Source organism: Pseudomonas citronellolis (genome assembly GCF_900112375.1).
GTDB lineage: Bacteria > Pseudomonadota > Gammaproteobacteria > Pseudomonadales > Pseudomonadaceae > Pseudomonas > Pseudomonas citronellolis.
On record NZ_FOLS01000004.1, the window covers coordinates 222,658 to 268,541 of the forward strand.

38 protein-coding genes (1 of these 38 running past the window's edge) are annotated in these 45,884 nt (G+C 68.1%); 20 read left to right on the plus strand and 18 right to left on the minus strand.

What is annotated here, in order from left to right:
• On the plus strand, window positions 1-582 hold the end of the coding sequence (trhP, locus tag BM060_RS06060) for a prephenate-dependent tRNA uridine(34) hydroxylase TrhP (protein WP_074978212.1). 777 nt of this gene lie to the left of the window's left edge; the window shows 582 of its 1,359 coding nt (coding positions 778-1,359); its start codon lies off the left edge, out of view; the stop codon is at window positions 580-582.
• A 305-nt stretch (window positions 583-887) separates the two neighbouring features.
• On the opposite strand, the gene BM060_RS06065 is transcribed toward trhP, so the two are convergent.
• The gene (locus tag BM060_RS06065) at window positions 888-1,607 is read right to left on the minus strand and encodes a DUF3142 domain-containing protein (RefSeq protein WP_009614913.1); all 720 of its coding nucleotides are present in this window, start codon (window positions 1,605-1,607) and stop codon (window positions 888-890) included.
• A 7-nt stretch (window positions 1,608-1,614) separates the two neighbouring features.
• Entirely contained in the window at window positions 1,615-3,804 is a 2,190-nt protein-coding gene (locus BM060_RS06070) for a tetratricopeptide repeat protein (RefSeq protein ID WP_074978214.1), read from the minus strand.
• 237 nt (window positions 3,805-4,041) lie between these two features.
• Here BM060_RS06070 and nirK point away from each other — a divergent pair, with 237 nt between their 5' ends.
• From nirK to BM060_RS06100, 6 genes are all read left to right on the plus strand, one after another.
• On the plus strand, window positions 4,042-5,190 hold the full coding sequence (gene nirK, locus BM060_RS06075) for a copper-containing nitrite reductase (protein WP_135499874.1): 1,149 nt from the start codon (window positions 4,042-4,044) through the stop codon (window positions 5,188-5,190).
• Window positions 5,191-5,238: 48 nt separating this feature from the next.
• On the plus strand, window positions 5,239-6,051 hold the full coding sequence (locus BM060_RS06080) for an SUMF1/EgtB/PvdO family nonheme iron enzyme (protein ID WP_074978216.1): 813 nt from the start codon (window positions 5,239-5,241) through the stop codon (window positions 6,049-6,051).
• Window positions 6,052-6,121: 70 nt separating this feature from the next.
• Window positions 6,122-6,853, plus strand: coding sequence for a Crp/Fnr family transcriptional regulator (locus BM060_RS06085; protein ID WP_083426726.1), 732 nt, complete (start codon window positions 6,122-6,124; stop codon window positions 6,851-6,853).
• A 78-nt stretch (window positions 6,854-6,931) separates the two neighbouring features.
• Complete coding sequence (ytfE, locus tag BM060_RS06090; RefSeq protein WP_074978218.1) at window positions 6,932-7,603, plus strand: iron-sulfur cluster repair protein YtfE; 672 nt, start codon at window positions 6,932-6,934, stop codon at window positions 7,601-7,603.
• A 101-nt stretch (window positions 7,604-7,704) separates the two neighbouring features.
• On the plus strand, window positions 7,705-8,388 hold the full coding sequence (locus BM060_RS06095) for a Crp/Fnr family transcriptional regulator (RefSeq protein WP_009614901.1): 684 nt from the start codon (window positions 7,705-7,707) through the stop codon (window positions 8,386-8,388).
• A gap of 2 nt (window positions 8,389-8,390) precedes the next feature.
• A complete protein-coding gene (locus BM060_RS06100; protein ID WP_074978221.1) occupies window positions 8,391-8,573 on the plus strand; it encodes a protein DnrP in 183 nt (60 codons plus the stop codon).
• A gap of 611 nt (window positions 8,574-9,184) precedes the next feature.
• Here BM060_RS06100 and BM060_RS06105 read toward each other — a convergent pair.
• From BM060_RS06105 to BM060_RS06130, 6 genes are all read right to left on the minus strand, one after another.
• Window positions 9,185-11,032 (minus strand): nitric oxide reductase activation protein NorD, encoded by a 1,848-nt coding sequence (locus tag BM060_RS06105; RefSeq protein ID WP_074978223.1) that lies wholly within the window; start codon window positions 11,030-11,032, stop codon window positions 9,185-9,187.
• Window positions 11,033-11,090: 58 nt separating this feature from the next.
• A complete protein-coding gene (locus BM060_RS06110) occupies window positions 11,091-12,512 on the minus strand; it encodes a cbb3-type cytochrome c oxidase subunit I (protein WP_074978226.1) in 1,422 nt (473 codons plus the stop codon).
• Window positions 12,513-12,514: 2 nt separating this feature from the next.
• Entirely contained in the window at window positions 12,515-12,955 is a 441-nt protein-coding gene (locus tag BM060_RS06115) for a c-type cytochrome (RefSeq protein WP_043314711.1), read from the minus strand.
• A gap of 114 nt (window positions 12,956-13,069) precedes the next feature.
• Window positions 13,070-13,318: a cytochrome C oxidase subunit IV family protein gene (locus BM060_RS06120; RefSeq protein WP_009614890.1), complete on the minus strand. Its 249-nt coding sequence runs from the start codon at window positions 13,316-13,318 to the stop codon at window positions 13,070-13,072.
• Window positions 13,315-13,908 carry a cytochrome c oxidase subunit 3 gene (locus tag BM060_RS06125; protein WP_074978229.1) on the minus strand — a complete coding sequence of 198 codons (594 nt, stop codon included), beginning with the start codon at window positions 13,906-13,908 and terminating at the stop codon, window positions 13,315-13,317. The genes BM060_RS06120 and BM060_RS06125 overlap by 4 nt, the downstream gene beginning before the upstream one ends.
• Entirely contained in the window at window positions 13,892-14,686 is a 795-nt protein-coding gene (locus BM060_RS06130; RefSeq protein ID WP_074978232.1) for a CbbQ/NirQ/NorQ/GpvN family protein, read from the minus strand. Before BM060_RS06130 ends, BM060_RS06125 begins: the two co-directional genes overlap by 17 nt.
• 199 nt (window positions 14,687-14,885) lie before the next feature.
• On the opposite strand from BM060_RS06130, the gene BM060_RS06135 reads away from it, so the two are divergent.
• The 7 genes from BM060_RS06135 to BM060_RS06165 all read left to right on the plus strand — a co-directional run bounded on the left by BM060_RS06135 (window position 14,886) and on the right by BM060_RS06165 (window position 22,978).
• The gene (locus tag BM060_RS06135) at window positions 14,886-15,197 is read left to right on the plus strand and encodes a c-type cytochrome (protein ID WP_009614885.1); all 312 of its coding nucleotides are present in this window, start codon (window positions 14,886-14,888) and stop codon (window positions 15,195-15,197) included.
• 115 nt (window positions 15,198-15,312) lie between these two features.
• Window positions 15,313-17,412, plus strand: a complete 2,100-nt coding sequence (nosR, locus tag BM060_RS06140) for a transcriptional regulator NosR (protein WP_074978304.1) — start codon at window positions 15,313-15,315, stop codon at window positions 17,410-17,412.
• 37 nt (window positions 17,413-17,449) lie between these two features.
• Window positions 17,450-19,363: a TAT-dependent nitrous-oxide reductase gene (gene nosZ / locus BM060_RS06145; RefSeq protein ID WP_074978235.1), complete on the plus strand. Its 1,914-nt coding sequence runs from the start codon at window positions 17,450-17,452 to the stop codon at window positions 19,361-19,363.
• Between the two features lie 75 nt (window positions 19,364-19,438).
• Complete coding sequence (locus BM060_RS06150; protein WP_074978238.1) at window positions 19,439-20,710, plus strand: nitrous oxide reductase family maturation protein NosD; 1,272 nt, start codon at window positions 19,439-19,441, stop codon at window positions 20,708-20,710.
• Complete coding sequence (locus tag BM060_RS06155) at window positions 20,707-21,621, plus strand: ABC transporter ATP-binding protein (RefSeq protein WP_074978240.1); 915 nt, start codon at window positions 20,707-20,709, stop codon at window positions 21,619-21,621. Before BM060_RS06150 ends, BM060_RS06155 begins: the two co-directional genes overlap by 4 nt.
• On the plus strand, window positions 21,618-22,442 hold the full coding sequence (locus BM060_RS06160) for an ABC transporter permease (protein ID WP_009614874.1): 825 nt from the start codon (window positions 21,618-21,620) through the stop codon (window positions 22,440-22,442). Before BM060_RS06155 ends, BM060_RS06160 begins: the two co-directional genes overlap by 4 nt.
• 23 nt (window positions 22,443-22,465) lie before the next feature.
• Window positions 22,466-22,978: a nitrous oxide reductase accessory protein NosL gene (locus BM060_RS06165; RefSeq protein WP_074978244.1), complete on the plus strand. Its 513-nt coding sequence runs from the start codon at window positions 22,466-22,468 to the stop codon at window positions 22,976-22,978.
• A 5-nt stretch (window positions 22,979-22,983) separates the two neighbouring features.
• Here the strand turns inward: BM060_RS06165 and BM060_RS06170 are convergent, their stop codons facing one another.
• A complete protein-coding gene (locus BM060_RS06170; RefSeq protein WP_074978247.1) occupies window positions 22,984-25,836 on the minus strand; it encodes an EAL domain-containing protein in 2,853 nt (950 codons plus the stop codon).
• A gap of 179 nt (window positions 25,837-26,015) precedes the next feature.
• Here BM060_RS06170 and uvrD point away from each other — a divergent pair, with 179 nt between their 5' ends.
• The gene (gene uvrD, locus BM060_RS06175; protein ID WP_074978250.1) at window positions 26,016-28,196 is read left to right on the plus strand and encodes a DNA helicase II; all 2,181 of its coding nucleotides are present in this window, start codon (window positions 26,016-26,018) and stop codon (window positions 28,194-28,196) included.
• A gap of 13 nt (window positions 28,197-28,209) precedes the next feature.
• On the opposite strand, the gene BM060_RS06180 is transcribed toward uvrD, so the two are convergent.
• The gene (locus BM060_RS06180) at window positions 28,210-30,102 is read right to left on the minus strand and encodes a sulfatase-like hydrolase/transferase (protein ID WP_116424615.1); all 1,893 of its coding nucleotides are present in this window, start codon (window positions 30,100-30,102) and stop codon (window positions 28,210-28,212) included.
• Between the two features lie 18 nt (window positions 30,103-30,120).
• On the opposite strand from BM060_RS06180, the gene BM060_RS06185 reads away from it, so the two are divergent.
• Window positions 30,121-30,918 carry a 2OG-Fe(II) oxygenase gene (locus tag BM060_RS06185; RefSeq protein ID WP_074978252.1) on the plus strand — a complete coding sequence of 266 codons (798 nt, stop codon included), beginning with the start codon at window positions 30,121-30,123 and terminating at the stop codon, window positions 30,916-30,918.
• On the opposite strand, the gene BM060_RS06190 is transcribed toward BM060_RS06185, so the two are convergent.
• The 7 genes from BM060_RS06190 to BM060_RS06220 form a co-directional block, all read right to left on the minus strand.
• The gene (locus tag BM060_RS06190; protein ID WP_074978255.1) at window positions 30,912-32,042 is read right to left on the minus strand and encodes an acyltransferase family protein; all 1,131 of its coding nucleotides are present in this window, start codon (window positions 32,040-32,042) and stop codon (window positions 30,912-30,914) included. The genes BM060_RS06185 and BM060_RS06190 overlap by 7 nt on opposite strands.
• Before the next feature lie 69 nt (window positions 32,043-32,111).
• Window positions 32,112-33,719 (minus strand): hypothetical protein, encoded by a 1,608-nt coding sequence (locus BM060_RS06195; RefSeq protein WP_135499875.1) that lies wholly within the window; start codon window positions 33,717-33,719, stop codon window positions 32,112-32,114.
• A 103-nt stretch (window positions 33,720-33,822) separates the two neighbouring features.
• Window positions 33,823-35,490 carry a hypothetical protein gene (locus BM060_RS06200; protein WP_074978260.1) on the minus strand — a complete coding sequence of 556 codons (1,668 nt, stop codon included), beginning with the start codon at window positions 35,488-35,490 and terminating at the stop codon, window positions 33,823-33,825.
• Window positions 35,480-36,655, minus strand: a complete 1,176-nt coding sequence (locus tag BM060_RS06205) for an acyltransferase family protein (protein ID WP_074978263.1) — start codon at window positions 36,653-36,655, stop codon at window positions 35,480-35,482. Before BM060_RS06205 ends, BM060_RS06200 begins: the two co-directional genes overlap by 11 nt.
• Window positions 36,639-37,649, minus strand: a complete 1,011-nt coding sequence (locus BM060_RS06210; protein WP_074978266.1) for a glycosyltransferase family 2 protein — start codon at window positions 37,647-37,649, stop codon at window positions 36,639-36,641. Before BM060_RS06210 ends, BM060_RS06205 begins: the two co-directional genes overlap by 17 nt.
• Complete coding sequence (locus BM060_RS06215) at window positions 37,646-38,569, minus strand: glycosyltransferase family 2 protein (protein ID WP_074978268.1); 924 nt, start codon at window positions 38,567-38,569, stop codon at window positions 37,646-37,648. The genes BM060_RS06210 and BM060_RS06215 overlap by 4 nt, the downstream gene beginning before the upstream one ends.
• Window positions 38,570-38,582: 13 nt before the next feature.
• Window positions 38,583-39,272 carry a sulfotransferase family protein gene (locus BM060_RS06220; RefSeq protein WP_256257798.1) on the minus strand — a complete coding sequence of 230 codons (690 nt, stop codon included), beginning with the start codon at window positions 39,270-39,272 and terminating at the stop codon, window positions 38,583-38,585.
• 170 nt (window positions 39,273-39,442) lie between these two features.
• On the opposite strand from BM060_RS06220, the gene BM060_RS06225 reads away from it, so the two are divergent.
• From BM060_RS06225 to BM060_RS06235, 3 genes are all read left to right on the plus strand, one after another.
• Window positions 39,443-40,198 (plus strand): ABC transporter permease, encoded by a 756-nt coding sequence (locus BM060_RS06225; RefSeq protein ID WP_074978273.1) that lies wholly within the window; start codon window positions 39,443-39,445, stop codon window positions 40,196-40,198.
• 8 nt (window positions 40,199-40,206) lie between these two features.
• Complete coding sequence (locus BM060_RS06230; protein WP_074978275.1) at window positions 40,207-40,968, plus strand: ABC transporter ATP-binding protein; 762 nt, start codon at window positions 40,207-40,209, stop codon at window positions 40,966-40,968.
• A 70-nt stretch (window positions 40,969-41,038) separates the two neighbouring features.
• A complete protein-coding gene (locus BM060_RS06235; RefSeq protein WP_074978277.1) occupies window positions 41,039-42,304 on the plus strand; it encodes a sulfotransferase family protein in 1,266 nt (421 codons plus the stop codon).
• Window positions 42,305-42,325: 21 nt separating this feature from the next.
• On the opposite strand, the gene BM060_RS06240 is transcribed toward BM060_RS06235, so the two are convergent.
• A complete protein-coding gene (locus BM060_RS06240) occupies window positions 42,326-44,083 on the minus strand; it encodes a cation:proton antiporter (protein ID WP_074978280.1) in 1,758 nt (585 codons plus the stop codon).
• 249 nt (window positions 44,084-44,332) lie between these two features.
• Between BM060_RS06240 and BM060_RS06245 the strand changes: the two genes are divergently transcribed.
• Window positions 44,333-45,202 carry a Tim44 domain-containing protein gene (locus BM060_RS06245; RefSeq protein WP_074978282.1) on the plus strand — a complete coding sequence of 290 codons (870 nt, stop codon included), beginning with the start codon at window positions 44,333-44,335 and terminating at the stop codon, window positions 45,200-45,202.
• Window positions 45,203-45,884: the final 682 nt, after the last annotated feature.

A 45,884-nucleotide genomic window follows, 5' to 3' on the forward strand; every position in this document is an offset into this window, starting at 1 on the left:
CTGCGCGCCATCCAGCACGTGCAGCGCCTGGCCGAGATGGGCGTGCACTCGCTGAAGATCGAGGGCCGCACCAAGTCGCACTACTACGTGGCGCGCACCGCCCAGGCCTACCGCAAGGCGATCGACGACGCCGTGGCCGGCCGGCCCTTCGACCGTGGCTTGATGGACGAGCTGGAGTCCCTGGCCCACCGTGGCTACACCGAGGGTTTCCTGCGCCGCCATGTGCATGACGAGTATCAGAATTACCAGTACGGCAGCTCGCGGGCAGAGCGCCAGCAGTTTGTCGGGGAGTTCACTGGCGCCCGCCGTGGCGAGCTCGCCGAGGTAAGGGTGAAGAACCGCTTCGCGGTGGGTGACAGCCTCGAACTCATGACTCCGGGTGGGAACCGTACGCTGTGGCTGGAGCACCTGGAGAATGTTCGTGGTGAAGCCATCGAGGTGGCGCCGGGTGATGGGCACGTCGTGTATCTGCCGGTGCCGGCGGGGGTGGGGCTGGATCATGGGTTGCTGATGCGGGATCTGGTGGAGCAGCCGGCTAAGGCGGGGTGTGGGGGGAGTTGTGGTTGCGGAGGCTCTTCGTAGGAGCGAGCTTGCTCGCGAACGGAGTTTCCCGGTTGCAACGGAGCCTTGGATTGACTCCGCTCCCTCTCCCCAGCCCTCTCCCTGAAGGGAGAGGGGGCTAGTCCGTGCCGAGAGAAGTGATGGTTTCAGTCGGAAACCTTCGGTGTTGCCGGCTGACTCAGGAATACCCAAGCACGCCGAACGGTCCCCTCTCCCTTCAGGGAGAGGGTTAGGGAGAGGGCGCTCTTCAGGTCAAGCGCCGAGATTGCCGGCGAAGCCCCGTTCGCGAGCAAGCTCGCTCCTACAAAATCCCCCCGACCACCAACTCACGGATTCTGCAAAAACACCACATACCCCCGGAACCACGGACTGCGCTCCAGATACTCCGGCGCCTGCCACTGCCCATACTGCGCCAGGCCGATGCGGAACGGCAGCTGCAGGCGCGCCACCCTGGGCAGGTAGCGCTGGTAGTCGGGAATCGTCCGCCGCCCCTGGTAGGTCTGCACCACCACCTCGTCCACCACGTCCTTGAGTTCATTGATGGTCGCCGGCTCCGCGTTGCTGCTCCAGTCCAGCAGGCCGGTGATGCTCAGGCGGTATTCGATCGGCAGGCGCCGGCGGAAGTCGCGCAGGAAGGCCACGTATTCGTGGAGGTAGCGGGTGCGGGCATCGAAGTCGATCTGCACGCCCAGCAGCGGGTTGCCGGCGCGCTGCCAGCGGCGCAGCTGGGCCAGCAGAGTGGCGTAGCTGTCCTCGCTCCAGCGCAGGCTGTGGGCGCGGTAGACCAGCCACACCTGGCCCGTGCGCAGGCGCGGCATGGCGATGCCCTGGGCGTGCAGGCGCGCCGGTTGTTCGGGGGCGCCGCGCGGGGCGCTGACCTGGCCCTGCAGCACGTACAACGTGCGCGCCTGGCGCAGCACCGGCTGGGCCTGCACGCCGCCCCACAGCCAGAAGGCGTCGTAGTCGGCGGCATCCACCACCCCGGCGCGGGCCGTGGCGCTCCACAGCAGCAGGCCCAGCGCCAGACTCTTCGCGGCCAGGCCCATGGCCGCGCTACCAGTAGTACTTCAGCGATTTCGACCAGGGCGTGTCGGCGTACTGCGTCTTCAGGGTGCGGAACCAGCGCTTGCGCTGCGCCGGGGCGATGTCCTGCTTGCCGCAGCCGTTGTAGCCGCTGGGCGCGTAGCAGTTGATCGCGCGGTAGAGCGCGTAGGCCTTGTCGTCGCTGCCGGCCTGGTCGTCGGCGATCACCTTCAGGTAGCCGTCCAGGCGCGAGTAGGGCTCGCCTTCGAACAGCGACGGGCTGCCGCCCAGTTCGCGCACGCCGGGCTGGTTGTCCAGCGGGAAGCTGTCGAGGTTGTTGCGCAGGATGAACTCGCCGAAGCAGTTCAGCGCCTGCGGCGGCTGCGGTTCCTGCTGCAGGGCCAGGGCGAGGTCGCGGATGGCCGGGCAGTCGTAGCCGGAGCTGCCCTTGCCGCCCGGCCACTGGAACAGGCTCAGTGGCTGCCCGCCGCCGTAGACGAAGCCGAGGCTGGCGCTCAGCGGCTTGGTCGAGGGCTCGGCCGGCAGCAGCGCGAGGTCGTTGACGAAGTTGCCGTAGCGGCCGTGCAGCAGGTCCTTGTACAGCAGGGTGAAGAGCGCGGTGTCGCGCTCCTCGGCCGGCGCCGTCTCGGACTTCACCTGCTGGCGCAGCAGCTCGGGGCCGGCGATGTGGCGCAGCAGCAGTTCGCGGATCGCCGGGGTCCGCACCGGCGAACTCTCCGCATAGACCTTCACCAGGCGGTCGCTGCGTTCGTAGTTGAAGGCCAGCGCCAGTTCCAGCTGCTCGCGCTGCAGCGGCTGGCGGGCCAGCGGCAGCAGTTGCAGCCAGAGCTTCTCCGCGCCCAGCCAGTCGTTGCCGGCCTCCAGGGCGAAGCCGCGCAGGGTCTGCTGGCTGAAGGCGAGGTAGTCGAGCTTCTGCGGCAGAGTCTTCGGCAGCTGTTCGGCCGCCTTGCCCGGCTGTTCCTCGACGTACAGCTGCCAGGCCGCCAGCAGGTAATCGTGCAGCCCCGGCAGGTCGGCGAACAGCGGCTTCTGCGCCTGCAACCCGGGCAGGTCGAGGGCGCGGCCCTCGCCGGGCTCGTGGTGGCGCATCTGCATCAGGTCGAGCACCGCCAGCAGGCGCGGGTCCTTGACCTCGGCCGGGTGCGCGCTGACCAGCAGCTTGTTGTCCACCTCGGCGATCAGCTGGGCCTGGTCGGCGTTGCCCTGGGCGGTTTCCGGCTGGGCGAACAGCCAGGCGTATTCCCCGGCCAGGCGCCCGGGGTCGTTCATCAGCCAGTACACGCGGCGCATCAGGCCCTTGGCCGAGGTGGCGTAGCGGCCCTGTGGATAAGCCTGCAGGTAGGCCTTGAAGTCGCTTTCGGCGACCTTCAGCGCGGCCTGGTCGACCTTGCGCAGGTCGGGGTAGCCCATGTCGTCGAAGGCATTCTGCTGCGCCTGGTTGAGCTGGCTGCGGCCGAGCATGTAGCGCGCCGTCTCGCGCAGCCAGGGCAGCCGGCTGTCGTGCAGGGCCTGGAAGCTCTTGCGCGCGGCCTGGAAGTGGCCGCTATAGAAAGCGGCGATGCCCTGCAGGTAGCCGGCGAAATCGCGCCCGCCGGGGGAATCCACGTCGCCGGGCAGCAGGCCGGCGAGTTGCGCCTCGTCCCACTGGCAAGCCTGCAGCAGGGCCAGGCGCGCCCGCGCCAGGCTCTGCCGCTCGGCGGGCGGCAGGTCGGCGGCCAGCAGCTGGGCGAGGAAGTCCTGGGCGGTGGCCGGGTTGTTGCTGCGGCAGCGGCTGCCCTCGCCGCTGGCGAAGCGCTCGCCTTCGGCCGGCACCGCATCCGCCGGCAGGCCGATGCGCACCGCCAGCTCCGCCAGGGGCGCCGCCGGCTTGGCAGCGGCGGCCGCTGTGGGCTCCACGCTCAGGGGCTCGTCGAACAGGCGCGTCAGCGGGAAGGGCACCAGGCCGTAGCCCAGTTGCTGCTCGTCATCGGACAGCGCCTTGACCGGCAGGCTGGCGCGGCCGGTATCGGCCAGCAGCAGCTGCAGGTTGACCCGGCTGTCGTTGCCGGGGCTCAGGAACGGCAGGCTGTTGCACACGTCCAGGGTGTCGCGCTTGAGGTTCCAGCTCGGGTAGCAGGAGTCGTCGCTGCTGGCGTAGGCCTGCTGCGCGGCAAGCACGCCGAAGGTGAGGGCCAGGAGGGGGAGTCCACGCGGGCGCATGCAAGGTCCTTGTCCGTTGGAGCCCGCGCCTTGGCGCGGGGGATTCGCTCTTTGGGCTGGAATCTTACCTCGGCGCACAGGCACTTGCCGCATTCACACAGGCGCCATAGGAAAAACCTGACGGCGCGCTGCGGCAGATTGTCCAGCTGCGCCGCTATTTGCTGCGGCGCAAAGAAGGTTTTCGCCCAAGGGAGTTCCCTGTGGATAACGAAATCCCGTCCATTAGGAGAAGTACCCATGGCTGACCTGGAAAAAATGCCTTTCTCGCGCCGCAGCCTGCTCGCCGGAGCCGTCGCGCTCGGCGTCGCCGGTTCGGTCCTCGGCAGCGGTCTGGCCTTCGCCAAGGAGTCGGCGCCGCTGCAGACCGGGCCGGCACCGGACCTGTCGAAGCTGGCCAGGAGCAAGGTCGAGCTGCTCACCCCGCCCTTCGTCCATGCCCACGAACAGCGCACCGGCAGCAAGCCGCGGGTGGTGGAGTTCCGCATGGTCATCCAGGAGAAGGACCTGATCATCGACGACGACGAAACCCACGTCCACGCCATGACCTTCAACGGCTCGGTGCCCGGCCCGCTGATGGTGGTGCACCAGGACGACTACGTCGAACTCACCCTGGTCAACCCGGCCAGCAACAGCATGGCCCACAACATCGACTTCCACGCCGCCACCGGCGCCCTGGGCGGCGGCTCGCTGACCATCGTCAACCCCGGCGAGCAGGTCAAGCTGCGCTTCAAGGCCACCCGCCCCGGCGTGTTCGTCTACCACTGCGCGCCCGGCGGGATGATGATCCCCTGGCACGTGGTCTCGGGCATGAACGGCGCGATCATGGTGCTGCCGCGCGACGGTCTGAAGGACCGCGACGGCCGCCCGCTGAAGTACGACAAGGTGTTCTACGTCGGCGAGCAGGACTTCTACGTGCCGCGCGACAAGGACGGCAAGTTCAAGCGCTACGCCACGCCCGCCGAGAGTTTCAACGACACCATGGAAACCATGAAGAGGCTGATCCCCAGCCACGTGGTGTTCAACGGCCGGGTCGGCGCCCTGACCGGCAAGAACGCGCTGACCGCCAAGGTCGGCGAGACCGTGCTGATCGTCCACTCCCAGGCCAACCGCGACACCCGCCCGCACCTGATCGGCGGCCACGGCGACCACGTCTGGGCCACCGGCAAGTTCGGCAACCCGCCGGAAGAGGGCCTGGAGACCTGGTTCATCCCCGGCGGCGCCGCCGGCGCGGCGCTGTACACCTTCCGCCAGCCGGGCCTGTACGCCTACCTCAACCACAACCTGATCGAAGGCGTGGCCCTGGGCGCCACCGCGCACTTCCAGGTCGAGGGGCAGTGGGACTCCGACCTGATGAGCCAGGTCGAACCGCCCTCGCCCATCAAGTGACGCCACCGGCCGGCCCGCGAGGGCCGGCCCCGCCACGAGGGAACGCCCATGCGCAAGGCGCTGATCATCGCCCTTCCGCTGCTGCTGGTGGCCATCGCCCTGAGCGCATGGCTGCCGCGCACCGACCCGGGCCTGGCGCCGGAGACCGTCAGCCTGACGCCGCGGGAATACCGCTTCCGCCCCGCCGGCGACTACTGGCGCGACGCCCGCCCGGTGGATGCGCCGCTGCGCAGCGAACGCCTGGCGCCGCGCTTCGCGGTGATGAAATACCAGGTCAGCCGGGCCGAATACGCCCGCTGCGTGGACGCCGGCGCCTGCCTGGCGCTGGATGGCCAGGCCGCCACGCCCGGCGCCGACCTGCCGCTCACCGGCGCCAGCCTGCTGGATGCGCAGCTCTACGCCGACTGGCTGTCCAGGCGCACCGGCCAGCGCTGGCGCCTGCCCAGCGATGAGGAATGGGCATTCTTCGCCGGCTCGCGCTGGGCCGACGACGCCCTGCGCATCGACGACGATGGCCGCAACCCGGCGCGCCGCTGGCTGGCGCGCTACCGCTTCGAAGCCGCGGCGGCCAGCGAAGGCCCGGCCCGGGCGCAGCCGCGCGGCAGCCATGGCCTCAACGAACTGGGCGTGGCCGACCTGGCCGGCAACGTCTGGGAGTGGACGCAGAGCTGCCACACGCGGGTCAGCCTGGATGCCGACGGCGCGGAAAGGACCCGCGTCGAGGCCTGCTCGATCCGCATCGCCGAAGGCCGCCACCGCGCCGCCATCAATGAATTCGTCCGCGATGCCCGCGGCGGCGGCTGCAGCGCCGGGCAGCCGCCGGACAACCTGGGTTTCCGCCTGGTCAGAGAGCTGCCTTGACTTGATCCCACTCAAGTTTCGCCACCCCGCGGAACCGGTATGCTGCGACGGGCCCCAGGGAATCCTGACCGTGAGCGACAAGCCACCGATCAACCGCGCCTGGCTGGCGAACCTGCCGCCGTTCGCCAACTGCACCCGCGAGGAGCAGGACGACATCCTCCGCCCGGCCAGCGTCCTGCCGCTGCACTGCGGCGCCACGGTGTTCGAGCAGGGCGAGCCGGCCGAGCACTTCTACCTGCTGGTCCACGGCCGCCTCAAGGCCACCCAGCTGACCTGCGACGGCCAGCGCGTGCTGGTGCGCCTGGTCAACCCCGGCGACCTGTTCGGCTTCGTCCGCGCCCTGGGCCGCGAGGACTACCCCGCCACCGCCAGCGCCACCCAGGAAAGCCTGGCGCTGGCCTGGCCCACCGCGCAGTGGGAACCGCTGCTGGCGCGCCATCCCGGCTTCGCCCTGAACACCGTGCAGGCCATCGGCGTGCGCCTGCAGGAAGCCCACGTGCGCTTCTGCGAACTGGCCACCGAGGAAGTCGAGCGCCGCGTCGCCCACGCCGTGCTGCGCCTGGTGCGCAGCAGCGGCCGGGCGGAGTCCGAGGGCGTGCGCATCGACTTCCCGGTCAGCCGCCAGGACATCGCCGAGATGACCGGCACCACCCTGCACACCGTCTCGCGCATCCTCTGTGCCTGGGAAGGCCGCGGCCTGGTGCGCGGCGGCCGGCAGAAGCTGCTGGTGCGCAACCCGCAGCAGCTGCTGCACATCGCCGAGGGCGACGACGAACGGGAAACCGCGCACTGCGACGCTTGACCGCAATCAAGGAGCCCGGGCCACCGCCCTTCCTAGACTGGCGCCTGCCTACCGCACCGACTCCCGAGGCCCGCCGCCATGCACGACAACCTGACCGAACGCACCCTCAGCGACCTGGCCTGCAGCCTGCCCGGCAGCACCAGCCTGCTGCGCGACTACAAGCTGGACTTCTGCTGCGCCGGCCAGCGCAGCCTGCGCGAAGCCGCCAGTGAACTGGGCCTGGACGCCGAGCGCATCGCCAGCGAACTGCGCGCCCTGCGCCCGGCCAGCGCAGAGCGCGACTGGCGCCAGGCGAGCAACGCCGAACTGATCGAGCACATCCTCGAGCGCTACCACCAGCGCCATCGCCAGCAGTTCCCCGCGCTGCTGCCGCTGGCCCAGCGCGTGGAGCGCACCCACGCCGCGCACCCGCACTGCCCCCACGGCCTGGTGGCGCTGCTGGAGCGGATGCAGGAAGAACTCGAATCGCACATGTGCAAGGAGGAGCACATCCTGTTCCCCTGGCTGATCCAGGGCGTGTCGCTGCTACACGTGCAGGGGCCGATCGGGGTGATGCGCCACGAGCACGACGAACATGCCCAGTCCCTGGCCGCGCTGGCCGAGCTGACCGACGACCTGACCGCCCCGGCCAACGCCTGCACCACCTGGCGCGCGCTCTACGCCGGGCTGGAGGAGCTGCGCCGCGACCTGATGCAGCACATCCACCTGGAGAACAACCTGCTGTTCGTCGGCGCCAACCGGCCGCAATGACCACTTATCGGCCGGAGGCCGGCGTGACAGCATGCCTCACCCCTCAACCCGCGCATGGCGAGCATACTGGGCGGATGTCCCCGGCCCAGGAAAGCTCCGCCATGCAGTCCCAGCGCGTCCACCAGCAGATCCTGCGCGGGCATCACCTGTTCGATGCCCTCGACGAGGCGCAGCTGGAACAGCTGCTCGCCACCTGCCAGCTGCTCAACCTCGACAAGGGCGACAAGCTGTTCCACCAGGGCGAGCCGGCGCATGCGTTCTTCTTCGTGATATCCGGCGCGGTGAAGATCTTCCGGCTGACCCCGGAGGGCCAGGAGAAGGTGCTGGAAGTGGTGGTCGGCCGGCAGACCTTCGCCGAGGCCATGATGTTCATGGACACCCCGGACTACGTCGCCTCGGCCCAGGCGCTGGAGCCGACGCAGGTCTACCGCTTCGCCAACCGCACCTACCTGGAACTGCTGCACAGCAACCCGCAGCTGCCCTTCGCCCTGCTCGGCACCCTGTGCATCCGCCTGCACCGGCGGATCAACGAGATCGAGACGCTGTCGCTGAAGAACTCCACCCACCGGGTGGTGCGCTACCTGCTGACGCTGCTCAACCGCCACGGCGACGCCGACCTGCGCTTCGACCTGCCGATGGCCAAGCAACTGGTGGCCGGGCATCTGTCGATCCAGCCGGAAACCTTCTCCCGCGTGCTGCGCCGGCTGATCGACGAACGCATCATCGACCTGCAGGGCCGCACCGTGCAGGTCCTCGATCCGCTGCGCCTGGAGCAGTTCGAATAGGTATGCGCCAGTGCCTGTATTGCCAGCAAGCCAGCACCGACGAGCACGCCGACTGCCCGCACTGCGGCATGCCGCTGCCGGCCGAACAGGCCCTGGCCCGGCAGAGGCGGCTGCGTCGGTTCCGGGTTTTCTGCGTCATTCTCGCGCTGTTCTGCGTGGCCATGGCCGTCTGGTTGCCGCGTTAGGCGTCCTGAGACCGGTCTGCCGGCCGGATCGCGGATGAATCCGCTCCTACGCTGTTTTCTGGGTTCCCGCGTTCGCGGGAATGACGTCGGAAAACACGAATCTTAATCCCGTCATTCCCGCGAACGCGGGAACCCAATAGACAGCCGAATGCTTCTCGTAGGAGCGAGCTTGCTCGCGAACGGGGTTTCCGGCGACGCAGGTGTTGGGCTCAAGAGCGCCCTCTCCCCAACCCTCTCCCGCAAGCGGGAGAGGGGGCTGTCCTGAGCGGCCGGTAAATCCGGAGCCATCCTGATACGCCCGGCTACGAGGTGCTTTTCGTAGGAGCGAGCTTGCTCGCGAACAGGATTTGCCGGTGACACAGGTGTTGAACTCAAGAGCGCCCTCTCCCCAACCCTCTCCCGCAAGCGGGAGAGGGGGCTGTCCTGAGTGGCCGGAAAATCCGTTCGCGAACGGATCTCGCTGCGGGGATTGGTTCGCGAGCAAGAACTAGGTGTCCCCCTCGCTCCTACAACGGGCTGTCCACCGCCTCACTCGCCACATCGTCCCCCTGTAGGAGCGCGCCCTGCGCGCGATTCGCGGGCAGGGCCCGCTCCTACAATGGCGCACGGCCTCACTCGCGGCGGCGGGTCAGTTGGCGGTACAGCTGCGGCAGGCGCAGCGGCAGCTGGGCCGGGTCGTGCAGCATCTGGTAGCCCTGGTGGCCGAACAGGTGCGGCAGGTAGTCCGCCGCCTCGCGGTCGATGGTCAGGCAGAACGGCAGCACCCCGGCGCGGCGGGCTTCCAGCACCGCCTGGCGGGTGTCTTCGATGCCGTAGCGGCCCTCGTAGCAATCCAGGTCGTTGGGCTTGCCGTCGGTGAGGATCAGCAGCAGGCGCTGGCGCTCGCCGCGTTCGAGCAGCAGTTGCGTGGCCCGGCGGATCGCCGCGCCCATGCGCGTGTAGTAGCCCGGGCGCAGGGCGCGGATGCGGCCGCGCACGGCGTCGCCGTGGCGTTCCTCGAAACTCTTCAGCTGGGTCAGGCGCACGTGGTGCCGGCGCAGCGAGGAAAAGCCGTACAGCGCGAAACGGTCACCCACCGCCTGCAATGCTTCGCCGAACAGCAGCAGGCTGTCGCCGATCAGGTCGATGACGCGGTGGCGGTCGTCCAGGTGCGCGTCGGTGGACATCGACAGGTCGGCCAGCAGCAGGCAGGCCAGGTCGCGGCGGGTCTGCCGGCGTTCGAGGAACAGGCCGGTCTCGGCACAGGCGCCCAGGCGCCGTTCGACGCTGAAGTCCAGCCAGGCCTGCAGGTCCGGCTCGCTGCCCTGGGGCTGGCGGCGCAGCCACTGCGGTTGCTGGCGCAGGCCTTCGAACTGCCGGCGCAGACGCCGGGCGATGGGCGCCAGCGCATCCGGCAGCGGCGCCGGCGCGGCATCGCGCGGCAGCATCGGTTGCAGGCAGACGTGGTCGGGCAGCAGGCACTGGCGCCGGTAGTCCCATTCCGGCAGGCGGATGCCCTCGCCCAGCGGCAGGTCGTCGTATTCGGCCGCCGGCAGGTCCAGGTCCAGGCGCAGGCCGCCGCCCTTGCGCTGGCGTTGCCGGGACAGGCTCAGGTGGTCGAGGTCCTCGGCCACCCGCGCGGCGTCCAGGTCCTCGCTGTCGTCGCCGGCGCGGTCCAGCTCGACGTGCTCGGACCAGCTGAACAGGTTCTCCAGGCGGAACAGCAGCAGGCCGCCGCGCCCCGGGTCCTGTTCGGTGCGCTCGCCACGCTTGCGGGCGATGCCGTTGCGGGCGTCGCCCGCCGGCCTGCCCTGCTCGTCGCCGTCGACCAGTTCGGTGCGCTGCGGCGCCGCCAGTTGCTGCGGTGGATACAGCCACAACGGCAGCGGCCAGGGCGCGCGCTCGCTGCGCGGCAGGCGGAGTACGCTGCCCGGCTCGCGCAGGGCCTGGCGCAGCGCGCGCTCCAGCACCGCCTCGGCCGGCGGCAGCTGGGCCGGGTCCGGGCGCAGCGGCAGCAGCGCCTCCACCAGGCGTTCATAGCGCGGGCGCAGCAGCGGGTAGCGCTGCAACACGGCGAGGGTCCAGGCCTGGTTGTCGCCGGCCCAGTGCCGCAGCGGCTGGCTGTGCGCCGCGAGCAGCGCCAGCCAGCGGTAGAGTTCACGATTCAGTTGCGCATCGGGGTAGACCGCCAGGCTGGGCGGCAGGCGCAGGGAGTCGGCGTCGAACCAGGCCACCGGCAGCTGCTGGCAGGTGCCGGCCACCTGTTGCAACAGGCTGCGCCGCACCAGCAGTTCGCGCGGGCTGGCCGCCTCCACGCCGACGCCGGCCTCGCCGCCGGTGCCGCGGAACAGCAGCAGCAGGCTGCGGCGGACCTCGTCCAGGCTCACCGCCGCGTCCTCGAACGTCGGGCTCGCGCGGCGGGTGATGAAGCGGTGCCAGGCGCGGCCGAAGCCTTCCTCCAGTTCCAGGTGAATGGTCATCGCGGCCTCGCGAAAAAAAGGGCCCGCTGCCAGGCAGACGGGCCCCGGGGGAGGGAACTCAACCGGCCTGCTGCGCCACGCCCACCGCGATGCGGCCGCGCTGGCGGAAGCTCAGCAGGTAGCAGATCAGCCCGATGAGGAAGCCGAAGCCGGCATACAGGCGCAGCCAGAAGAACACCTTCAGTTGCTCCACCGTGGCCATGAACGGCATGGCCGCGCCGTCGGCCGGCATCCGCTGCAGCCACACCTGCACCACGCCGGCGGCGGTCAGCAGCAGGGTGATCAGCAGCATGGAGATGGTCATCAGCCAGAAGGCCCAGATCTCCAGGCTCTGCGCCCGGGCGTCGGCCGCCTCGCCGATCCCGCGCAGGCGCGGCATGGCGTAGCTGATCAGGGTGATCACGATCATCACGTAGGCGCCGTAGAACGCCAGGTGGCCGTGAGCCGCGGTCAGCTGAGTGCCGTGGGTGTAGTAGTTCACCGGGGCCAGGGTGTGCAGGAAGCCCCACACGCCGGCGCCGAGGAACGCGGTCACCGTGGTGCCCAGGGCCCAGAGCGAGGCGGCCTTGTTCGGGTGCTCACGGCGACGGCGGCGCACCATGTTGAAGGCGAACAGCACCATGGCGAAGAACGGCAGCGGTTCAAGGGCCGAGAAGATCGAGCCGAGCCACAGCCACACGCCCGGCGCGCCGATCCAGAAGTAGTGGTGGCCGGTGCCGATGATGCCGGTGATCAGGGCCATGGCGATGATCACGTAGAGCCACTTCTCCACCACCTCGCGGTCGACGCCGGTGACCTTGATCAGCACGAAGGCCAGCATCGAGCCCATGATCAGCTCCCACACGCCTTCCACCCACAGGTGCACCACCCACCACCAGTAGTACTTGTCGCGGGCCAGGTTCTCCGGGTTGTAGAAGGAGAACAGGAAGAACACCGCAAGGCCCACCAGGCCGGTCATCATCACCACGCTGACCACCGTCTTGCGGCCCTTCAGCAAGGTCATGCCGATGTTGTAGAGGAAGCCCAGGGCGACCACGACTATGCCCAGCTTGGTGATGGTCGGCTGTTCGAGGAACTCCCGGCCCATGGTCGGCAGCAGCTCGTTGTGGGTCAGCCGCGCCAGCCCCGCGTAGGGCACCAGCAGGTAGCCGAGGATGGTCAGCACCCCGGCCGCGGCGAACACCCAGAACAGCACGATCGCCAGTTTCGGGCTGTGCAGCTCGCGGTCGGCCTCCTCCGGCACCAGGTAGTAGGCCGCGCCCATGAAGCCGAACAGCAGCCAGACGATCAGCAGGTTGGTGTGCACCATGCGCGCGACGTTGAACGGGATGGCCGGGAACAGGAAGTCGCCGACCACGTACTGCATGCCCATGACCAGGCCGAAGACGATCTGCCCGACGAACAGCATCAGGGCGAATACGAAGTACGGCTTGGCCACCGCTTGCGAGGCGAATTTCAGATGGGGATTGCCCGGGTTCATGCTCAACCCTCCTTGTTCGGCGGCCATTTGTTGGTATCGATCTTCGAGGTCCAGCGCAGGAAGGCCGCCAGGTCCGCCACCTCCTGGTCGCTGAGGTGGAACTGCGGCATCTGCCGGCGCCCGGGGATGCCCAGCGGCTGCATCTTCATCCAGGCGGCGAGGAAGCTGTCGAAGGCGGCGTCACCGCCGCGGCGGCCGATCACGTTGCCCAGCTCCGGCGCGAAGTAGGCGCCCTCGCCGAGCAGCGAATGGCAGCCGACGCAGTTGTTCTGCTCCCACACCAGCTTGCCGCGCACCACCGACTCGGTCAGCTCGGCCTGGTTGGTGCGTTTGGGGAAGGTGGTTTCGGTGTGATAGGTCAGGGCGAGAAACACCAGGAAGAAGAAAACGCCTCCCCCCAGGTAGATGTTCCTCGCCATGCCCTTGGTGAAGGTGTCTGACATGGGGTCCTCCTCGGTCTCGATTTGCGGCCATTCTAGGAAGGCCCCCGGGCCGATCCGCTTGATGGCGATCAAGAAAGACCAATGCTTCCTGTCAGGTATTTATTTTCAGGGAAATCAGTAGCTTGCGTGGACGGCCAGAAGGAGCACAGCGAGCGCCAGCGGCCAGCCGAGCAGCAGCCGGCGCCACAGCGCCGGGCCGTGGCCCAGCTCCATGAAGCGCAGCACGATGAGCCAGGCCTTGCCCAGCGCCAGCAGCAGGATGCTCGCCACCGGCAGCAGCGCGCTGGCGGCGTGGTTGCCGAGCCAGATGCCGGCCAGCGCCAGCGGCACCAGCAACGCCCAGGCCAGGGCCAGCGACCTCATGGCAGCGGCGCCAACACGTAGACCAGCGGGAACAGCATCACCCACACCAGGTCGACCATGTGCCAGTACAGCGCCCCGGATTCCAGCCCGCCGAGGGCGCCCTCGGCATAGGCGCCGCGCAGGCAGCGCAGGGCCATCCAGCCGAGGATCACCAGGCCCAGCCAGACGTGCAGGAAGTGGAAGCCGGTGACCAGCCAGAACAGCGTGAAGAAGGTGCTGTGCTCCAGATCCAGCCCGCGCTGCGCCAGGTGCAGGTACTCGCCAGCCTTCAGCCAGACGTGCAGCAGGCCCAGCGCCAGCGCCGCCAGCAGCAGGAAGCCGGCGCGGCGCTGGTAGCCGCGGCGCACCAGCTCCACCGCGGCGGCGGCGAGGAAGCCGGCGGTCAGCAGGCTCAGCGTCAGGACCAGGCCCAGGGACAGGTCCAGCGCCGCGCGGCCGTCGCGGAAGCCCTCGGCATCCAGGCGCTGGGCCACGGCGAAGACCAGGATGAGGATGGCGAAGACGCTCAGCTCGGCGAGGATGAACAGCCACATCGCCAGGTCGCCCGGCAGGCGCCGGGTGCCGGCCAGGGCCTCAGGCGAAGTGGACATCGACCAGGTCCATCAGCGCGGCGACGGTGCCCTCGTCGTCGGACAGCGGCTCGGCCAACCCGGCGCGGCACGCCTCGCGCGGCGCCAGCCCGGCATGGATCAGCCGCGCGGTGAGCACCAACAGGCGCGTCGAGCAGACTTCCTCCAGCTCCTGCCGCCCCAGGCGGCGCAGGGCCACGCCCAGTTGCGCCAGGCGCTGGGCCAGCTCGCGGTCGACGTTGGCCTCGCGGGCGATGATGCCCGCCTCCACCTCCGCCGCCGGGTAATCGAAGCGCAGCGCCACGAAGCGCTGGCGGGTGCTCGGCTTCATGCCCTTGAGCAGGTTCTGGTAGCCGGGGTTGTAGGACACCACCAGCATGAAGCCGGGCGGCGCCACCAGCGACTCGCCGGTGCGCTCGATGAACAGCTCGCGGCGATCGTCGGCCAGCGGGTGCAGCACCACCACCGTGTCCTGGCGCGCCTCGACCACCTCGTCGAGGTAGCAGATGCCGCCCTCGCGCACCGCGCGGGTCAGCGGGCCGTCCTGCCACCAGGTGCCGTCGCTGCCGATCAGGTGGCGGCCCACCAGGTCCGCCGCCGACAGGTCGTCGTGGCAGGCCACGGTGTACAGCGGCCGGCCCAGGCGCTGCGCCATGTGCTGGACGAAGCGCGTCTTGCCGCAGCCGGTGGGGCCCTTGATCAGCACCGGCATGCCTTGCGCCGCGGCTTCGCTGAACAGCGTCACCTCGTTGCCGCTGGGCTGGTAGAAGAGCGGAAGTTCCTGGGCGGGGGCGTTCATGGGCGGGGGGTCTCCATCGGGTTCCACGGCTTGGCACGCTAGCCAGCGCGACGATCCGCCTCAAGCGCCGCGCCGGAAGTTCTTGATTGTCATCAAGCGCCCGCGCGAAGGGCCCCTCCTAGAATCGCAGCCACCGCCGGGCGGGACGCCGGCATCTGGATCCGGCGCTGCGGCGCCAAGCCTGCGAGGAAAGAGAACCATGAACAAAGCAATGGCCGTACTGCTGGCCGCCGGGTTGCTGGCACAGGCGCCAGCCTTCGCCAGCAGCGCCGAGGACCTGTTCAAGGCCAAGGCCTGCGTGGCCTGCCACACGCTGGACAAGAAGCTGGTGGGCCCGGCCTTCCATGACGTGGCGAAGAAGTACGGCGACCAGTCCGACGGCGTGGCCCACGTGATGCACAGCATCCGCAAGGGCAGCCAGGGCGTCTGGGGCGCGATGCCGATGCCGCCCAACGCCGTCAGCGAGGACGAGGCCAAGACCCTGGCCGAGTGGATAGTCACGCTCAAGTAAGTTGTCGCCGAGGGGAGGAAACCCGATGGCCGCCGACCAGGATGCCCACTGTAGAACGGAGCCCGATGCCGGGCGCAAAGGCGCCGTCTGGTGCCTCCATCTGCTGCTGGGCTGGCTGCTGCTACTGGTCGGCCTGGCCGCCCACGGCGCCGAACTCAGCGACCTGGAGCGCACGCGCATCACCCAGGTGTTCCCCGGCGTCGAGCGCATCGGCGACGCCGAGGGCGAATTCGGCGTGCGCCGCCTGTTCAAGGGCGACGAGCTGCTCGGCTACGCCTTCCAGAGCATCCGCGTCACGCAGATGCCGGCCTATTCCGGCAAGCCGATCAACCTGCAGGTGATCCTCGATCCCCATGCGGTGATCCGCGACGCCTATGTGCTGGAACACCACGAGCCGATCCTGCTGATCGGCATCCCCGTCGAGAAACTGCATGCCTTCACCGCCGGTTATGCCGGCGTGCGGGCCGACCAGCGCGTGGTGGTCGGCCGCTCCAGCGACGCCCAGACGACCACCATCGATGCCGTCGCCGGCGCCACTGTCACCGTGATGGTGGTCAACGAGATCGTCATGCGCGCCGCCCATACCGTGGCGGTGTCCCTGGGGCTGATCGAGGACGGCGGCAGCGTGCGGCCCAAGCCCGCGCAGGTGCGCCTGGAGGCCTTCCAGCCGGCGACCTGGGCCGAGCTGACCGGCAACGGCGCGATCCGCCGCCTGCAACTGAACCGCGGGCAGATCGACGACGCCTTCAAGGGCACCGAGGCCGCCAGCGTCGGCGCGGCCGATGCGGCGCACCGGGCGGACGACTTCATCGACCTCTACACCGCCCTGCTCAACCCGCCAACCGTCGGCCGCAACCTGCTGGGCGAGCGCCAGTACCAGGAGCTGATGGACTCGCTGAAACCCGGCGAATACGCCATCGCCGTGCTGGGCAACGGCCAGTATTCGTTCAAGGGCTCGGGCTACGTGCGCGGCGGCATCTTCGACCGGGTGCAGCTGCGCCAGTTCGGCGACATCCTCAGCTTCCGCGACCTCGACTACCAGCGCCTGTCCGACGTCTACGCCGAGGGCATGCCGGCCTTCGCCGAGATGGCCATCTTCATCGTCCGCGCCCAGCACCGCTTCGACCCCGGCACGCCGTGGAACCTGGAGCTGCTGGTGCGCCGCCAGACCGGCCCGGTGGCCAGCCTGTTCACCAGCTTCGCCCTGCCCTACCAGACGCCCGAGGCCTACCTGCTGCGGCCGCAGCCCAGCGCCGAGGAACTGGCGGCCCTGGAAGAGGCCAAGCGCCCCCTGTGGCTGCGCATCTGGTACCAGAAGAGCTTCCGGATCGGCGTGCTGCTCGGCGCCCTGGCGCTGCTCGCCACCATCCTCTTCCTGCAGGACGCCCTCACCCGCCGCCCGCACCTGCTGCACTGGGTGCGCCGCGGCTACCTGGCGTTCACCCTGGTGTTCATCGGCTGGTACTGCCTGGGCCAGCTGTCGGTGGTCAACGTGCTCACCTTCGTCCACGCGCTGTTCGAAGGCTTCCGCTGGGAGCTGTTCCTCAGCGACCCCATCCTGTTCATCCTCTGGACCTTCACCGCCGCCAGCGTGCTGCTCTGGGGACGCGGCGTGTTCTGCGGCTGGCTGTGCCCGTTCGGCGCCCTGCAGGAGCTGCTCAACGAGGCCGCGCGCAAGCTGCGGGTGCCGCAGTTCGAATTGCCCTTCGCGGTCCACGAACGGCTCTGGGCGATCAAGTACATCATCCTGCTGGCGCTGTTCGGCCTGTCCCTCGAATCGCTCTCCACTGCCGAGCGCGCCGCCGAGGTGGAGCCGTTCAAGACCGCCATCACCCTGGGCTTCGCCCGCCAGTGGGGCTTCGTCGCCTACGCCGCCGGCCTGCTGCTGGTCAACCTGTTCACCCGCAAGGTCTATTGCCGCTACCTCTGCCCGCTCGGCGCGGCCCTGGCCATCCCCGGCAAGGCGCGCCTGTTCGACTGGCTCAAGCGGCGCAAGGAATGCGGCCAACCCTGCCAGCTGTGCGCCCGCGAATGCGAGATCCAGGCCATCCACCCGGACGGCCGGATCAACGCCAACGAGTGTCACTACTGCCTCGACTGCCAACTCACCTACCACGACGAAAACAAGTGCCCGCCGCTGGTGAACAAGCGCAAGAAACGTAGCAAGCAGGCACCGGCGGACGACGGCGAGCGGATCGCCGTGCGCCAACTCTGATGCGCCAATTTTGAATAGCAACTTGGGAGGATCGGACATGAACGAGAAGAAACACCCGCAACCCGAAGACGCCAGCGGCTTCAGCCGCCGTGACTTCCTCGGCGCCTCGGCGGTCACCGGCGCCGCGGCGCTGGTCGGTGCCAGCGCCCTGGGCGGCGCGGTGATCCCGCGCGAGGCCTGGGCCGACACGGTCAAGGCGGCGCAGGCCAAGGCCCACGTCGGCCCCGGCGAGCTGGACGAGTACTACGGCTTCTGGAGCGGCGGCCACTCCGGCGAGGTGCGGGTGCTGGGCATCCCCTCGATGCGCGAGCTGATGCGCATCCCGGTGTTCAACGTCGACTCGGCCACCGGCTGGGGCCTGACCAACGAGAGCAAGCACATCCTCGGCGACAGCGCGCGCTTCCACAACGGCGACTGCCACCACCCGCACATCTCCATGACCGACGGCAAGTACGATGGCAAGTACCTGTTCATCAACGACAAGGCCAACAGCCGCGTCGCGCGCATCCGCCTGGACATCATGAAGTGCGACAGGATCGTCACCGTCCCCAACGTCCAGGCCATCCACGGCCTGCGCCTGCAGAAGGTGCCGCACACCAAGTACGTGTTCTGCAACGCCGAGTTCATCATTCCCCACCCCAACGACGGCTCCAGCTTCGACCCCGGCGCGGACAACGCCTTCACCATGTACAACGCCATCGACGCCGAGACCATGGAGGTGGCCTGGCAGGTGATCGTCGACGGCAACCTGGACAACACCGACATGGACTACACCGGCCGCTTCGCCGCCTCCACCTGCTACAACTCGGAGAAGGCGGTGGACCTGGCCGGCATGATGCGCAACGAGCGCGACTGGGTGGTGGTGTTCGACATCCCGCGCATCGAGGCCGAGATCAAGGCCAAGCGCTTCGTCACCCTGGGCGACTCCAAGGTCCCGGTGGTCGACGGCCGCCGCAAGGACGGCAAGGACAGCGCGGTGACGCGCTACATCCCGGTGCCGAAGAACCCCCACGGCCTGAACACCTCGCCGGACGGCAAGTACTTCATCGCCAACGGCAAGCTGTCGCCGACCTGCAGCATGATCGCCATCGACAAACTGCCGGACCTCTTCGCCGGCAAGCTCAAGGACCCGCGCGAGACCATAGTCGCCGAGCCGGAGCTGGGCCTGGGCCCGCTGCACACCACCTTCGACGGCCGCGGCAACGCCTACACCACGCTGTTCATCGACAGCCAGCTGGTGAAGTGGAACCTGGAGGACGCGGTGCGCGCCTACAAGGGCGAGAAGGTCGACTACATCCGCCAGAAGCTCGACGTGCACTACCAGCCGGGGCACAACCACGCCTCGCTCTGCGAGACCCGCGAAGCCGACGGCAAGTGGGTGGTGGTGCTGAGCAAGTTCTCCAAGGACCGCTTCCTGCTCACCGGCCCGCTGCACCCGGAGAACGACCAGTTGATCGACATCTCCGGCGACGAGATGCAACTGGTCCACGACGGCCCCACCTTCGCCGAGCCGCACGACTGCATCATGGCCCGCCGCGACCAGATCAAGCCGCGCAAGATCTGGTCGCGCGACGACCCCTTCTTCGCCCCGACCGTGGCCCGGGCGAAGAAGGACGGCATCGACCTGCTCAAGGACAACAAGGTCATCCGCGACGGCAAGCAGGTGCGCGTGTACATGACCTCCATGGCGCCCACCTACGGGATCACCGAGTTCACCGTGAAGCAGGGTGACGAGGTCACGGTGACCATCACCAACCTCGACGAGATCGAGGACGTGACCCACGGCTTCGCCATGGTCAACCACGGCGTGAACATGGAGATCAGCCCGCAGCAGACCTCGTCCATCACCTTCGTCGCCGACAGGCCCGGGGTGCACTGGTACTACTGCAGCTGGTTCTGCCATGCCCTGCACATGGAAATGGTCGGCCGCATGCTGGTGGAAAAGGCCTGATACGGGCCGCGGGCGCTGCCGGGCTCGGGGGCCCGGCAGCCGCCACCTGCAAACGCCCCCGGAGGATGCTTCCGCGTGCCCACTTCCCGCGCCTGCCTCGCCCTGCTGCTGACGCTCGCCGGCCCCGCGCTGGCCGCGCTGCAGCCAATCGACGAGCTGCCCCTGCGCGCCGCGGGCGAAGGACAGTGGACGCTGGCGGCCGGCACCTACGCCGGCCACTTCCTCATCGACCGGCCCATGCACCTGCGCTGCGAGGACGGCGCCACTTTCGATGGCCAGGGCGAGGGCAGCGCCCTCACCGTGCGCAGCGCCGAGGTCACCCTCGAAGGCTGCCGGGTGCGCAACTGGGGCCGCAACCTGACCGACATGGACTCGGCGATCTTCGTCGAGAAGCGCGCCCGCGGCGTGGTCCTGCGCGGCAACCGGCTGCAGGGCCCGGGCTTCGGCATCTGGCTCGACGCCAGCGAAGACGCCCAGGTGCTGGACAACCGCATCGAGGGCGATGTGCAACTGCGCTCCCAGGACCGCGGCAACGGCATCCACCTCTACGCGGTGCGCAACGCCCTGGTGCGCGGCAACCAGGTGCGCCACACCCGCGACGGCGTCTACATCGACACCGCCAACGACAGCGCCATCGAGCACAACCGCCTGGAAGACCTGCGCTACGGCGTGCACTACATGTTCACCAACGACAGCCGGGTGATCGGCAACCTGACCCGCCACACCCGCACCGGCTACGCGCTGATGCAGAGCCGCAAGCTCAGCGTGATCGGCAACCGCTCGGTGGACGACGAGAACTACGGCATCCTGATGAACTACATCACCTATTCGACCCTCGAAGGCAACCGCGTCGAGGGCGTGCGCAGCGGCAGCGGCGTGACCGGCGAAGGCATGATCGCCGGCGCCGAGGGCAAGGCGCTGTTCATCTACAACTCGCTGTACAACCGCATCGAGGGCAACCGCCTGGCCGGCAGCGCCCTGGGCATCCACCTGACCGCGGGCTCGGAGGACAACCGCATCGCCGGCAACGCCTTCGTCGGCAACCGCCGGCAGGTGCTCTACGTGGCCAACCGCACCCAGGAATGGTCGGTCGACGGCCGCGGCAACTACTGGAGCGACTACCTGGGCTGGGACCGCGACGACGACGGCCTGGGCGACGTCTTCTACGAGCCCAACGACAACGTCGACCGCCTGCTGTGGCTGTACCCGCAGGTGCGCCTGCTGCTCGCCAGCCCATCCATCGAACTGCTGCGCTGGGTGCAGCGCGCCTTCCCGGTGACGCGCTCGCCGGGGGTGCGCGACAGCCACCCGCTGATGCGCGAACCGCAAGCGGAGGCGTCCCCATGAAGCTGCTGCAAATCCAGGGCGCCAGCCTGCGCTACGGCGCCTTCACCGCCCTGCACGGGCTCGACCTGGACCTGGCCGCCGGCGAAGTGCTCGGCCTGCTCGGCCACAACGGCGCCGGCAAGACCACCAGCATCAAGCTGATGCTCGGCCTGCTGCACCCCGACTCGGGCAGCGTGCGGGTGTTCGGCCACGCCGCCGACGCCCCCGCGGTGCGCCGCCAGCTCGGCTTCCTCCCGGAGAACGTCACCTTCTACCCGCAGCTGACCGGCCGCGAGACCCTGCGCCATTTCGCCCGCCTGAAGGGCGCGGCCGCCGCCGAGGTGGACGCGCTGCTGGAACAGGTGGGCCTGACCCAGGCCGCCAACCGGCGCCTGAAGACCTACTCCAAGGGCATGCGCCAGCGCCTCGGCCTGGCCCAGGCGATCCTCGGTCGGCCGCGCCTGCTGCTGCTCGACGAGCCCAGCGTGGGCCTCGACCCGCTGGCCACCGTCGAGCTCTACCGCCTGCTCGACCGCCTGCGCAACCAGGGCACCGGGGTCATCCTCTGCTCCCACGTGCTGCCCGGCGTCGAATCCCACATCGACCGCGCCGCCATCCTCGCCCACGGCCGCCTGCTGACCTGCGGCAGCCTCGCCGAGCTGCGCCGCGAGGCCGGCCTGCCGACGCGCATCCGCATCGCCGGCCCGCGCAACGAACACTGGCTGGCCCACTGGCGCAACAGCGGCTACGCCGTGCGCGCCCTGGATGGCGGGCGCATCGAGCTGCTGGCCGACGAAACGCGGCAGCGCCGGCTGCTGCAGGCGCTGCTGGAAGAACAACCCCAGGGCCTGGAGGTGCTGCCGCCATCGCTGGAGGACCTCTACCTGCACCACATGCAGGACGCCGCGCGCGCCTGCGGAGAAACAGCATGACGCCGGTCTGGCACATCGCCCGCAAGGAACTGGCCGACGGCCTGCGCAACCGCTGGCTGCTGGCGATCAGCCTGCTGTTCGCCCTGCTCGCCGTGGGCATCGCCTGGTTCGGCGCGGCCACCGCCGGGCAGGTGGGCTTCACCTCGATCCCGGCGACCATGGCCAGCCTCGCCAGCCTGGCCACCATCCTCATGCCGCTGATCGCCCTGCTGCTGGCCTACGACGCCATCGTCGGCGAGGAGGAAGGCGGCACCCTGCTGCTCCTGCTGGCCTACCCGCTGAGCCGCGGCCAGCTGCTGCTGGGCAAGTTCCTCGGCCACGGGCTGATCCTCGCCCTGGCCACCCTGCTCGGCTTCGCCGCCGCCGCGCTGTCCATCGCCGTGCTGGTGGCGGACATCCAGCTGTCGCAGCTGCTGTGGGCCTTCGCCCGCTTCATCCTGTCCTCCACCCTGCTCGGCTGGGCCTTCCTGGCCATGGCCTACGCGCTGAGCAGCCGCGTGAGCGAGAAGTCCACCGCCGCCGGCCTGGCGCTGGGCCTGTGGTTCTTCTTCGTGCTGCTCTTCGACCTGGCCCTGCTGGCCCTGCTGGTGCTCGGCAAGGGCCGCATCAGCCCCGAACTGCTGCCCTGGCTGCTGTTGCTCAACCCCACCGACATCTACCGCCTGATCAACCTCTCCGGCCTCGGCCCGGAGATCGACGGCGTGCTGGTCCTGGGCCGCGACCTGCCGGTGCCCGGCGCCGTGCTCTGGCTGGCCCTGGCGGCCTGGACGCCGGCGGCGCTGGCCCTGGCCTACCGGCTGTTCCGGCGCCGCCCGGCCTGAACCCCCACTCCAAGGAGCCCCCGATGCCGCTGCCCCGCCTCTACCTCGCCGCCGCCCTGTTCAGCCTGCTGCTCGCCGGTTGCGGCGACGGCCGCCAGGACGCCGCCAACCTCGCCCCGGTGCCCTTCCACGACGGCGACGAATGCCACGTCTGCGGCATGCTCATCGACGGCTTCCCCGGGCCCAAGGGCGAGGCCGTGAGCGCCGGCAAGGTGCGCAAGTTCTGCTCCACCGCCGAGCTGCTCGGCTGGTGGCTGCAGCCGGAGAACCGCCACGACGGCCAGCGCCTGTACGTGCACGACATGGCCCGCAGCGACTGGAACCACCCGGACGACCGCCACCTGATCGACGCCACCAGCGCCTACTACGTGGTGGGCATCCAGCGCCCCGGGGCGATGGGCGCCACCCTCGCCTCCTTCGGCAACCAGGCCGACGCCGAGCGCCTGGCCAAGGCCGAAGGCGGCCGCGTGCTGCGCTTCAGCGAAATAGACCAGGCCGTGTTGCAGGGCGTGAGCGGCGACCACGCGCACCGCTGAGCGGCCTAGCGCGGCCGCTGGCCGTGGGCCTCCAGGAAGGCGGTGAAGGCTGCCGGCGCCAGCGGCGGGCTGATCAGGTAGCCCTGGATCTCGTCGCAGCGGTGCTGGCGCAGGAAGTCCAGCTGCTCCTGGCGCTCCACGCCCTCGGCCACCACCTTCAGCTCCAGGCTGTGGACCATGGCGATGATGGCGCGGGTGATGGCGGCGTCCTCGCCCTGGGCGGACAGGTCGCGGATGAAAGTCTGGTCGATCTTCACGTAGTCCACCGGGAAGCGCTTGAGGTAGCTGAGCGAGGAATAGCCGGTGCCGAAGTCGTCGATGGCCAGCTTCACGCCCATCTCGCGCAGTTGGCGGAAGGTGGTGCTGACGCTCTCGACGTTCTCCAGCAGCTGGCTCTCGGTGATCTCCAGCTCCAGCAGCCGCGGCTCCAGGCCGGTTTCGTCGAGCACGGTGCGCACCAGGCTGACCAGGTTGCCCTGGCGCAGCTGGTGCACCGAGAGGTTCACCGACACCCGCAGGTCGGCCAGGCCGCGGGCCTGCCAGGTGCGCCCCTGGTGGCAGGCGCGGCGCAGCACGAACTCGCCGATGGCGCCGATCAGCCCGGTTTCCTCGGCCAGGGGGATGAAGTCGCCGGGCGGGATCATGCCCTGCACCGGGTGGCGCCAGCGCACCAGGGCCTCGGCGCTGTCCAGGCGGCCGTTGGCCAGGTTCAGCTTGGGCTGGTAGTGCACCTCCAGCTGGCCGTCCTCGACGGCCTTGCGCAGCTGCACTTCCAGTTGCAGGCGCTCCAGGGTGCAGGCCTGCAGGTTGTCGGTGAAGAACTGGAAGGTGTTGCCGCCCAGGTGCTTGGCGTGCTGCATGGCCATGTTCGCCTGGCTCATCAGCGCGGAAATCTCCCGGGCGTTCTCCGGCAGCAGGCTGATGCCCAGGGAGGCGCTGAGCATCAGCTCCTCGCCGGCAACGCTCATCGGCATGCGCAGGCGCGTCAGCAGGCGGCTGGACAGGCGCGCCAGGGCCGAGAGGCTGGAATAGGAATCCACCAGCACGGCGAACTCGTCGGCCGACAGCCGGGCGATGGTGTCCGCCTCCGGCACCGCCTGGGTCAGGCGCCGGGCGATCTGCCGCAGCAACTGGTCGCCGACCTCGTGGCCGAGGCTGTCGTTGAGCAGCTTGAAGCGGTCCAGGTCGATCAGCAGCAGGGCCAGGCTGCGCCCGCTGTGCCGCGCGCGCTGGCCGGCGTCGTGCAGGCGCTGCTTGAACAGGCCGCGGTTGGCCAGGCCGGTGAGCTCGTCGTAGTGCGACAGGTAGCGCAGGCGCTCCTCGGCGTCGCGGCGCGCGGTGAGGTCGGCGAAGAAGCCCACCACGTGGGACAGCTGGCCGCGGTTGTCGCGCACCATGTTCAGTTGCAGCCATTGCGGGTAGGGCTCGCCGTTCTTGCGCGTCTCCAGCAGCTCGCCCTGCCAGCTGCCGGCGCGCTCCAGCTCCTCGCGGATCAGCAGGTACTGGCGGCGCGTCTCGGGGTTGCCGGAAAGGCTGGTGGCGACCTGGCCGATCACCTCTTCCGGGCGGTGCCCGGTGACGCGGCTGAAGGCCTGGTTGACCGCCAGCAGGCGGTAGTCGGCGTCGAGGATGACGATACCCTCGCTGGCCGCCTCGAACACCGTGGCGGCCAGGCGCTGTTCCTCCTCGCGGCGCTTGCGCGCGCTGACGTCGCAGCGGGTGCCGACCATCCGCGTGACCTTGCCGCGGGCGTCGCGGGCCATCACCCGGCCGCGGTCCTCCACCCACACCCAGTGGCCGTCGGCGTGGCGCACGCGGTATTCGACGCGGTAGCCGTCGGTGCGCCCGCGCAGGTGGTCGGCCAGGGCCCGGCGCAGCAGCGGCACGTCGTCCGGGTGCAGCAGCGGGCGCAGGTCGGCGCGCATGCTGCGCACCGCGTCCTGGTCGAGGCCGAAGATTTCCCGCAGGCGCGAGTGGTGCACCTCGTCGGTGCGCAGGTTCCAGTCCCACAGCCCCAGCTCGCTGGCCTCCAGGGCCATGGCCAGGCGCGCCTGGCTGTTGCTCAGCTCGACGCTGCCGGCCTCGACCCGCACCTGCAGCTGGTCGCGCGCCTCGCGCAGGGCGCGTTCGGCGCTGCGGCGCTGCTCAACCTCGCGGCCCAGGTCCTGGTTGAGGGCTTCCGCGCGCCCCTTGGCCTGCTCCAGGTGGTCTACCAGCGCAAGGGTCTGGAAGCGCCGCAACAGGCTGCCCTGGACCAGCCGGTTGACCTGCCAGGCCACCACCAGCAGGGCCGATAGCAGGATCGAGCCGAGCAGCCCCCAGCCCTGCTGCAGGTCGCTGCCCTTGAGCAGCAGGTAGCCGATGGACGGCAGCAGGCAGGGCAAGGCGAAGGTCAGGAAGGCTGGCAGGCTCACCGCGTAGGCGACGCTGGCGGAAAGAATGGCCGCGGCGATCAGGCCGAACACCAGGGCCTGCTGCAGGAAGGCGTCGGGCGGCACCAGGGCGATGGCGGCGAAGGCCAGGGTCAGCCCCGAGGCGCCGGCGCCGAAGAGGAACGCCCGCTGCCAGTGCGCTTCGGCCTGGCGCTGCGGCTCGGCATTGTGGAAGGCGGCGACCTGGATCAGCCGCATCACCGCCAGCAGCACCAGCCACACCAGCCAGCCGGACAGCAGCAGGCCGTCCTGGCTGTGCCAGAGCAGGCCGGCGCAGGCCAGGCCGTTGAGCAGCATGAGCAGGGTCGGCACCCGCGAGCCCTGGTAGAGCAGGCGGGTGCGCTCGATGGCCAGTTCGTGGGCGTATTGCTGGCGGATCTCGGCCTGGCTGAAAGGCGCGGCCGAGGTATCCAGGTATGCGGTCATAGGCGGCTTTTTCTTGTAGTGGTCGGCCTTGGCGTGGCCCGAGCATAACCGAGGCGGCAGGGTCGCCCAAGCTCGGGAAAGCGGCAATATGCCAGCAAATCGCTGAACTTTCGTCGGGCAGGTGCCGGACGGCGCTTTGGTTTGCCGGGCTTTCCCCGCCGTCGGTAGAATGCCGCCCCATGAACGACGACCTCTCCCTCCTGCTCAACTCCCTCAACGACCCGCAGCGCCAGGCCGTGGCCGCGCCGCTGGGCCACCAGCGCGTTCTCGCCGGCGCCGGCTCGGGCAAGACCCGCGTGCTGGTGCACCGCATCGCCTGGCTGATCCAGGTGGAGCACGCCTCGCCCCACAGCATCCTGGCGGTGACCTTCACCAACAAGGCGGCGGCGGAGATGCGCGCGCGCATCGAGCAGTTGCTGGGGATCAACCCGGCGGGCATGTGGGTCGGCACCTTCCACGGCCTGGCCCACCGCCTGCTGCGCGCCCACTGGCGCGAGGCCGGGCTGCCCGAGGGGTTCCAGATCCTTGACAGCGACGACCAGCTGCGCCTGGTCAAGCGCGTGGTGCGCGAGCTGGGCCTGGACGAGCAGCGCTGGCCGCCGCGCCAGGCGCAGTGGTTCATCAACGCGCAGAAGGACGAGGGCAACCGCCCGCAGAACATCCAGGCCAGCGGCGACCTCTACCTGGCCACCATGGTCAGCGTCTACCAGGCCTACGAGGAGGCCTGCGCCCGCGCCGGGGTGGTCGACTTCGCCGAGCTGCTGCTGCGCTCGCTGGACCTGTGGCGCAACGACCCCAGCCTGCTGGCGCACTACCAGCGGCGCTTCCGGCACATCCTGGTGGACGAGTTCCAGGACACCAACGCCGTGCAGTACGCCTGGCTGCGCCTGCTGGCCAAGGGCGGCGAGAGCCTGATGGTGGTGGGCGACGACGACCAGTCGATCTACGGCTGGCGCGGCGCGAAGATCGAGAACATCCAGCAGTTCGCCGACGACTTCGCCGGCACCGAGGACATCCGCCTGGAGCAGAACTACCGCTCCACCGCCACCATCCTCAAGGCCGCCAACGCCCTGATCGCCAACAACCACGGGCGCCTGGGCAAGGAACTGTGGACCGACGGGGTGGATGGCGAGCCCATCACCCTCTACGCCGGCTTCAACGAGCACGACGAAGCCCGCTACATCGTCGAGACCATCGAGGACGCCCTGCGCAAGGACGGCCTCAAGCGCAGCGAGATCGCCATCCTCTACCGCTCCAACGCGCAGTCGCGGGTGCTGGAAGAGGCCCTGCTGCGGGAGAAGATCCCCTACCGCATCTACGGCGGCCAGCGCTTCTTCGAGCGCGCCGAGATCAAGAACGCCCTGGCCTACCTGCGGCTGATCCGCCTGCGCGACGACGACGCCGCGCTGGAACGGGTGGTCAACATCCCGCCGCGCGGCATCGGCGAGAAGACCGTCGAAGCCATCCGCAACGCCGCGCGGCTGAACGGCACCTCCATGTGGCGGGCGATCAACGACGTGATCGCCGCCAAAGCCGTGACCGGCCGCGCCGCCAGCGCGCTCAACGGCTTCCTCGAGACCGTCGACCTGCTGGCCCAGCAGGTCGAGGGCATGCCGCTGCACCAGATGACCCAGACGGTCATCGAGCAGTCCGGGCTGATCAGCTACCACAAGGAAGAAAAGGGCGAGAAGGGCCAGGCCCGGGTAGAGAACCTGGAAGAGCTGGTCAGCGCCGCCCGCGCCTTCGAGAACCCCGAGGACGAGGACATCCCGCCGCTGGTGGCCTTCCTCGACCACACCGCGCTGGAGGCCGGCGACACCCAGGCCGACGCCTTCGAGGACAGCGTGCAGCTGATGACCCTGCACAGCGCCAAGGGCCTGGAGTTCCCCCTGGTGTTCCTGGCCGGCATGGAAGAAGGCCTGTTCCCGCACAAGATGAGCCTGGAGGAACCCGGCCGCCTGGAAGAGGAACGCCGCCTGGCCTACGTCGGCATCACCCGCGCCATGCAGCGCCTGGTGCTGACCTACGCCGAGACGCGCCGCCTGTACGGCAGCGAGACCTACAACAAGGTCTCGCGCTTCGTCCGCGAAATCCCGCCGAGCCTGATCCAGGAAGTCCGCCTGTCCAACTCGGTGAGCCGGCCGCTGTCCGGCAACCAGCGCAGCGGCAGCCTGTTCAGCGGCGCCGGCGTGCCGGAAACCCCCTTCGCCCTCGGCCAGTCGGTACGCCACCCGCTGTTCGGCGACGGCGTGATCCTCAACTTCGAAGGCTCCGGCGCCCAGGCCCGGGTGCAGGTGAACTTCGACAGCGAAGGCAGCAAGTGGCTGATGCTCGGCTACGCCAAGCTGGAGGCGGTGTAGGCCTCCAGCGCTCTCAGCGTTTGGGGCAGAGCGTCGACTGCATGTCCGCCAGGCTGTAGCCCTCCTGTTGCGGCAACAGGAACTTGTCGACCAGTAGCGGCCGGCCGATGCGCCCGGCGAAGCGCGCCCCGCCCTTGCCGTCGCTGCCGACGTAGGTCGGGTTGGCCAGCGGCGCGGCGCTGCCGGGCCGGTGGAGCAACTGCTCGCTGTGCATCACCGCCTTGCCGTTGAGGTACAGGGTAAAGCGGCTGGCGCCCGGGCCCGGGAAGGGGAATCCGGAGGACGGGTTGATGGTGAAGCTGGCCACCAGCGTGTTGCACGAGCGCTCCAGCGCCAGCGGCTCGCTGTCGACCTGCACCTCGCCATGGCGCATGTGCAGGCGCCCCCTCTCCAGCCACAGACGCCACACGCCGTCCTGCTCGACCAGCACCTGGCGCTTGTCGCCCGGCGCCTTGCCCAGCCCCAGGCCCAGCGAATAGGAGTCGAACACCGGCGCGCGCTGGAAGTCGCGGCCGCTCAGGTAACCCGCGCTGGCCGCGGTCGGCGGGTGCCAGTCCAGCGGCACCGGACGCACGCGTCGTTCCCAGTCGCGGATGCGCGCCGAGGCCTGCTCTGCGGTGAACGCCGGCATGCCGCTCTGGACCAGCGGCCCCTGGCCAACCGGCCCGCTGACCGGGGCATTCAGCACCTTGCCGTAGATGTCGCGGTAGAACAGGCCCTGGCCGGGAACGTGGCCGGCGTAGATCATGCCGAACTGCATCAGGTCGGCGCCCCAGTACAGGTCCTTGAACGGCGGCAAGGGACGTTCCTTGGCCAGCGGCGCCGAGAGGTCGCGGCCGGTGAGGCCGGCGACCGGGTGGCCGCCGGCCATGCCCAGCAGGGTCGGGTAGATGTCGGTGATGTGGGTCACCGAGTCGATGTCCCGGTCGTTGTGATGGCCCGGCCAGAAGATCATCAACGGCGTGCGCACGCCGCCTTCGAGGTAGGTCGCCTTGGTCCCGGAGAGCGGGTAGTTGCTGTCCCGGTTATGGTTGGGGCTGCCGTTGTCGCTGCTGAACACCACGATGGTGCGCTCGGCCTGGCCGCTTTCCCGCAGCGCGTCGAGCACCCGTCCGACGTTGTGGTCGAGCTGTTCGAGCAGGGCCAGATAATTGCCCTCGGGAGTGTCCGGCCAGCGCTGGCGGAAGCTCTCGGACGGCTGGATCGGCGTATGCGGGGCCAACAGCCACAAGTTGATGAACCAGGGCTTCTGTTCCGTGGCGCCGGCGCGGATCAGCTGCACCGCGCGGTCGGTGAGCAGATCGTCGAGGTGCCCCTGGACCTGCCGCGGCGCCTCGTCGTTCTGCTGCAGCCAGGGGTTGATGTAGGTCGGCCGACGCGCCACCAGGCGGCCCTGGGCATCGGGCCCCTGCAGCACGAAGTGGTTGAGCATTCCGTACCAGTCGTCGAAGCCCTGGTGGTTGGGACGGATCTGCGGGTATTCGAGCGCCTCGCCCAGGTGCCACTTGCCCAGGTGGTGGGTGCTGTAGCCCAGCCGCGCCAATGCCTTGGGCAGCGTCACCAGATCCGGCGACAGGCCCAGGCCGTCGGGCTCGAAGCCGATGCTCACCGGGGCCCGGCCGGTGATCAACGCGGCCCGGCTCACCGAACAGGTGCTGTCGGTGTAGTGCTGGCGGAAGCGGATCGACTGGCGGCTGAGCTGGTCGATGGTGGGCGTGCGGGCCTTGCCGTCGCCCCAGGAGCCAATGTCGTTCACCCCCAGGTCATCGGAGAGGATGAACAGGATGTTGGGCCGCTGCGACAATTCGGCAGCATTGCCCTGCAACGAACCGAACAGCAGAATGGAGCCCACCAGCAGGACCCGGGCCAGCAGCGCCGGAGCCGACTGCCGAAGATGACGGAACATGAGCAGGATTCCTGAACAATGATAAAGAGTCTCTTCCGAACGCACGGGGAGCCGAAAAGCACTCCCTGCGAGAACGGCCTTCTACTGGACTATGCCGGCCTGGAACAACGGGTCGCCGAGCAGGCGCCACGCTACCAGTCCAACAGTCCCTTTGCGCACATCGTCATCGACGACTTTCTCCCGGCCTCCACCATTTCCCGCCTTCTCGCCGAATACCCCGCCGACCAGCAGAGCCCGATCTGGAACGACGCCTCGCACCGTGACAAGAGCAGTGGCGAATACGTCCAGCAACTCAAGCGCAACGTCCGTGACGTGCTGCGCATGCCCCCCACCTACCGCCAACTGTTCTGGGAACTGAACTCCCAGCCCTTCCTCGCCTACCTGGCGCAGCTCACCGGCATCGGCAACCTGATTCCCGACCCCAACCTGCGCGGCGCCGGCATCCACCAGATCGCCCGCGGCGGCTTCCTCAAGGTGCACACCGACTTCTGCACCCACCGCGACTTCGGCCTCGACCGGCGCCTGAACGTGCTCATCTACCTCAACGACGACTGGCAGGCGGCCTACGGCGGCGAGCTGGAGCTCTGGGACGCGCAGATGCAGGGGCCGCCGACCCGCGTCCTGCCGATCCTCAACCGCTGCGTGGTGTTCAGCACCACCGATACCTCCCTGCACGGCCACCCCCGCCCCCTCACCTGCCCCGAGGGCGTCTACCGCCGTTCCCTGGCCCTGTACTACTACACCAACGGCCGGCCGGAAGGCGAAGCCACGCCAGGCTTCGCCACCCACTGGCGCGACACCCCGGACGGCTACTGAAGCAACGCGCCGGCGCTGCCTCGCGCTTCCGCCGGGGCAGCGCCGGCGTAGCGCCGCTTCAGGCGCAGGAACGGCCGCTCCAGCAGGTAGAACGACAGGCTGGCCAGCAGCAGTGTCAGCAGCGAACCCGGGCCCAGGATGGTCCAGGGCGAAGCGCCGCCGTCGCGCATGAACACGTAGATCGGGAAGTGCCACAGGTAGAGCCCGTAGGAAATCCGACCCAGCCAGGTCAGGCCAGGCAGGCTGAGCAGGCGCTCGACCCAGCCGCCGCGATTGCAGAGCACGTTGAGCAGCAGGCACGCCGCGCTGAGCTCGACCCCGGCCAGCATCCAGTAGTACAGGCGCATGTCCACCCAGTAATGCGCCCGGCTGGCGACCCCCGCCAGGTACAGCACCGCCACTACCGCCAGCACGCCGAGCAGGCGCCCGGCCCAGGGCCGGCGTAACGCCTGCAGCAGCCCGAAGCCCTCGGCCAGGCCCAGGGCACAGCCGACCATCAGCGCATCCAGGCGGGTGTCCAGGCCGTTGTACAGGCGATCCGCCTCCGCGCCCTGCCAGGCCAGCAGCACACGCCAGCCCCAGGACGCCAACGCCAGGCCCAAGGCCACCAGCACCAGCCGGCGCGCGCCGCCGAGGTAGCGCAGCAGCCCCAGCAGAAGCAGCGGCCAGAACAGATAGAACTGCTCCTCCATCGCCAGCGACCAGGTATGCCCCAGGCCCTCCACCGGGTTCAGCGAGAAGGCCCGCGCCCAGTTGCTGGTGTAGCTGGCCGCCAGCGCCACGCTTTGCAGGTAGCGTTCGAGCACCTTGCCATCGAAACGCCACAGGCAGTAGCCGAGGAACACCAGCAGCAACAGGCTGAACGCCGGCAACAGGCGCAGGCAGCGGCGCAGGTAGAAGCGGCGCAGGCTGATGCCGCCGCTGTCGCGGTACTCCTCGACCAGCAGCAGGCTGATCAGGAAACCACTCAGCACGAAGAACAGGTCCACCCCGATCATCCCGCCGGTCAGGGCGGCGGGCCAGGCGTGGAACACCATCACCGTCAGCACGGCGCAACCCCGCAGCCCGTCCAGGCCCGGCATGTGGGCCGGGCGCGGGGCTGTGTGGCGATCAGTGATATTCATCGGCGCAGAACCCGCGCCGGCCCAAGGCCGGCAATCCAGCGCCCCGTACCTGCCGCAGGCAGGGAAACATCAGCGGCAATAGGTCTGCACACGAGGCTCACCGAACACGTAGCCATCGAACAGCTTGCGGCCCGCTGTTAGCGAGTAAGTGTCGAGTACCGTTCGGCCCAGCAACGCCACCCCGGTCACCTTCTGCTCGCCATCCACGAAGAATACATAACGGTAATGCTTGCCACCGGTGCTTCCCAGCTTGCCCTGGACCTGCGAGGCCTGGTGAGCGGCGTCTACCTGCCTGGCGTCCAGTTGCTCCACCGGGCAAGGAGTGGCCTGAAGCCCGGCGATGGGCTGGCCGACGCTGTTGGCCGGGAAGGCGGAGGCCGCGCTGAAGATGGAGACCCCGGCCTGGCGCGCATTGCCGAAGTAGCGACGCATTTCGTCGGCGCTGGCGAACGGGAACAGCCGCGCCGGCGCCTGCGGGTCATCGATCCCCATCTGCAGCCCCAGGGCCAGCACGGCCTTGGCGTGAGGAGCCAGGGAAATCGGATCCGGATCGTGGAAGTACAGGGCGCGCTGCTGTTGCCCGGTCAACAGCGCGGCAACCAGCAGGAACAGCACCCGGACCGCGGTCTGTGCCTTGAAACGCAGTTGCCAACGTGCCACCACCAGGATCAGCAAGGCGCTCCACATGCTCAGCGCCGGCGTAGTGTAGCGGCTGGAGGCCGCCAGTTCGATGTTGAACAGCGAGCGGCCGAAGGCAGTGGCGCCCGCGGTACAGAAGATGAACAGCACGTAGGCCAGCAGCCCCAGGGCGAACGGCGAACGTCGCAACGGCGACACCAGCAGGTAGAGGCTCAGCAGCACGGCGCCGAGCCCGGCGGCGACGGCCACCTGGATGTTGCCGAAGACCCAGTAGAAGGGATTGCCCAGGTAGGCCAGCGCATAGGCGATGACCTTGAACGGATGATTGACCAGCAGGCTGGGGCCGAACTTGCGTCCGGGCGTTTCCTCGTAGCCGAAGAAAAACAGTCCGATCGCCAGGGCCGCGACTACAACGACCAGCGCCGCACGGCGCCAGGAGCGCGTGGTGATGGCGGTGAGCAGGACCAGGATCGGCAGGGCGAAGATGCCATTGGCCATCGAGAAGGCGCTGCAGAACCCCAGGGCCAGGCTGGCCAGCGCCCAGCCGGCGCTGCCGCCGTGCTCGACGCTGCGCCCATGGGCGTAGAAGCACAACAGAGGGAACAGGTAGACCAGGTAGAACTGGCTCTGGAACTCCCAGGTGATGTTCTGCCACTGCATCCACGCCAGGCTGGTCATGCTCAGGCAGGCCAGCAGCGGCATCCGCACGTCCGGGTTGGCCGTGCCGAGGATGCGCAGGGCATAGCGGTACAGCGTCCAGCATATCGCCAGCATCAGCGCTATGTTCAGCGGGATGAGCAGCAGATTGCGGCCGCCGAAGTAGCGCATGTCCAGCCAGAAGAAGATCTTCGAGAAGAAGATTCTGTGGTCGTAATGCTGGTGCCACCAGGCCCAGGGATCGGTGAGCGACCGCAGGTAGAAGTCGACGATACCTTCCCAACTGTCGCTGAGGGGCACCGGCGAATAGTTCAGCCAGGTGCCGTAGATTGTCGAGGCGAGGAACCACAGCGCGGCCAGGACCGCCAGCCAATGGAACACGCGGGAAGTCACTCTGTTCGCAGATTGCACCGTGTCATCCGTTTTCTTGTTGTACAGACTGCCGATCAAAGCAGGGTCCTCCGGCCGACGGGCCGTCTTGGAGTCAGAAGGTCTCAAGGCACTTGGCCGAAGCGAATTCGCCGGCCCCGACGAGAAACGCCTGGAACAGGCTCGGCGGACGCCGCTCGAGGGTCAGCCAGGGCAGGTTGTCTATCACGCCCAGCCCAACCACGCGCCCGCTGTCGTCGCCCAGCGCCAGGTAATCGAAGCGGCGCGCCTGCGCCTCGGGCAGCGTGCCGCTGACCCGCAGGATCCCGCCGCTGGCGCTGCTCCACGCCTCTGCGCGCGCGTCCCGCACCTCGCAGGGCCGGCCTGGCAGTTGCCCGATATCGCGTCCGAGCAGCGCCGCCAGAGCGGAGAGATCCGAGTGCGGATCGTCGAAGATGGAAATCCTGGCGGCACGAGCACGCTGGAATTGTTCCCGCGCCTCACCGGCGCCGAGCTGGCCCAAGGGCTTCTCGCTTTCGCCCAACTGATAAGACAACAGTGCGGCCTGCCGGGCCTTGTCGGGCACTGCCCAGTAGTCGATACGCAGCGTATTGAACTGACCCGCTAGCAGCACCAGGAACACCGCGAGAAAAGCCAGTGCCGGTACCCAGCGCGCCAAGCGCCAGGCATCCGGCAGCAAGCGTAGCGACAACAGCAGCAATGCCGCCCACATGAGCAACGCCGGGGTGGTATAGCGGCTGACCAGGGCCGTGTCGTAACCCATGAAGCTGCGCCCCAGGCTGGTCAAGCCGGCGCTGATCACCACGTAACCGACGAAGCCCAGCAGCGCCAGGCAGAAGGGGTCGCGGCGGCTGCGCAGGCAATTCACCAGCAAGGCCGCAAACAGCGCCAGGCCCAGGTAGCCCATCGTCATTGCGAGGGGCACCTTGCCGTCCACAGCCACTGCCGGGGCACCACCGAGGTAACAGGCCATGTAATTGACGAAGGGCAGCGTATGCTCGACCAGGATCCGCAGGCCCAGATCGGTGGCAGGCCCTTTCACGTAGTCGGAGAAGTACAGCCCCCACACCAATACAGCGGTGAGCAGACAGATGGCGAAGCGCCGGCCGGGCCCCCAGCGCAACAGGCTGAAGAGGGCCATCACCGGCAGGCAGAACAACCCGCTGATCATGCTGAAGGTAGCCAGGACGCCCAGAGCGAGAGCCCCCCAGAAAGCCCCCCGGCCCTGCTCGGCGCGCGCCAGCCAGTAAAGCGCCAGCAACGGCAGTGCGAAGGCAGCGATGAACTGGTTCTGGAAAGGCGACGCGGCGTTATCGTGCTGCAGCCATGAGAAGCACATCAACGCCAAGGTGCAGTACAGCAACCAGAGTCCCTGCGCCGAGTATCCGGGGAACAGCCGGCGCGAAAAGGCCACCAGCGTCGCCCAGGCCAGCCCCAGCAGCAGGAAATTCAGCACCACCAGAATGACGGCGCGACCAGCGAAGTAACGCAGGTCCAGCCAGAAGAACAGCTTGGAAAGAAGAATCCGGTGCTCGTTGTGCTGGCGCCACCAGGCCTGGAAGGACTCCGAGTCCAGGTAGAAGCCTATGTAGCCGGTCCAGGAGTCCAGGTAGGGGATGGGCGAATAGTGCACCCAGGCGAAATAGGCCAATGACAGCAGGAACGCCAAGGCAGCAGTTCCCGCCAGCAGGCAAGAAACGCCCAGCAGAGGTAGGGCCCGCTCGCGATTATCCGGCAGCATTGCGGCTGCATCAGCGCGCATCCGTCGCGCCCTCCATCGCCACCGGCTTGCTGGCGAAGACCGGCAGGCGGGCCTTCAGGTTGAGGAATGGCCGCTCGATGCAGCGGTAGCAGGCGAAGGACAGCAGCCAGATGAGCGGCAGGCTCCCCACCAGGGCCAACCAGTGCAGTGGCTGCAAGGGCGTGGCCATTTGCTGGGTGGCCAGGCGTACCCAGTACAGCAGGTAGAACTGCACGGGGACATGCACCAGGTAGAGGGAGTAGGAGATCTTGCCGATATGCTCCAGCAGCGGGTTGAGCAACAGCGACCTGACGCCGCCGCGCAGATGCAGGCTGCACAGCAGCAGGCAGCCCCAGAGCAGGGCCTCCAGGTTGTGATACATGGGCAGGCGGTCCACGGCCGGGCGCTGCCCTACTTCACCGTACCAGGCCAGCAACGCCAGCAATGCTGCCAGCGCCACGCTGCCGACGAGCCCGGCCACGCCGCGGCGCCCGAGCCATCGCGCCGACCATCCGCTGTTGTACAGCCAGGCGAAGAACGCCCCCGCGAGGAAGGCGCCCCCTCGGCCGAACAACGAGTCAGCGATGCTCCAGTGCCCGGGAGCCGCCAGCCACTGCCGATCGCTGAGCAGATACAGGTGCGCCGCGGCCCAGGCCAGCAAGGCCAGGGCCACCACCCAGCGACCCAGCCGCCAGCGCAGCAGCAGCATGGTCCAGGGCAGCAGCAGATAGAACTGGATCTCGGTGCACAGCGACCACCAGGGCACGCTGAAGGGAAACAGGCCGAAGCCGACCGGGATGAAGAACAGCGCCTTCAGGGCATCCGCGCTACCGGTGAAGAGCCAGGCGACCAGGATAGCCAGGTAGTACAGCGGCAGGATGCGCAAGGCGCGCGCCCAGTAGAAACGCCGGATGTCGATGTCCCGGCGCTGCCGCAGCGCTTCCAGGAACGGCAGGCTGAGCAGGAAGCCGCTGAGCACGAAGAACAGCGTGACGCCGGTATTGCCGGCGGCGATTATCTTCATCCACGCCGGCGCCGCAGCGCCCAGGCCGTGATCACCGCGGTCGCCGAAAAGAATACCGAAATAGTGGAAGCCCATGACCAGCAGGACCGCCCAACCGCGCAGCGACTCCAGTTCCGGCAGGTAGTGCGCAGGCCGGCGCAGCCCCTCAATGGTCTGCGACATGGCCCAGGGCCCGCAGCGATTCGCGCTTGATCTGCTCGTCGGCGAAGGGATCGCGCCCATCGTTGGCGAAACGCTGGAAGCGCTTCTGCGCCCACTCGGCGGACAGCTCCAGGAAGCGCGTCGCCGGCCACTTGAACTGCCCCAGCAGCAAGGGTTCCAGAGTCGGGGAATGGTAGGGCTGGCCACGAATCGCCAGGTACTCCTCCTGCTGGCGCTGGAGGATCTGTTCGCGGCGGCCGGATTCGGAGGTGGTCACTCCACCATGCAACTGATGGAAGGAACCCTCCCCGGCCAGCACCACCAGCTGGGTAGCGGGAAGCATCGCCAGGCGCCGGTAGACGTCCAGGTTCAGCATGCCGCCGCCTGGGCACTGGAAGCGTTCGTCGGCCTGGCCGATCTCGCGGAAGCACTCGGCGCTCGCGAACAGGCAGTTGCACTCCATGAACGGCTGCAGGGCCCCGCGCGCGTTGCCGGGGCTCCAGCAGGCGATGTCGAACAGGCCATAGCCGTTGCGCGGCCAGTCCACCGACTGCAGCAGGCCGATCTCGCTGGCTTCGGAATAGCCGTTGGTCAGGTGGAACTGCTGGTCGTGCTCGCCCAGGTGGAAGCCTGGCACCGCCACCAGCGCCTGCTCGTTCATGCGGAAGGCCATCAGGGTGTGCTTGATCACCCCCGGGGTGACCATGCGCGCACCGTCGATCAGCAGTCCGATATAGCGCCCCCGGGCCTGGGCGAAGGCGAAATTGATCGCCGCCGCCGGCGACACCCCCGGCTCATCCCGCAGGAAGTAGCGGAAGTCGCCCGGCAATTCGGCGATGGCCTGGGCATCCAGGGTGCGCGCGGAGCGGTTCTCCACCGCTATCACTTCGTAATCGGCGGCATCGACATCCTGCTGGTAGTCGCTGGCCAGGCTGCGCAAGGTGTTCAGCGCCTGGCGCTGCATGTCGTAGGCGATGACGATGATCGATAGCAGGGGCTGGCGTTGCTCGCTCATTGCGGCCGTACCTGGGTCAGCGAATGTTCGAGGAAGCGCAGAACGTGCGGATGCGGCGAGCCCAGCAGGATCGGCCGCACGCACGGCGGCGAACGGTCGTCGCCGCGGATCTCGCGATCCTGGTCGTCGAGTTGCTTGTAGACGCGCTCGCGCTCTTCCTTCAGGGTGCCGGTGGTCACGCCGCCGTGGAACTGGTGGAAGGAGCCTTCGCTGTAGAGCAGGTAGAAAGGCGTATCGGGCATCTCGAGGAGGCGCTTGTACAGATCGAGGTTGGCGTTGCCGCCGCCGAAGTCGTTGTAGCGCGGGTTCACCCCGCCGAGCTGGCGCCACTTGCGCCGCGACATGGCGATGAAGTTGCTCTCGTAGTTGGCCTGGAAAAAGCCGCCCCGGCACGAGCCGCTGAGCACGGCGATGTCGAACAGCCGGTAACCGTTCTCCGGCCAGTTGATCTGCCGCAGCAGGCCCGCCTCGACCTCCTCGTTGTAGCCTTCGTTCACCGCCACCTGCTGCAGCTTGTGGCCGATGTGGTAGCCGGGAGCGGAGACCGCCGCATGGGGCTCCAGGCGGAAGGCGTCGAGGGCCCCCCTGATCACCCCGGGGGTCACCATGCGCGCACCGTCGATCATGATCGCCAGGTGGCTGCCGCGGGCCACCGAGGCGCCGAAATTGATCGCATGCACCGGCGTGCGCTCGCTCTCCTGGCGGTGGTAGTAGCGGACGTTGCCGCCCTGCGCCAGGGCCCGAGCGGCCCCCAGCAGGCGATCCGAGTGGTTCTCCACCACTATGACTTCGTAGTCGCTTTCGCGCACGCCGTGCTGATAGCGCACGCTCAGCGAATGCAGGGTCCGTTCGGCCTGGTCGGGCATCTTGTAGACGATCAGGACGATCGACAACTTGGGTCTGCGCAGCAATGACAGCATGGGAACTCCGGCCTCAGCGGGCGATGGCCTGAAGTTGCCGGTAGATCTTGTCGATCTGCGCGGGCAAGGCTTCGGCCTGCGGCGTCACATGATGGCGCAGCTCGGCGCTGAAGAAGCGCTCCTCGGGCATGCGCTGCAGCGCCAGTTCATCGAGTACCCCGTTGAGCTTGCGGTGCAGCACCGCTTCGTCCTCGTCGAAGCACAGCACCGGGAAGGCGGCCTGCCGGTGCAGGTCCAGCAGACGCTGGTTGTAGGCCGCCCAGATGGCGAAGGCGCGCTCGCGCGGCATGCCGCCGCGGGCATCCAGGGACTGCGCCACGGCCTGCGGGTGGCGGAAGATGCCGACGTAGCCCAGGGAAGGCAGCAGCTGCTGCCAGCCCTCGATCACCAGGATCGCCCGCGGGTCCTTGAACCCCCAGCGCGGCACCTCGCGGTAATCGTCGATCAGCGCCCGGGCCTCGGCGAACTCGGCGTCGCTCCAGCGGATCGGCGCATCGGGCGGGTTGTCCCAGGCGAAGCCCCGAGCCGCCAGGACGCGATCGTGGAAACCGACGATGTCGAGGTTCTCGCGGTTGCCCTTGAGGTTGTGCGGGTTCCAGGTGCTGTGTTTGCCCAGCTCGAGGCCGGCCTGCTGCAGCGAACCGGTCAGGAAACTGGTGCCGCTACGATGCATCCCGACCACCATCAGGGTGGTGGCGGGCAACTGCGGGGCCGTTTCACCCTTTGATTTGAACAAGGCTTGAATAAACCGCATCCTGAGCTCTTTTTGTCGGTTTTTTGTTATTTCGGCTGTGATCGCACGAAAATCGCGAGGCTTTTACGGAACCGCATTGTGGTTAAATGGATACCCCATTTCAATCCAATAAAAAAGAAATGAAGTACAGGGATATCGTCCTCTACGGCGTCTACACCGATCTGCGTACCGAGGTGGCCCGGCGCTTCCTGGGGTTCCTCTGGTGGATCATCGAACCGGTGATGTACATGGGGGCCTTCTACATCGTCTTCGGCCTCGCCTTGCGCCAGAACACCCCCGGCTACGTCCCCATGCTGCTGTCGGGCATGGTGGTCTGGAAATGGTTCGACGGCTCGGTCCGGCTGGCCAGCAACGCCCTCTCGGCGAATGCCGGGATCATCCAGCAGATCTACGTGCCCAAGTACGTGTTCGCGCTGATCCCCATCCTCAGCAACACCTTCAAGTTCCTGATCATCCTCGGCCTGCTGATCGTCGCCCTGCTCGCCAGCGGCCATGTGCCGAGCGTGCACTGGCTGGGACTGTTACCGGTGATGCTGGTGCAGTTGTTTCTTATCGTCTCAATCGGTTTCCTGCTCGCCGCCATCCTGCCCCTCGCACCCGACTTAAAGCAGGTTGTGGATAACGTGCTGATGCTGATGATGTTCCTCTCTGGCGTGTTCTTCAGCGTCGACCACCTGCCCGAGAAGATGAAGCTGTTCTTCAACCTCAACCCGATGGCGCCGGTGATCACCGCGTACCGGGACATGCTCCTGCACAACGCCTGGCCATCCTGGGCCAGCCTGGCCTACGTGATACTGGTTTCGTTGCCGATCTTCGCGGTCGCGTGCGGCTTGCTGCACTACTATGACCGTAAATACGCCAAGCTGATGCTGTGAGGCCAGTAGTGAAGAACGATGTCATCCTCACCGCCGATCGCATAAGCCTCTGCTATCGCCAGCGCACCGGCGTGCTGCGTTACGAAAAATTCTGGGCGCTCCAGGACGTGTCCTTCGAGCTCCACGAGGGCGAGACCCTGGGCCTGATCGGCGGCAACGGCGCCGGCAAGAGCACCCTGCTGCGGGTCATCGCCGGCATAGTCGAGCCCAACCACGGCCGCATCCAGCGCCACAAGCGCCTGGTGGCCAGCCTGCTGGCCCTGAACGTGGGCTTCAAGACCGACCTGTCCGGGCGCGACAACGCCATCATCGGCGGTCTGCTGCTGGGCCTGTCCGCCCGGCAGGTCCGCGCACGTCTCGACGAGATCCGCGAATTCAGCGGCCTGGAGAACTTCTTCGAACAACCGGTGGCCAGCTATTCCACCGGCATGCGCGCACGCCTGGGCTTTTCCGTAGCCATGCACGCGGACCCGGACATCCTGCTGATCGACGAGGTGCTGGGGGTCGGCGACCAGACCTTCAAGGACCGTTCGCAGCAGGCGATGCAGGAGAAGATCCGCTCGAACAAGACCGTGGTCCTGGTCTCCCACAGCCTCGAGGCGGTGAGCAAGCTATGCGACCGGGTGCTGTGGATCGAGAAAGGCAAATCGATCGACTGCGGCGCGACCGACGAAGTGCTCGGGCACTACGACCGGGTGATCAAGGAAGTGGTACGCGAACAACGCAAGGCCCAGCGAGCAGCATTGATGGCCAAGGCCGATCCGGCGTAACGCGGAGCGGCCGATCAAGGGGGGCGCATTGATAATGACAACAACAAGAAAAGTCCTGGTCGTTCTCGGCATGCACCGTAGCGGTACCAGTGCCATTACCAAGGGCCTGGAACTGCTCGGCGTGGAACTGGGCAACAACCTGATGCCGGCGGCGAAGGGCAACAACGAGCGCGGCTTCTTCGAAGACCTCGATATCCACAACTTCAACCAGCGGCTCATCAGCGAAGTGCTGGACAACGACTGGGACAGGCTCGAACCCCTGCAGCTGGACAGGCTGGGGGCCGAACACCGCTCCGCAGCGCAGAGTCTGCTGAAGGAAAAACTGCCCGAGCGCCGTCCCTTCGCTTTCAAAGATCCCCGGGTCAGCCTGCTGCAACCCTTGTGGGAATCGGTATTCGACAGCCTTGCCATCGACCATTGCTACCTGATCTGCGTACGCAACCCGCTGAGCGTCGCCGGTTCATTGTTCAAGCGTGACAGGCTTCATCCGCTGAAAGCCCAGTTGCTGTGGTGCCATTACATGCTGGCCGCCTTGCGGCATACCCAGGACAAAAGCCGCGTATTCGTGGATTTCGACCTGCTGTTCGAGGAGCCGGTCAACGAGCTCGAACGCATTGCGACGGCGTTCGAACTTCCGCCGCCCGACCGGCAGGAGGCGGACGTGCGCGCCTATGCCACCGATTTCCTGGCACCAGCCCTGCGTCACAACCACAGCCACGCTGAGCAGCTCGAAGACCCGCGCCAGGCACTGACGCTGACCCGCGATCTGTTCCGGCTCCTGAAGCGCCAGGCCGACGCTCGCTGCGCGGATGGAGTCGACGACGGGCAGTTGCGGGAACTGGAGAGCCGTTACGAGGCGCTGCTGCCGATTCGTCAGGAACTGGATCGGATCTACGGCGACCGCGACGGGCTCGAGAAGCACCTGCTGATGATCAGCAACGATCACTTCAACCTGCTCGAGAACACCGACGGAAGCTCCCGCCCGGTGTCACTCGAAGCATGGCGGGAGTACTACGCGAAGGAATTGCGCCAGGATCTGATACAGGCCCGCCGCGAAGAGGCCCATCACCGGCAGCTCCTGCAACACGAGTGCTGGCGGCTGGAGGATCAGCTGAAAATCGCGCAGTCGCAGAAGGAATGCGCGCAGTTGGAGCTGCAACGCATCTACGCGAGCAATTCCTGGCGCCTCACCGAAACCTTGCGCACCCTCAGGCGCGCTCTGGTGACCACGCCCCTGAAGCTGCTGCGCGGCGAGGTGAAGATCGGCTCCGGCAAACCGCGGGCAGCCGACCTGGACCAGCTGGGCTACGAAACCGACGCCGAAGCCGGTCGCTGAGACTAACTCGATCGGGCGGGCTCAATGCCCGCCCTTGCCCTGCTCCAGGGTTTCCAGCAGGGCGATCTGCATCCGCGAATGCAGGCGGATGAACCAGCGCCAGCCCACCGCCAGCGCCAGCGCGGCCACCAGGCCCACCACCACCAGCAGCTCGCCCGGCGGCAGGATGCTCGAACTGAGCGCCGCCAGCAGCAGCATCATGCCGCCCAGGGACAGCAGCGGGATCATCTCGGCGATCACCCGGCGTACCCGCGCGGTGTGGCGCCCGGCGCTCTCGGCCTTCACGCCCATTTCCGCCAGCAGCATGGCCAGCGCCTTGAGCTTGCGGTAGGCGGCGATTAGGAAGGGCAGCGACAGCAGCAGCGCGGCGCCCCAGATCAGCGCCTTGTGCAGCGCCTCGTGCTCGACCCAGTTGGCCAGCCACTCGGCGATCCGCCCGGCGAAGAACGCCAGGCCGAAGAAGATGGCGATCACCAGCACCAGGTTCACCCCCACCTGCAGCAGGATGCGCCGGATCATCCCGGCCAGCACCGCCTTGTCGCCGCGCGGGCGGATGCTGCGCAGCCACTCGCCGTACAGGCCGAACACCCGCACCATGGGCGAAGGCAGGGTGCGCCCCAGGTACAGCGCCAGGGGGTCGGCGGAGCGGATCAGGTAGGGCGTCAGCAGGGTGGTGATGGCCGACACGCCGACCACCACCGGGTAGAGGAAGTCGCTGGTCACCCCCAGGCTCATGCCCAGGGCAGCGATGATGAAGGAGAACTCGCCGATCTGCGACAGGCCCATGCCCACGCGCATCGAGGTGCGCCCGTCGTTGCCGGCGATGTAGGCGCCGGTGCCGCAGGACACCAGCTTGCCCAGCACCACCACCAGGGTGATGACCAGGATCGGCGCGGCGTAGTCCACCAGCACCCGCGGGTCGATGGTCAGGCCGATGGCGACGAAGAAGATGGCGCTGAACATGTCGCGCACCGGCTCCATCAGCCGCTCGATCTGCACCAGTTGGCGCGATTCGGCCATGATCGCGCCGATCAGGAAGGCGCCGAGGATCATGCTGTATTCCAGCTTCACCACCAGCAGGCAGAAGCCGAAGCACAGGCCGAGCACCGTCACCAGCAGCATCTCGTTGCTCTCGAACTTCGCCACGTAGGCCAGCAGGCGCGGCACCAGCAGGATGCCGACGACCAGCGCGACGACCATGAACAGGCTCAGCTTGCCCACCGTGGAGACCACCTGGTCGGCCTCCACCGTGCCGCTCACGGCGATGCCGGAGAACAGCGCGATGATGCCGATGCCGAGGATGTCCTCGATGATCAGCACGCCGAAGATCAGCTGGGCGAAGCGCTCGTTCTTCAGCTTCAGGTCGCCCAGCACCTTGATGATGATGGTGGTCGAGGACATCGCCAGGATGGCGCCGAGGAACAGCGAGTCCATGGTGTTCCAGTCGAACAGCCGGCCGATCTCGAAACCGGCCCAGATCATCAGGGTGATCTCCAGGAAGGCGGCGATGAACGCCGTGGCGCCGACCTGGAACAGCTTGCGCAGGGAAAACTCCAGGCCCAGGCAGAACATCAGGAAGATCACCCCCAGCTCGGCGAGGGTCTTGATGGTCTGCTCGTCGTGCACCAGGCCGAAGGGCGGCGTGTGCGGGCCGATGATCACCCCGGCGATGATGTAGCCGAGCACCACCGGCTGCTTGAAGCGGTGGCAGAGGATGGTCACGAAGCCGGCGATCAGCATGATCACCGCCAGGTCCTGGATGAAGTCGATAGCGTGCATGGCGGCGGTCCTCGCGCGATGTGGCAGTGGGGGGATCGCGCGGCCAGCGGCCCCGCTAGGGCGCCAGCCTATCAAACGGCCAGCGTCTTCGAGGCCGCTGAAAAACCCGGTTACAGACCTTCGCAGCCCTTCTGGCCCAAGACCTGGCGCGGCGCAGGGGCAATAGCCGGAAACAAAATCCGGCTGGTTCCTGGCGGCCATGCTCGGCAACATGACGCGCGTCGTATTCCAACCAAGAGAATGACCCCAATGAAGCGCTTTCTCAGCCTTGCCATGGCCTTCTGTGTCGCCGTGACGCTCAGCCTCGACGTCAATGCCGCCAAACGTTTCGGCGGCGGCAAGAGCATGGGCTCGGCGCCGAGCCACCAGACCCGCCAGGTGCAACCGAACACCGCCCCGAACACCCCCAACGCCGCCGCTCCGGCCGCCGCAGGTGCAGCCGGTGCCGCCGCCGCTGGCGGTGCGTCGCGCTGGCTCGGCCCGCTGGCCGGCATCGCCGCCGGCGGCCTGCTGGCCTCCATGTTCATGGGCGACGGCTTCCAGGGCATGCAGTTCCTCGACATCCTGATCATCGCGCTGATCGCCTTCATCGCCTTCCGCTTCATCGCTTCCCGTCGCCGCCAGCAGGCCCAGGGCCAGCCAGCGATGGCCGGCCATGCGCCGCAGCAGCGCGAGATGCCGGCCGCCCAGCCGTCGCCGTTCGGCGCCACCGCCCGTCCGGCCGCGGCCGCCCCGGTGATCAACGCGCCGAGCTGGTTCGACGAGCAGCGCTTCGTCGGCGCCGCCCGCGAGCACTTCCTGTCCCTGCAACAGCACTGGGACGCCAACGAGATGGACAAGATCGCCGAGTTCGTCACCCCGCAGATGCTGCAGTGGCTGAAGCAGGAACGCGCCGAACTGGGCGACGGCTACCAGTCCACCTACATCGACAACCTGCAGGTGCAACTGGAAGGCGTCGACGACCAGGCCGACAAGACCATCGCCACCCTGACCTTCAGCGGCCTCTCCAAGACCTCGCGCTTCGACCAGGGCGAGACCTTCAGCGAAAGCTGGCGCATGGAACGCGCCCAGGGCCAGGACCAGCCCTGGCTGCTGGCTGGTATCCGCCAGAACGGGTGATAACTGCTGACGTAGGGCTGTTCGCTTGAGCAAGACAGAACGCCGTTTCCCTTCATGGGGAAACGGCGTTTTCGTATCTGGGTGGTATGCATGGGCCCTGTAGGAGCGAGCTTGCTCGCGAACAGTGGTTACCGGCGGGCTGCGGTGTTGGGTGTTAAGAGCGCCCTCTCCCCAACCCTCTCCCGCAAGCGGGAGAGGGGGCTGTTCGGAGTGGGTGGGGAGTTTGGAGTCATCCTGGGACGCCTAACCCCACCCCGTCATTCCCGCGAACGCGGGAACCCAGGGTTCGCGAGCAAGCTCGCTCCTACGAAAAGCAAAAGCAGCTCTGCTCTGGCTTTTGCTCTTGGGATTTCCAGAGAAACATCCGCGCGCACCGGAACGCCCCTTCAGAAGGCCGAGCGAAACCCCCGCTCAGGAGGTCATGCGACATGGATGTCGCGAGAGCCCCGCGGGCTACAGGGACGTACCCTCGGGGCGGGCCTCCGTGGCGGGGGAGTTCGTGAGGGTAGCCCGGCTTTATCGGGCCCGTATGTTGGGGCAAGCCTTTTTGGTTCCTTTTGTGGCGTTTGACAAAAAGGGACTCGCCCGAGGGGGCGAAACAAAAAACATCCGAGCACGCCGAAGCGGCGCAAACACACCCAAACAAGAAGTCTCTGGGTTCCCGCGTTCGCGGGAATGACGG

Coding starts and splice junctions, on each gene's coding strand:
- BM060_RS06115 (WP_043314711.1), bottom strand. CDS start 12,955: ATGTCAGACACCTTCACCAAGGGCATGGCGAGGAACATCTACCTGGGG.
- uvrD (WP_074978250.1), top strand. CDS start 26,016: ATGAACGACGACCTCTCCCTCCTGCTCAACTCCCTCAACGACCCGCAG.
- BM060_RS06135 (WP_009614885.1), top strand. CDS start 14,886: ATGAACAAAGCAATGGCCGTACTGCTGGCCGCCGGGTTGCTGGCACAG.
- BM060_RS06210 (WP_074978266.1), bottom strand. CDS start 37,649: ATGAGCGAGCAACGCCAGCCCCTGCTATCGATCATCGTCATCGCCTAC.
- BM060_RS06180 (WP_116424615.1), bottom strand. CDS start 30,102: ATGTTCCGTCATCTTCGGCAGTCGGCTCCGGCGCTGCTGGCCCGGGTC.
- BM060_RS06160 (WP_009614874.1), top strand. CDS start 21,618: ATGACGCCGGTCTGGCACATCGCCCGCAAGGAACTGGCCGACGGCCTG.
- BM060_RS06245 (WP_074978282.1), top strand. CDS start 44,333: ATGAAGCGCTTTCTCAGCCTTGCCATGGCCTTCTGTGTCGCCGTGACG.
- BM060_RS06080 (WP_074978216.1), top strand. CDS start 5,239: ATGCGCAAGGCGCTGATCATCGCCCTTCCGCTGCTGCTGGTGGCCATC.
- BM060_RS06240 (WP_074978280.1), bottom strand. CDS start 44,083: ATGCACGCTATCGACTTCATCCAGGACCTGGCGGTGATCATGCTGATC.
- BM060_RS06215 (WP_074978268.1), bottom strand. CDS start 38,569: ATGCTGTCATTGCTGCGCAGACCCAAGTTGTCGATCGTCCTGATCGTC.
- BM060_RS06185 (WP_074978252.1), top strand. CDS start 30,121: ATGATAAAGAGTCTCTTCCGAACGCACGGGGAGCCGAAAAGCACTCCC.
- BM060_RS06110 (WP_074978226.1), bottom strand. CDS start 12,512: ATGAACCCGGGCAATCCCCATCTGAAATTCGCCTCGCAAGCGGTGGCC.
- BM060_RS06105 (WP_074978223.1), bottom strand. CDS start 11,032: ATGACCATTCACCTGGAACTGGAGGAAGGCTTCGGCCGCGCCTGGCAC.
- BM060_RS06165 (WP_074978244.1), top strand. CDS start 22,466: ATGCCGCTGCCCCGCCTCTACCTCGCCGCCGCCCTGTTCAGCCTGCTG.
- ytfE (WP_074978218.1), top strand. CDS start 6,932: ATGCACGACAACCTGACCGAACGCACCCTCAGCGACCTGGCCTGCAGC.
- nosZ (WP_074978235.1), top strand. CDS start 17,450: ATGAACGAGAAGAAACACCCGCAACCCGAAGACGCCAGCGGCTTCAGC.
- BM060_RS06205 (WP_074978263.1), bottom strand. CDS start 36,655: ATGTCGCAGACCATTGAGGGGCTGCGCCGGCCTGCGCACTACCTGCCG.
- BM060_RS06235 (WP_074978277.1), top strand. CDS start 41,039: ATGCACCGTAGCGGTACCAGTGCCATTACCAAGGGCCTGGAACTGCTC.
- BM060_RS06130 (WP_074978232.1), bottom strand. CDS start 14,686: ATGAACGCCCCCGCCCAGGAACTTCCGCTCTTCTACCAGCCCAGCGGC.
- BM060_RS06170 (WP_074978247.1), bottom strand. CDS start 25,836: ATGACCGCATACCTGGATACCTCGGCCGCGCCTTTCAGCCAGGCCGAG.
- BM060_RS06200 (WP_074978260.1), bottom strand. CDS start 35,490: ATGCGCGCTGATGCAGCCGCAATGCTGCCGGATAATCGCGAGCGGGCC.
- BM060_RS06190 (WP_074978255.1), bottom strand. CDS start 32,042: ATGAATATCACTGATCGCCACACAGCCCCGCGCCCGGCCCACATGCCG.
- BM060_RS06155 (WP_074978240.1), top strand. CDS start 20,707: ATGAAGCTGCTGCAAATCCAGGGCGCCAGCCTGCGCTACGGCGCCTTC.
- nirK (WP_135499874.1), top strand. CDS start 4,042: ATGGCTGACCTGGAAAAAATGCCTTTCTCGCGCCGCAGCCTGCTCGCC.
- BM060_RS06100 (WP_074978221.1), top strand. CDS start 8,391: ATGCGCCAGTGCCTGTATTGCCAGCAAGCCAGCACCGACGAGCACGCC.
- BM060_RS06065 (WP_009614913.1), bottom strand. CDS start 1,607: ATGGGCCTGGCCGCGAAGAGTCTGGCGCTGGGCCTGCTGCTGTGGAGC.
- BM060_RS06225 (WP_074978273.1), top strand. CDS start 39,443: ATGAAGTACAGGGATATCGTCCTCTACGGCGTCTACACCGATCTGCGT.
- BM060_RS06095 (WP_009614901.1), top strand. CDS start 7,705: ATGCAGTCCCAGCGCGTCCACCAGCAGATCCTGCGCGGGCATCACCTG.
- BM060_RS06120 (WP_009614890.1), bottom strand. CDS start 13,318: ATGAGGTCGCTGGCCCTGGCCTGGGCGTTGCTGGTGCCGCTGGCGCTG.
- BM060_RS06070 (WP_074978214.1), bottom strand. CDS start 3,804: ATGCGCCCGCGTGGACTCCCCCTCCTGGCCCTCACCTTCGGCGTGCTT.
- BM060_RS06125 (WP_074978229.1), bottom strand. CDS start 13,908: ATGTCCACTTCGCCTGAGGCCCTGGCCGGCACCCGGCGCCTGCCGGGC.